Source organism: Paenibacillus gorillae, assembly GCF_000513275.1.
GTDB classification, from domain to species: Bacteria; Bacillota; Bacilli; order Paenibacillales; family Paenibacillaceae; genus Pristimantibacillus; species Pristimantibacillus gorillae.
Genome location: NZ_CBVJ010000075.1, coordinates 57672 through 115342, shown reverse-complemented (window position 1 = coordinate 115342; position 57671 = coordinate 57672). Strand labels below are relative to the sequence as shown.

49 protein-coding genes and 1 pseudogene (2 of these 50 cut by a window edge) are annotated in these 57671 nt (G+C 52.3%); 39 read left to right on the top strand and 11 right to left on the bottom strand.

Translation table 11 applies throughout. The features are described from left to right. The 7 genes and pseudogenes from kdpA to TY10_RS12790 form a co-directional block, all read left to right on the top strand. Window positions 1-804 (top strand): annotated as a pseudogene (gene kdpA / locus TY10_RS12820) (potassium-transporting ATPase subunit KdpA); it begins 877 nt to the left of the window's first position. A 20-nt stretch (window positions 805-824) separates the two neighbouring features. Next, on the top strand, window positions 825-2861 hold the full coding sequence (gene kdpB, locus TY10_RS12815; RefSeq protein WP_042164010.1) for a potassium-transporting ATPase subunit KdpB: 2037 nt from the start codon (window positions 825-827) through the stop codon (window positions 2859-2861). A 26-nt stretch (window positions 2862-2887) separates the two neighbouring features. Beyond that, complete coding sequence (gene kdpC, locus TY10_RS12810; RefSeq protein ID WP_042163970.1) at window positions 2888-3538, top strand: potassium-transporting ATPase subunit KdpC; 651 nt, start codon at window positions 2888-2890, stop codon at window positions 3536-3538. 72 nt (window positions 3539-3610) lie between these two features. Next, complete coding sequence (locus TY10_RS12805) at window positions 3611-5869, top strand: histidine kinase (RefSeq protein ID WP_042164008.1); 2259 nt, start codon at window positions 3611-3613, stop codon at window positions 5867-5869. A 183-nt stretch (window positions 5870-6052) separates the two neighbouring features. Next, window positions 6053-6694 carry a class I SAM-dependent DNA methyltransferase gene (locus TY10_RS12800; protein ID WP_042163968.1) on the top strand — a complete coding sequence of 214 codons (642 nt, stop codon included), beginning with the start codon at window positions 6053-6055 and terminating at the stop codon, window positions 6692-6694. Between the two features lie 15 nt (window positions 6695-6709). After that, the gene (locus TY10_RS12795) at window positions 6710-7636 is read left to right on the top strand and encodes a PLP-dependent cysteine synthase family protein (RefSeq protein ID WP_042163966.1); all 927 of its coding nucleotides are present in this window, start codon (window positions 6710-6712) and stop codon (window positions 7634-7636) included. Then, window positions 7633-8769, top strand: coding sequence for a bifunctional cystathionine gamma-lyase/homocysteine desulfhydrase (locus TY10_RS12790; RefSeq protein WP_042163964.1), 1137 nt, complete (start codon window positions 7633-7635; stop codon window positions 8767-8769). The genes TY10_RS12795 and TY10_RS12790 overlap by 4 nt, the downstream gene beginning before the upstream one ends. Before the next feature lie 29 nt (window positions 8770-8798). On the opposite strand, the gene TY10_RS12785 is transcribed toward TY10_RS12790, so the two are convergent. The 4 genes from TY10_RS12785 to TY10_RS12770 form a co-directional block, all read right to left on the bottom strand. After that, on the bottom strand, window positions 8799-9482 hold the full coding sequence (locus TY10_RS12785) for a hypothetical protein (protein WP_042163962.1): 684 nt from the start codon (window positions 9480-9482) through the stop codon (window positions 8799-8801). Window positions 9483-9510: 28 nt separating this feature from the next. Then, a complete protein-coding gene (locus tag TY10_RS12780) occupies window positions 9511-10857 on the bottom strand; it encodes an arsenic transporter (RefSeq protein WP_420329402.1) in 1347 nt (448 codons plus the stop codon). A 51-nt stretch (window positions 10858-10908) separates the two neighbouring features. Next, window positions 10909-11088, bottom strand: a complete 180-nt coding sequence (locus TY10_RS12775) for a hypothetical protein (protein ID WP_042163958.1) — start codon at window positions 11086-11088, stop codon at window positions 10909-10911. Window positions 11089-11322: 234 nt separating this feature from the next. After that, window positions 11323-11655, bottom strand: a complete 333-nt coding sequence (locus tag TY10_RS12770) for a winged helix-turn-helix transcriptional regulator (RefSeq protein WP_042163956.1) — start codon at window positions 11653-11655, stop codon at window positions 11323-11325. 147 nt (window positions 11656-11802) lie between these two features. Here TY10_RS12770 and TY10_RS12765 point away from each other — a divergent pair, with 147 nt between their 5' ends. The 4 genes from TY10_RS12765 (at window position 11803) to TY10_RS12750 (ending at window position 15555) form a co-directional block, all read left to right on the top strand. Further along, window positions 11803-12567 (top strand): DODA-type extradiol aromatic ring-opening family dioxygenase, encoded by a 765-nt coding sequence (locus TY10_RS12765; protein ID WP_042163954.1) that lies wholly within the window; start codon window positions 11803-11805, stop codon window positions 12565-12567. A 28-nt stretch (window positions 12568-12595) separates the two neighbouring features. Next, window positions 12596-13345 carry a GTP cyclohydrolase II gene (locus tag TY10_RS12760; RefSeq protein ID WP_042163952.1) on the top strand — a complete coding sequence of 250 codons (750 nt, stop codon included), beginning with the start codon at window positions 12596-12598 and terminating at the stop codon, window positions 13343-13345. Window positions 13346-13475: 130 nt separating this feature from the next. Then, window positions 13476-14483: a hypothetical protein gene (locus TY10_RS12755; protein WP_042163950.1), complete on the top strand. Its 1008-nt coding sequence runs from the start codon at window positions 13476-13478 to the stop codon at window positions 14481-14483. Window positions 14484-14592: 109 nt separating this feature from the next. Further along, window positions 14593-15555, top strand: a complete 963-nt coding sequence (locus tag TY10_RS12750; RefSeq protein ID WP_042163948.1) for an aldolase catalytic domain-containing protein — start codon at window positions 14593-14595, stop codon at window positions 15553-15555. Window positions 15556-15638: 83 nt separating this feature from the next. On the opposite strand, the gene TY10_RS12745 is transcribed toward TY10_RS12750, so the two are convergent. Beyond that, on the bottom strand, window positions 15639-16079 hold the full coding sequence (locus TY10_RS12745; RefSeq protein ID WP_042163945.1) for a GNAT family N-acetyltransferase: 441 nt from the start codon (window positions 16077-16079) through the stop codon (window positions 15639-15641). A 49-nt stretch (window positions 16080-16128) separates the two neighbouring features. Then, complete coding sequence (locus tag TY10_RS12740) at window positions 16129-16431, bottom strand: hypothetical protein (RefSeq protein WP_042163943.1); 303 nt, start codon at window positions 16429-16431, stop codon at window positions 16129-16131. Window positions 16432-16541: 110 nt separating this feature from the next. Between TY10_RS12740 and TY10_RS12735 the strand changes: the two genes are divergently transcribed. The 3 genes from TY10_RS12735 to TY10_RS12720 all read left to right on the top strand — a co-directional run bounded on the left by TY10_RS12735 (window position 16542) and on the right by TY10_RS12720 (window position 21090). Then, window positions 16542-17921, top strand: a complete 1380-nt coding sequence (locus tag TY10_RS12735; RefSeq protein ID WP_052350529.1) for a VWA domain-containing protein — start codon at window positions 16542-16544, stop codon at window positions 17919-17921. A gap of 606 nt (window positions 17922-18527) precedes the next feature. After that, window positions 18528-20288 (top strand): 5-oxoprolinase subunit PxpB, encoded by a 1761-nt coding sequence (pxpB, locus tag TY10_RS29820; protein WP_081735254.1) that lies wholly within the window; start codon window positions 18528-18530, stop codon window positions 20286-20288. Between the two features lie 22 nt (window positions 20289-20310). After that, the gene (locus TY10_RS12720; protein WP_042163939.1) at window positions 20311-21090 is read left to right on the top strand and encodes a LamB/YcsF family protein; all 780 of its coding nucleotides are present in this window, start codon (window positions 20311-20313) and stop codon (window positions 21088-21090) included. 48 nt (window positions 21091-21138) lie between these two features. Here TY10_RS12720 and TY10_RS31015 read toward each other — a convergent pair whose 3' ends face one another. From TY10_RS31015 to TY10_RS29815, 3 genes are all read right to left on the bottom strand, one after another. Beyond that, window positions 21139-21285 carry a hypothetical protein gene (locus tag TY10_RS31015; protein WP_202903180.1) on the bottom strand — a complete coding sequence of 49 codons (147 nt, stop codon included), beginning with the start codon at window positions 21283-21285 and terminating at the stop codon, window positions 21139-21141. Window positions 21286-21369: 84 nt separating this feature from the next. Further along, on the bottom strand, window positions 21370-22191 hold the full coding sequence (locus TY10_RS12715; protein ID WP_042163937.1) for a hypothetical protein: 822 nt from the start codon (window positions 22189-22191) through the stop codon (window positions 21370-21372). Further along, window positions 22154-23113: an eCIS core domain-containing protein gene (locus TY10_RS29815; RefSeq protein WP_202903179.1), complete on the bottom strand. Its 960-nt coding sequence runs from the start codon at window positions 23111-23113 to the stop codon at window positions 22154-22156. The genes TY10_RS12715 and TY10_RS29815 overlap by 38 nt, the downstream gene beginning before the upstream one ends. A gap of 192 nt (window positions 23114-23305) precedes the next feature. Between TY10_RS29815 and TY10_RS12705 the strand changes: the two genes are divergently transcribed. From TY10_RS12705 to TY10_RS12600, 23 genes are all read left to right on the top strand, one after another. After that, window positions 23306-24064 carry a sensor histidine kinase gene (locus TY10_RS12705; protein ID WP_238327573.1) on the top strand — a complete coding sequence of 253 codons (759 nt, stop codon included), beginning with the start codon at window positions 23306-23308 and terminating at the stop codon, window positions 24062-24064. Between the two features lie 100 nt (window positions 24065-24164). Continuing rightward, window positions 24165-24872: a response regulator gene (locus tag TY10_RS12700; RefSeq protein WP_042163935.1), complete on the top strand. Its 708-nt coding sequence runs from the start codon at window positions 24165-24167 to the stop codon at window positions 24870-24872. Window positions 24873-25035: 163 nt separating this feature from the next. Then, on the top strand, window positions 25036-25539 hold the full coding sequence (locus tag TY10_RS12695) for an ATP-binding protein (protein WP_052350528.1): 504 nt from the start codon (window positions 25036-25038) through the stop codon (window positions 25537-25539). Next, window positions 25514-25858, top strand: coding sequence for an STAS domain-containing protein (locus TY10_RS12690; protein ID WP_042163933.1), 345 nt, complete (start codon window positions 25514-25516; stop codon window positions 25856-25858). Before TY10_RS12695 ends, TY10_RS12690 begins: the two co-directional genes overlap by 26 nt. Window positions 25859-25885: 27 nt before the next feature. Continuing rightward, window positions 25886-27082 carry a PP2C family protein-serine/threonine phosphatase gene (locus tag TY10_RS12685; protein WP_052350527.1) on the top strand — a complete coding sequence of 399 codons (1197 nt, stop codon included), beginning with the start codon at window positions 25886-25888 and terminating at the stop codon, window positions 27080-27082. A gap of 6 nt (window positions 27083-27088) precedes the next feature. Continuing rightward, complete coding sequence (locus TY10_RS12680; protein WP_081735252.1) at window positions 27089-29323, top strand: ATP-binding protein; 2235 nt, start codon at window positions 27089-27091, stop codon at window positions 29321-29323. Window positions 29324-29469: 146 nt separating this feature from the next. Further along, a complete protein-coding gene (locus TY10_RS12675) occupies window positions 29470-30054 on the top strand; it encodes a Pvc16 family protein (protein WP_042163928.1) in 585 nt (194 codons plus the stop codon). Beyond that, entirely contained in the window at window positions 30051-30845 is a 795-nt protein-coding gene (locus TY10_RS12670) for a hypothetical protein (protein ID WP_042163925.1), read from the top strand. The genes TY10_RS12675 and TY10_RS12670 overlap by 4 nt, the downstream gene beginning before the upstream one ends. A gap of 101 nt (window positions 30846-30946) precedes the next feature. Continuing rightward, a complete protein-coding gene (locus tag TY10_RS12665) occupies window positions 30947-32653 on the top strand; it encodes a phage tail sheath family protein (protein WP_042163922.1) in 1707 nt (568 codons plus the stop codon). 83 nt (window positions 32654-32736) lie between these two features. Then, window positions 32737-33171 carry a phage tail protein gene (locus TY10_RS12660; protein WP_042163920.1) on the top strand — a complete coding sequence of 145 codons (435 nt, stop codon included), beginning with the start codon at window positions 32737-32739 and terminating at the stop codon, window positions 33169-33171. Between the two features lie 105 nt (window positions 33172-33276). Further along, window positions 33277-33657 (top strand): hypothetical protein, encoded by a 381-nt coding sequence (locus tag TY10_RS12655; protein WP_042163917.1) that lies wholly within the window; start codon window positions 33277-33279, stop codon window positions 33655-33657. A gap of 17 nt (window positions 33658-33674) precedes the next feature. Then, window positions 33675-33854: a DUF6760 family protein gene (locus TY10_RS32265; RefSeq protein WP_081735251.1), complete on the top strand. Its 180-nt coding sequence runs from the start codon at window positions 33675-33677 to the stop codon at window positions 33852-33854. Between the two features lie 6 nt (window positions 33855-33860). Continuing rightward, window positions 33861-34322: a phage tail protein gene (locus TY10_RS12650; RefSeq protein WP_042163915.1), complete on the top strand. Its 462-nt coding sequence runs from the start codon at window positions 33861-33863 to the stop codon at window positions 34320-34322. A 280-nt stretch (window positions 34323-34602) separates the two neighbouring features. Further along, window positions 34603-37452, top strand: coding sequence for a hypothetical protein (locus TY10_RS12645; protein ID WP_042163913.1), 2850 nt, complete (start codon window positions 34603-34605; stop codon window positions 37450-37452). A 32-nt stretch (window positions 37453-37484) separates the two neighbouring features. Next, window positions 37485-38111, top strand: coding sequence for a CIS tube protein (locus TY10_RS12640; protein WP_042163912.1), 627 nt, complete (start codon window positions 37485-37487; stop codon window positions 38109-38111). A 6-nt stretch (window positions 38112-38117) separates the two neighbouring features. After that, on the top strand, window positions 38118-39206 hold the full coding sequence (locus tag TY10_RS12635; RefSeq protein WP_042163910.1) for a phage late control D family protein: 1089 nt from the start codon (window positions 38118-38120) through the stop codon (window positions 39204-39206). Beyond that, the gene (locus TY10_RS12630) at window positions 39203-39943 is read left to right on the top strand and encodes a phage baseplate assembly protein V (RefSeq protein ID WP_238327572.1); all 741 of its coding nucleotides are present in this window, start codon (window positions 39203-39205) and stop codon (window positions 39941-39943) included. Before TY10_RS12635 ends, TY10_RS12630 begins: the two co-directional genes overlap by 4 nt. A 23-nt stretch (window positions 39944-39966) precedes the next feature. After that, a complete protein-coding gene (locus TY10_RS12625) occupies window positions 39967-40368 on the top strand; it encodes a GPW/gp25 family protein (RefSeq protein WP_042163908.1) in 402 nt (133 codons plus the stop codon). Window positions 40369-40385: 17 nt separating this feature from the next. Further along, complete coding sequence (locus tag TY10_RS12620) at window positions 40386-43478, top strand: baseplate J/gp47 family protein (RefSeq protein WP_081735250.1); 3093 nt, start codon at window positions 40386-40388, stop codon at window positions 43476-43478. A 21-nt stretch (window positions 43479-43499) separates the two neighbouring features. Beyond that, window positions 43500-45761, top strand: a complete 2262-nt coding sequence (locus tag TY10_RS12615) for a putative baseplate assembly protein (RefSeq protein ID WP_042163902.1) — start codon at window positions 43500-43502, stop codon at window positions 45759-45761. A gap of 196 nt (window positions 45762-45957) precedes the next feature. After that, complete coding sequence (locus TY10_RS12610) at window positions 45958-47913, top strand: phage tail protein (RefSeq protein ID WP_155985845.1); 1956 nt, start codon at window positions 45958-45960, stop codon at window positions 47911-47913. A gap of 45 nt (window positions 47914-47958) precedes the next feature. Then, the gene (locus TY10_RS12605; protein WP_052350526.1) at window positions 47959-49620 is read left to right on the top strand and encodes a hypothetical protein; all 1662 of its coding nucleotides are present in this window, start codon (window positions 47959-47961) and stop codon (window positions 49618-49620) included. Between the two features lie 594 nt (window positions 49621-50214). Then, window positions 50215-50955: a PDDEXK family nuclease gene (locus TY10_RS12600; RefSeq protein ID WP_042163898.1), complete on the top strand. Its 741-nt coding sequence runs from the start codon at window positions 50215-50217 to the stop codon at window positions 50953-50955. A gap of 408 nt (window positions 50956-51363) precedes the next feature. On the opposite strand, the gene TY10_RS28865 is transcribed toward TY10_RS12600, so the two are convergent. Next, complete coding sequence (locus TY10_RS28865) at window positions 51364-53772, bottom strand: MORN repeat-containing protein (protein ID WP_052350525.1); 2409 nt, start codon at window positions 53770-53772, stop codon at window positions 51364-51366. Beyond that, on the bottom strand, window positions 53773-54159 hold the full coding sequence (locus TY10_RS12585; RefSeq protein ID WP_042163894.1) for a DUF4280 domain-containing protein: 387 nt from the start codon (window positions 54157-54159) through the stop codon (window positions 53773-53775). Window positions 54160-54386: 227 nt separating this feature from the next. Between TY10_RS12585 and TY10_RS28860 the strand changes: the two genes are divergently transcribed. Together TY10_RS28860 and TY10_RS12575 are read left to right on the top strand one after the other, a co-directional pair. Next, window positions 54387-57140, top strand: a complete 2754-nt coding sequence (locus TY10_RS28860; RefSeq protein WP_162160608.1) for an adenylate/guanylate cyclase domain-containing protein — start codon at window positions 54387-54389, stop codon at window positions 57138-57140. Between the two features lie 47 nt (window positions 57141-57187). Then, window positions 57188-57671 carry the 5' portion of a GNAT family N-acetyltransferase gene (locus tag TY10_RS12575; RefSeq protein WP_042163893.1) on the top strand. The gene runs 23 nt beyond the window's last position, so the window shows 484 of its 507 coding nt (coding positions 1-484); it begins with the start codon at window positions 57188-57190; its stop codon lies beyond the right edge, outside the window.

Here is a 57671-nt window from a genome sequence, read left to right as displayed (position 1 = left end):
ATTTGTTTAACGACAGTCTACACCGCAGAGAAAGCCGGCAATCCCGTCTTTGACGGACTTGGCATCGATGCGTCTCAAGGAAGTATGGAGGGCAAGGAGGTCCGGTTTGGCATTGCAGGGTCGGCCTTATTCACAGCTGTAACGACAGCCGCAACGACCGGATCGGTCAACAATATGCATGATACGCTGACGCCGATTGGAGGCCTCGTTCCGATGGCCGAAATGATGCTGAATGTCATCTTTGGCGGCAAGGGTGTCGGGTTAATCAATATGCTGATGTACGCCATTCTTGCGGTTTTCCTATGCGGCTTGATGGTGGGACGGACACCGGAGTTTTTGGGGAGAAAAATCGAGCCAAGAGAAGTGAAGCTGATTGCCGTCGCTATACTGGCGCATCCTTTCGTCATCTTGGCTCCGACGGCGCTTGCTCTAATGACCGGTGCAGGCCAGGCAGGCATTACGAATCCGGGCTTCCATGGCATCAGTCAGGTGCTGTATGAATTTGCATCTTCAGCGGCAAACAACGGTTCAGGCTTCGAAGGGCTTAGCGATAATACAACGTTTTGGAATGTAAGCACGGGTCTCGTCATGCTGCTTGGCCGTTATGTTTCGATCATCGCGATGCTGGCTGTGGCGGGATCACTGCTGGGCAAGAAGCCTGTACCGGATACGCTCGGGACATTTCGGACCGACAATGCCTTGTTCACAGGCTTGTTGATCGGCACGGTATTGTTAATTGGCGCTTTGACTTTTATGCCGGCGGTTGCACTTGGACCCATTGCCGAGTATTTAACAATCCGTTAACGGATGAGGTGGATAAAATGATGACGAATAATCGACAGAAACGAATGCTGACGGCAGATGCCGTTCAGCGTGCTTTGAAGGAAAGCTTGCTCAAACTCAATCCGGTAACGATGCTGAAAAATCCGGTTATGTTCGTTGTAGAGGTATGTACCGTTATCGTCTTGCTCATGACGGTATTTCCGGACTTTTTCCATTCCAGAGAGCGTATAGGCTTTAATTTGACCGTGTTTCTTATTTTGCTGGTTACCGTTCTATTTGCGAACTTTGCGGAAGCTTTGGCGGAGGGCCGGGGTAAAGCGCAAGCTGACTCCCTCAAGAAGACGAAGCAGGAAGTGATGGCAAATAAGCTGGTCGAGGGCGGCGGCATCAACGTAATAAGATCCACGGAGCTGCATAGGGGCGACTTGGTCATTGCGTCGCAAGGCGAGATGATCCCTTGTGACGGAGAAGTGGTCGAGGGTGTCGCTTCCGTGGATGAATCCGCGATTACGGGTGAATCGGCACCCGTTATTAAAGAGGCAGGCGGCGATTTCAGTTCGGTAACGGGAGGGACGCGGGTCGTTAGCGACTGGATCAAAATCAGAGTGATCAGCGAGCCTGGGGAATCGTTTATCGATCGGATGATCTCGCTTGTCGAAGGGGCCAAACGGCAAAAAACACCGAATGAAATTGCGCTCGGCACGCTGCTGACCAGCCTGACGCTTATTTTCCTGATCGTGGTCGTGACGCTTGGACCGATTGCGAGGTTCGTCGGCATTGAGCTTGAGGTGCCCGTGTTGATCGCCCTGCTCGTCTGTCTCATTCCGACAACGATTGGCGGCTTGCTTTCCGCAATCGGCATAGCGGGCATGGACCGGGTCGCTCAATACAATGTGCTGGCTATGTCGGGCAAAGCGGTGGAAGCGGCGGGAGACATCAATACGATGATTTTGGATAAAACAGGAACGATCACCTTCGGCAATCGGATGGCCAGCGAGTTTGTGACGGCAGGCAGTGCTAGCAGCTCGGAGCTGGCAGGCTGGGCTGCTATTAGTTCACTGAAGGATGAAACGCCGGAAGGCCGCTCGGTAATCGATTATATGAAACGCAACGGGCTTCCATTCGATACGCTTGGGGCGGAGACGGGCGGGTTCATTCCGTTTCGGGCGGAGACAAGGATGAGCGGCATCGACTTGCCTGACGGACGGCAGGTGCGTAAAGGGGCAGTTGATGCTGTGCGGAAATGGGTGTTGTTGCAAGGCGGGACGATACCTGATGATTTGGCTGCTAAAGCAGACAGCATCGCATCCGCTGGCGGTACGCCGCTAGCTGTTGCCGTAGATCAACATATAGTTGGCCTTATTTATTTGAAGGATACCGTTAAGCCGGGAATGAGCGAGAGATTTGAACAGCTGCGGCGTATGGGCATCAAGACGATTATGTGTACCGGGGATAACCAGCTTACAGCTGCGACGATCGCCCGGGAAGCGGGGGTGGACGGTTTTATCGCTGAAAGTACACCGGAGGATAAAATCGAGGTTATCCGCCGAGAGCAAGCGGAAGGCAAGCTGGTTGCCATGACTGGCGACGGCACGAATGATGCGCCGGCGCTGGCCCAAGCAGACGTTGGCATTGCGATGAACAGCGGCACGACTGCCGCCAAAGAGGCGGCCAATATGGTGGATCTGGATTCTGATCCTTCCAAGATCATTGAGGTGGTCGCCATCGGCAAACAACTGCTGATGACTCGAGGCGCATTGACGACCTTTAGCATTGCCAACGATATTGCCAAATACTTTGCAATCATTCCGGCAATGTTCATGATCGTTATTCCGCAAATGAACGCGTTGAATGTGATGAAGCTGGGCTCGCCGTATTCAGCTATTTTGTCGGCATTAATTTTCAACGCAGTCATTATTCCGATGCTGATTCCGTTGGCGATGAAAGGTGTCGCCTACAGGCCGATGAGCGGCTCCCGCCTATTAGCCCGCAATTTGCTCGTCTACGGACTGGGCGGTATGATCGCGCCATTCATTGGCATTAAACTGATTGACCTTGTTGTGCATATTTGGGTGTAGCCCGAAATAGAAAGGATGATTGTTTTATGCGTACTCATGCATTACCAGCAGCTTCTAATAATGAATCAAAGTCTGGCGGTTCTATCGTGTGGCAGGCTTTGCGGTCAAGTCTCGTATTTATCGTGTTATGCGGCATCATATATCCGCTTGTCAGTACGGGAGCAGCCCAGCTGCTCTTTCCTGATCAGGCTGACGGCAGTCTAGTGAAGGATGGAAACGGGCAAATTGTCGGATCTGCCTTAATCGGCCAGCCGTTTAAGGATCCGGAATATTTTCAAGGCAGAGTCTCAAGCATTGATTATAATGCGGCTGGTTCAGGCTCGAACAATTACGCGCCATCCAATCCGGCTCTGCTGGACCGGACGAAAGCTTCCATTTCACAATGGAAGACGGAAAATCCCGACGTTCCCGTCGAACAACTGCCGATTGCGTTGATCACCAATTCAGGATCGGGGCTCGACCCGCATATTACGCCGCAATCGGCAGCTGTGCAAATTCCGCGAATCAGCAAGCTGACCGGCTTGGATGAAGCCGAACTGAAGCTGCTGGTTGAAGCCAATACAGAAGGACGTTCGCTGGGCTTATTCGGAGAGATTCGAGTCAATGTATTGAAGCTGAATTTACAGTTGGCAGAGAGGCTTGAAAGCAAGTCAGCGGCATCAAATATGAAGGGCTGATCTCACTAGAAGGGGGCGGTCTCTATCTATAGAAGGAAAACGCCGGAGGAAGTGCTGGAGTTTATCTCCAAGATGAAGAGAGGCCGGTTGAAAATTATAATCGGTGCCGTCAGCGGCTCGGGTAAAACGTACCACATGCTGCAGGAAGGCGTACAACTGCAGCAGCAAGGAAGAGACGTCGTAATATGCGCCGTCTCAACGCTGCAGCGGCCGGAAACGGTCAGGCAAGCCGAGCATTTGGAGCGGGTGCCGAGCATCCACTGGATGAAGGCTGGACGGGAGTATAAGGATCTTGATGTAGAGGCGCTGATTAGCCGCAATCCGGAGGTCGTCCTCGTGGACGGTCTTGCTCATCGCAACCGACCTGAGGCACTTCGCCGGACTAGACTGGAAGATATTAAGGTGCTGCTGGATCTAGGCATTAGCGTCATTACAACGGTCAATGTGTATGAGCTTGCTGGCGTACATGAAGTTGTAAAGCAGCGTACCGGCATTGCTGTTGAGGCGACGGTGGCAGCCGGCGTATTGGAGCTGGCGGATGAAGTCCGCCTTATTGACGTGTCGCCCGAGACGATGCTGCAGCGGCTGGAGGAAGGGCTGCTTGGCGACAATCCTCACCCCTTACTTTCACGGAAAGGAAATTTAGGCGTGCTGCGTGAATTGTCGCTTCGGCTCGTCGCTGAAGGCGTCAATGAATCGCTTGAGAAACATCGAGATGAAGAAGGGGCAGTGGGTGCTTCAGGCGCTTCCGAGCGTATCGTTGTTGCCGCTCAATATCATTGGAACGGTTCGCTGCATGTTCGCAGAGGACAGCAAATCGCCCGGCGGCTGAACGCTGGTCTCGCTGTGCTTGCTTTTGTCCGGCGAGGAAAGACGTTAAGCCAAGAGCAGCAGACATTCAAGCGCTCGATCCAAAAGCTGGTGCAGAAAATCGATGGAAGCTTCGAGGAGGTTCCGCTTCCAAGCCTCCGGAAGCTTCCGGATATTCTGGTTCGGCATGCGGTTGAGCTAAGGGCAAGCCGAATCGTAATGGGCCAATCCAGGCAGGGCCGGTGGCAGCAATTGCTGCACGGTTCCCTGGCAGAAGGTGTGCTGCGCCGATTGAATGGCATCGACCTGTTTCTAATGGCTGATCGCGCTGTGAAGGAGGGAGAGCGCATTATACCAGCCCGGCAAAGGCAGGAAGAGCAGCAGGATGTGTTTAGACGGTTTAGCCCGCAGGAGCTGGAACGGAAGACGAAAGCGATTTGCAAAGGGAGCTTTAAAGTGTATATCGGCGCTTCGCCGGGAGCAGGGAAAACCTATACGATGCTTAGAGAAGGCCGTGCGCTGATGGATAAAGGGGCGGATGTCGTCATCGGACTGTTGGAGACGCACGGACGCAAGGAGACGGCTGCGCAGGCAGAAGGCCTGCCGGTCATCCCGCGGCAGGTTATTTCGTATCAGGGAGTTCTGCTGGAGGAAATGGATACAGAGTCGATCATTCATCGCAATCCGGAAATTGTACTTGTTGATGAGCTGGCGCATACGAACAGGCCGGGAAGCAGCAGAACAAAACGCTACGAGGATGTGCTCTTCCTATTAGAGAATGGAATCTCGGTCATTGCTACAGTTAACGTGCAGCATTTGGAAAGCTTGAATGATGCAGTGGAGGCTCTTACTGGCATTAGAGTAAAAGAGACGATTCCTGATTCGCTGCTGCGCTTGGCAGATGAAGTGGAACTGATCGATGTAACGCCGCAAATGCTGCATCAGCGCATGCGTTCAGGCAATATCTATGCGATGGATAAGGTAGAGCAGGCGCTTGGTTCTTTTTTTACAACCGGGAATCTGATCGCGCTTCGTGAGCTCGCCTTGCGCGAAATTGCCGATGACGTCGACGAGCGGCTGGAAGCTTGGGACCAAAGCCAGACGCTGCGCGGACCGCTCCGGAAGCGGGAGGTTATATTTATCGGCATCGACATTCGATCGGCCGCAGCTGAACGGCTTATTCGGCGGGGCTTCCGGCTGGCATACCGGTTAAAGGCGGAGTGGCATGTTCATTATGTAAGCTGCGGAGCACCTATGAACGCAAATCTGGAGAAGAAGCTGGAGACACTGACCGCTTTGACTGCGCGGCTTGGAGGGAATTTCGCATCTTCGTTGGCGGAGGGCCGCAATGCAGTTGCAGACAGGCTGCTTACAGCAGCGGATCAGGCGCAGACTACCCAGCTTATTATTGGGCAGTCGCAGAAGACGGCATGGCGCTCTTTATGGAGAAGCAGCCTAATTCACCGTATATTGCGGCGGGCCCGCCACATGGATGTGCTCATCGCGGCAGAAAGGCGTTAATCGCCTAAGCTTGTAAAATATTATGAATACGGTACAGCTGCCCATAAAGCCCGTTCGGCTTGGTCTCACCAAGGCGTATTGCCCGGCATACGATAATGCAAGCATCCCGATTGCATATCGCGGCGAAGCAGACTGAGCGAGCCGAGCCGGCGAAAACGAACCCGAAAGGAGCTCGGATGGCCGATGGGCAGAGAGTTTATCGAGTTGTTCGATAATTGGTCGGAAGATTACGATCAGACGGTGGCGGGGCATGACGAGCAGTATCGCGAGGTATTCGAGCATTATGATCATATTTTACAGACGGTTGCTTCTCGCAGTTTTGGAACGGTCGTCGAATTTGGTGTAGGGACCGGCAATTTAACGGAAAAGCTGATTGCGCTCGGCAGGGTCGTGTACGGAGTGGAGCCCTCATCCGGCATGCGCAGGCAAATCGCCAAGCGGGGCCTTTCCTTTACGCTGCTGGATGGGGATTTTATTCAATTTCCATCCATCGGCGAGCCTGTTGATTCCATTGTCAGCACGTATGCGTTTCACCATCTGACTGATGAGGAAAAGGAAGCGGCGATTGCGCTTTATGGCAAGCTTCTGAGCAGCGGCGGAAAAATCGTATTCGCAGACACCGTTTACCGCGATGCGGACGAACGTGAGCTTATTCATGCATCAGCCCGGGAGGCGGGTTATCACAACCTGCTCTATGATCTGCAGACGGAATACTATACGACGATTGAAGCGCTGCAAGCGATGCTGGAGCGCAATGGCTTCAGCGTAACCTTCAATAGGCTTAACCGCTATGTGTGGCTGATCGACGCGACGAAAAACGGTTAATGGAGGAGCTGTCCAATGGCATACTACCGCAATGTGCAGCAAATCGTCGGCAACACGCCGCTCCTCGAGCTTACCCGCTATCCGCTGCCTAATGATGTCAGGCTGTTCGCTAAGCTGGAGTTTCTGAATCCGGGCGGCAGCGTGAAGGACCGTCTTGGCCTGCAGCTGCTGGAACAGGCCTTCCATAGCGGCAGCCTTAAGCCGGGCGGGACGGTCATTGAGCCGACAGCGGGCAATACAGGCATCGGCTTGGCGCTGGCGGCAATCGGCCGGGGCGTCTCTGTTATTTTCGTCGTACCCGAGAAGTTCAGCACCGAGAAGCAGCAGCTAATGAGGGCGCTGGGGGCTATCGTCGTCAATACGCCAACGGAACAAGGCATACTTGGCGCGATCCGGAAAGCAGAGCAGTTAGTCGCAGAAATTCCTGGCAGCTACTCGCCAGCTCAGTTCTCCAATCCGGCCAATCCGTCGACGTATTATGAGACGCTGGCTCCGGAAATTTGGCGGGATTTGAATGGAGAATTTGATATCTTTGTGGCGGGAGCCGGTTCCGGGGGCACCTTTATGGGCTCGGCCGTTTATTTCAAGGATCAAAACCCGCAGATTCGAACGGTCATTGTTGAGCCGGAAGGATCAATACTTGGCGGCGGCAAGCCTGGCCCTCATAAAACCGAAGGCATCGGCGTGGAGAAGCTGGCGCCTTTCATGGATACGGCCTATTTCGACGAAGTGCGCACCATTTCAGACGAGGATGCTTTTCTGCGGGTGAAGGAGCTTGCTCTGCTGGAGGGGCTTCTTGTCGGCAGCTCTTCCGGCGCTGCGATGCAAGCCGCTCTGCTGGAGGCGGAGAGGGCGAAGCCTGGCAGCCGGATTGTAACGATATTCCCGGATGGCAGCGACCGTTATTTGAGTAAAAAAATATATGAGGGAGGATCGGAATGAGAAAGCGGACAGAGCTAATTCACGGCGGTATCTTTGGCGATCCCCATACCGGCGCAGTCAGCGTTCCCATCTATCAAACGAGCACGTACGAGCAGGAAGAGATCGGCGTGCATAAAGGCTACGAATATTCCCGCACCGGCAATCCGACCCGCCATGCGCTGGAGGCGCTGATCCGTGATTTGGAGGCGGGCGAGAGAGGATTTGCCTTTGCATCGGGGATGGCGGCGATTACGGCGGTGCTGATGCTGCTGGGCAGCGGCGATCATCTGCTTGTGAACGACGATGTGTATGGCGGCACGTACCGCATTGCGACTAAAGTTACCAATCGGCTTGGCATCGAAGCGAGCTTCGTCGATACCGCTGATCTGAATGCGCTGGAGGAGGCAGTTCGTCCTCATACTAAAGCGCTTCTGCTGGAGACCCCAACCAACCCGCTGCTGAAATTAACGGACATCGCTGCCGTGGCTGCGTGGGCGAAAGCCCGGGGGCTTCTGCTTATCGTCGACAACACGTTTAGCACGCCTTACTGGCAAAATCCGATTCCGCTTGGCGCGGATATCGTCGTCCATTCGGCAACCAAATATTTGGGCGGGCATAGCGATGTGGTCGCAGGTCTGGCGGTAGTTAACGATAACGGACTAGGGGAACGTCTTCATTTTATTCAAAATGCGACGGGCGGCGTGCTTGGCCCTCAAGATTCTTGGCTGCTGCTGCGGGGAATGAAGACGCTAGGCTTGCGGATGGAGGCTCATGAGCAGAATGCGAAGGAGCTTGCAGCTATGCTGTCCGCTCATCCTGCTGTCGGAGCGATTCATTATCCGGGACTGGAAGGCCATCCCCAGCATGAGCTTGCGAGGCGGCAAGCACGCGGCTTCGGCGGAATGATCGCGTTTGACGTCGGCAGCGGAGAGAAGGCGGCTGACGTCATTCGCAAGCTGCGCTACTTTACACTTGCTGAAAGTCTTGGCGCTGTGGAAAGCCTGATCTCGATTCCCGCCCGGATGACGCATGCATCCATTCCGAAGGAACGGCGGGAGGCGTTAGGCATCTCCGATGGTCTGATTCGCATTTCGGCCGGCATTGAAGACAGTGAGGATCTGATCGAGGATTTGGCAAATGGCTTGGCCGATTAGCCGCGAATATGTAGAAGAAGAAGCCTGCGTCACGGATTGGACGCAGGCTTCTTCATGATGGCGAAGCATTTAATGTGTTCAGCGTTATAATGGATCGTTTTGCCGTCTGCAGACTTCAACTCAAGGAACGGAAATTCCGACTGCAGCAAAATTCCGTATTTATGGGGAGCGAGGCCACGATCCAGTATGACGGGGAAGCCTTGCGAGGCAAGCAGCCGCCCGCTGTACGTTGGCGGTGACTGCTCCTGATCAGCAGTCGGCTGAGACTCAGGATTAGCTGCAGGAAACCAATGCTGATCGTCCGCTAATAGACTGATCCATTTCAAATGACAGGTTGGAACAATCAGCTTGCCGTTGCCAACCGCTTCATATTCAAAGTAATCTTCATAGACGGCTGTTACGGTTCCGTAAAGAAATTGATGCCGGTCCAGTTTGATAAGAGAAGGTAATGATCTGGCTTGACGTAGCAGTTCGATTAACGATAACCGGGATGCAGCGTACCCTCCAGAATAATCGGGAAGCTTCTTTTCTGTATCAGAGGAGCCGGCAGATTCCAGTGATTGAATATGCGCAGCAGCGATATATTTGTAGCGATGCTCCTGCTTCAGCACGACGGCGTCTACTCCGGCGTCAACAAGCATGCCGGAATGACTGCCGCAGCCGATTAGCTCGACCATCACCTCGCAGCCAATAAATTTTTTAAATAGGCTCATAGGCACTCTCCTTTCTTATGGCCGATCGTTAATGCGCCGGATAAAGCCAGGCTACCCATAGGGCCAACAGAACTAGCGTAAATACTAGAGTAGGCGGAATTACGAGGGCGGTTACTTTCACGTAATCCTTCCATCCGATTTTCACCTTATACTGCTTTAGGATGTGCATCCAGATGAGGGAAGCGAGCGTACCGATTGGAAGCAGCAGCGAACCGATATCGCTGCCGATGACGCTGGCCAAATAGGCGATTTTCAGTGTAAGGGGATCTAGTCCCATCTGCGTCAGTGTGAGCGTTCCGACCATTAATGCCGGGTGATTGTTGAACAGTGTAGACATTGCGGATAGCAGTCCGCCCATCATCAGGCTTGCGCTCATCAAATCACCTGACACCAGCGGTTGAAAGATCGAAACAAGCTTCTCGGTGAGCCCGATATTATTCAAGCCGTAAATGATGACGTACATGCCGAAAGCAAAAATAAGAATATGCCAAGGGATTTTTGCCAGAATATCTTTAGGCGGCATTTTCAAATAAACCCAGCGCCAGCCAAGCAGCAGCAGCGAGCCTAGAACGGCCACCCACTCGATTGGAATATGCACATAGGATGCTCCGAATAAGCTTAACCGGACTGCAAATACGAATAAGAGTATGGATTGCATAAATCGGGTTGTGTAACGCGGGTCTGGTTCCGATTGGAGCGATCTGCTTAAGGGATGGCTGCCCCGTATCGATACGGTGCGGGGAATTTTTCTTGGCAGTTGACGATAGAAGCAAAGAAAGAGCAGCGTAACGAGAAACAGCAAGCCGATTGTGGCCGGGACGAACATCATCATCGTATGCATATACAAATCCATATGAACGATTTTGAGTGCGATTAGATTAACGATATTGCTGACGCCGATGGGTGCGCTGGATGCAGTGGCGACTAATGCGCCCGATAGTAAATAGGGAATCTTTTGATGATTTTTAAGGCCCAGATGCTGGAGCATAATGAGAAGTATCGGTGTTGTAATAAGGATGCTGCCGTCATTGTTGAAGAAGAGGGTCATGAGAAAGCAAATGAGGTTGACGTACCAGAATAACCGGATGCCTGAACCGCGAGCCCGTATAGCAAGTCCTTCTGCGGCCCATACGAAGAAGCCAAAGCTCTCGAGGACGATAGCCATTACAATGGTTGCCATTATCGTAATGGCTGCACCGCTGATCGTCTCCGTAATTTGCAGAAGGTCGGGCCAGGTTACGGCGCCGCCGGCCAAGACCACGATTGCGCCGAATGTGGCGGGTATCGCTTCATTTAGTCCTCTTGGCCGCCATAAAATCAGGACAATCGTAAAGATAAAAGCAAACAGGGTCAATAGGACAGTAGCGGATAGCAACAAATAAGGATCACCTCAATTTCGATCTGACTGTCTGAATATCCGGTAGCTTTATTCGCCGACGACCGAAGGCTGATGGGCCTCGAGTCTCTCTCTGTCGTAGTAGATAGCGGACTGAACTGCCGATTTGGTGACAGGCTGCTCTGCCGGATTCATCAGTGGGGCGGATGGCTTAAGCAAGAGATACGATGCTAAGCCTGCTAGGCAAATGATTGAGAAGATGATAAGCATGGATTCGGACTCCTTTCATTCAACCTTCATCTGTCTAGCATCTATCACTAGCAGATATTGATAGGATATATGTATGTGCCGGAATGGTAGAGAGTGCTGGGTATTTGCTGCAGAGGGCTGGAATTCCGCAGGGCGGCTGCATATAAAGGCATAACAAAAAGAGCTTTCTGGATGATCACCACGATAAAAGCGGCGACTCAGGAAGCTCTGGCAATATGTCGGCTTGACGCCTTATTAAGGACAATTATGCTCCGGCTGCTCTTCAATCCAATCCTGCGACCATCTTTGAATTTCCCGGACGATAGGCTCTAGAGCAAGTCCCTTGTCAGTTAAGGAATATTCAATCCGGACGGGAATTTCAGGATAGACCATTCTCGCAACGATGCCTTCATTCTCCAAATCCTTGAAACGTTCGGACAGCAGCCTTCCACTGATCGGAAGAGCGGCTTGGACGGTGCAAAACCGTTGAGGTCCGGATAACAGCTGATAAATGATTAAGCCGATCCATCGTTTGCCGATAAGGTCCATTCCCTTCTGCAACCGTGGACATAGATCGGATTGCTCCATTTCAATCACCTCGTTTAAGTCCCACTATTATATCTTTAATATCTATTTTATACAAGCAAACTTAAATATTGTCCATAACTTGACGTTACTTAATTTCGAATATATAATTAGTTACTATTAGTAAGTGATGTGAGGGAGGGAACTTCAATGTCGCCTTTATTTTTAGCGCACGGATCACCGATGCTGGCTGTGCAAGACAATGATTATACCGCTTTTCTGCGCGATACTGGAGCAAAGCTGCAGCCTGATGCGATCGTAATATTTACCGCGCATTGGGAAACAGATGTTACAACCATCAGCTCAAAAGACGATATATATGATACGATCTATGATTTTCACGGATTTCCGGATGAATTGTACCAAGTGAAATACAATGCGCAAGGCTCTACCCAAATTGCAGAGCTTGTGAGACAATTATTGGAGACGGAAGGTATACCTTCCGGATTCGACACAGAGCGTGGTCTGGATCACGGCTCCTGGACGATTTTGTCTAAAATGTTTCCGAAAGCTCATATTCCGGTCGTGCAAGTATCCGTCAATCCATATTTACCTGCAGAAGAACAGTATCGCATAGGCAAAGCACTGCGCGAATTGGCCGGACGCAACATATTATTAATCGGCAGCGGTGTGACTGTACACAACCTGCGGGCGCTCAGATGGGGTCAGAAGGAAGCGGAGCCTTGGGCCGTTCAATTTGATGACTGGCTGATCGGAAAGCTGGAGCAGCATGCGCTCGAAGATCTGTTTCGTTACGAGAGCCTCGCGCCGAATGCGAAAGCTGCGGTTCCGCGTGCCGAACATTTTGTACCGTTTTATATTGCGCTGGGCGCCGGTCAACCGGATACTGCGCCGACCATTATCCATAGAAGCTACGAGATGGGTACGTTAAGCTATCTTTCATTCCAATTCTAAACTTTATACGGCTAAGAAGGTGCAATCAATGAACAAACAAGACATCATTTCAGTGTTGAAGAATAAAATTCGATCGATCGAAGGCCCGGCTTATGATTTGCACGTAGTGGGCCCGATTCAACTGCCAGTAGAGCTTGACGGTCAGACTAAAGTGTTTCAATGGTACAGCTGGCTCCGCAAGGAGAAGCGCGAGAACGGCAGCACTGAAACGGCTGAAGAGCTTATCGGCAGCTTGAAGGATTTTCATTATGCCGATTTGCAGCAATCCAGTGTACTCGTATACGGCGATTTCGAGCATAGTTCGGAAGCGCTGATCCGGATGCATAGCATCTGCCATACCGGCGATATATTCGGCAGCCAGCGCTGCGATTGCGGCTTTCAGTTGAAGCAGTCGATGCGTATGATTACCGAGCATGGCGCTGGAGCGCTCTTCTATCTGGCGAATCATGAGGGCCGGGGCATCGGACTGTTCAGCAAAGCAATGGCTTATTTGCTTCAAGAGGAAGGGCTCGATACGGTAGAAGCCAACGTTGCGCTCGGTTTCGCGGATGATTCCCGAAACTACGATGAGGCGATTGCGGTGCTGAAGCTTTTGCGCGAGGCGCCTGTTTCTCTTATTACGAACAACCCCCGCAAGGTGGATGCCATGCGCAAAGCCGGAATGAATATTAGCTCTCGTCTGCCGCTGTGGGGCGAGGCGACCGTGTATAATGAGAAGTATTTATCCACAAAAATTGCTAAATCCGGCCATTTCGAGCGAATTTTAGCCAATAAGTGAGTAAAAACCGGGGATTCCCCGGTTTTTTTGTTGTTTCGGCCATTTGGCAGCGAAACTTCCTAACAACTAATTCGTCTAATGGTTATGTTCAACTTGGCATACACTAGGAAGACGGAAGGTTGGGTGGACGATGGGCAAACGACAAAGCGCCGGATTTACTTACCGGCTTGCAGCTTTGATCACTATAGCAGTTGTAATCATCGCATTAACCGCGGCATGCGGAAAGAAAGAGGAGAATAACGGACTCCAGCAGGGTGGGGAAACCAAAGAAGCCGCTTCGAAGAAGGAGGGAGAGGGGCAGGATGACCTGCTCAACAAATTTCGTGCTACAGTTAAGCAGGCCAAGGAAGCGGCCGATATCGTCTCCTTTTTGAATGAAAATATGGGCAAAGCCGGCCAATCAAACGCGGATATTATGATCCGTGAATTAAATGCGTTCTATCAGACAGATCTTACCCGTACACAGGACCAGTTTTACCAGCCGAATGTGCAGGAGATTTTACTTGCGGGCGAACAGCCGATTACGGCAGCAAACGCCGCTTCCTTTGAAGATAAAGCTGTAAGACAGCTTGTCGTGACGAAGCTGTCCGGCGGCTATCGGCTGGAGCAGGCGGAAGGAACGATTTTCCCGATTGTCGATTATGCCATGCAGCAGAAGTTCAGTGCTTTTTTATCAGATGCCTTGAAGCAATATGTGGCGCTGAAAGCGGTGGAATCGAGCAAGCCTGCAGCCAAGGACGCCGGATTGGTTATTTCATGGGACGACCTTGCAGAACGGGCCGTAATGGCGGAAAGCTTCGTCTCAGACTACCCGGATTCCCCTGAGCGGGCTGAGGTGCTGCAGCTCTATACGGATAGTTATTTGCCAATGTATATTTACGGGCTGAATAATACGCCTATATTTGATTACGAAACCTACAAACTGAAGCCGGAAACCAAAGCCAGCTATGAGAAGCTGCAGCGTGACCATCCAAATACGGTAACGGCTGAAACGGTCAAGCGTTTTCTTGAGGTGCTTGCCGGAACGGGGGGACGTGTGTATGAGAATAAGGAAGGCATGCAGACCAAAATCGCAGCCGTACAGCGGTTCCACGAGCGCTTTCAAGCGGATGCAAGATCCCAGCTGGAATCGAAGTAGCAGGCGGGATTGAGACCAAAATACGACAAAATTATTTTGCGTTATTGTTTTTTTCAAGTATGATGGGTGTTAAAAGCCATTGAGATCCAGGACGAGAAGGAGTAAGCGAATGAATTCGAAAACTAGCCATTGTAAGATTGTAGATTGCACGGTTCGCGACGGCGGACTTGTTAACAATTGGGATTTCAGCGTTGAGTTCGTTCAACATTTGTACGCTTCGTTGAATGAAGCAGGCGTCGATTATATGGAAATCGGCTACAAAAACTCGCCTAAGCTGCTGAAGGGTGCCGAATCGGCAGGCCCTTGGCGTTTTCTGGATGACAACTTCCTGAAGGAAGTTATTCCGAACAAAGGCAACACGAAGCTGTCCGCACTGGTTGATATCGGCCGCGTTGACGAGAATGACATCCTGCCGCGCAGCGAAAGCCTGCTGGACCTTATTCGCGTTGCTTGCTACATTCAAGATGTAGACAAGGCGCTCGAATTGGTTAAAGTGTTCCATGACAGAGGTTATGAAACGACGCTTAACATTATGGCGCTTTCCAACGTAATGGACAATCAACTGCTTGAAGCTTTCGAGCTGATTGCAGCAAGCGTCGTTGACGTTGTCTACATCGTAGACTCCTACGGCAGCCTGAAGCCTAATGATTTCAGCTACCTGGTGGACAAGTTCCGCACGCATCTGCCGAACAAACGCCTTGGCGTTCATACGCACAACAACATGCAGCTTGCTTTTGCCAACACGCTGATCGCTGCGGAGAATGGCGTTGAGCTGCTTGACGCTTCCGTATACGGCATGGGCCGCGCTGCAGGCAACTGCAACACGGAGCTGCTTGTTGCTGATCTGAAAAACCCGAAATACAATGTGCGTCCTGTTCTCGACATGATCGAGAAATACATGATTCCGCTTCGTGAGAAAGAAGAGTGGGGCTACATCATTCCGTACATGATTACGGGCATTTTGGACGAGCACCCGCGTTCCGCTATGGCGCTGCGTGATTCCGAAGACAAAGACAAATTCGTAGAGTTCTACGATCGTCTGACGACGCCGGAAATTGCGCATAGCAAGTAATTGCCGTATAAAGTGAAATAGACGAATATGAAAAAGCTCCCCCGCCCGCTTGCTGCTGCAAGAGGCGGAGGAGCTTTTTGCTGTTAGATCAACGATTTGATCATCGTAACGTGGGGAATGCCTTCTTCCATGAAAATATCCGAGACGGTCTCATATCCCAGTCTGGCATAGAAGGCTTCCGCATGCGTCTGGCCATTCAGCTTCGCTTGTGTCAGCCCCATTTCCTTTGCTTCCGCTTCCAATGCCTCAGTAATGGATTTGCCAAGGCCATGTCCCCTAGAGGAGGCAAGTACGCAGATCCGCTCGAGTTTGGCGACTCCATTTACGGGTCTTACCCGGCCTGTAGCAGCAGGTTGTCCATCAAGGAGCACTAATACATGATGGGCCGCCGAGCCGATTTCATCAAATTCATCGTATTCTTTGTCCGCATCTACACCTTGCTCATCAACAAAAACCTGCTTCCGGATTTGAAACGCGGCAGACCGGTCCTCGTCGTTACTAATCATTCTTGCTGTAATTGCCATGCAGCTCATCATCCTTCTTTCAGGTTATTAGTTGTACTATTTCATGACGTTATCCTTCCTGCAGCAAGCCGTCTCCGCGTATCGCAGCAGCGTGATGCTGCTCATTCGGATGCAAATAGGCGATGCCCTCAAAGCTTCGTCCGTCCCGGGCTGTTGCCCGTAAATAAACTTGAATATTTTCGCTTTGGCCAAACCAGCCGAGCAGCTCACTGTCAGTAATTCCGTCTACATTCGCATACCAGAGCCGGGATCCGTAATCGGATACGATTACGAGTTCAGCGCTTGTAAAAGAAAGTTCTTCCGTACGCTGTTCAAATTCAATCGTAACTGCTGCTAAATCAATAGTCTCCATCTTCGCTAACCTCCAATGCCTGATTCGATTTTAATGCGAGGGATTGTTTAATGCAACAATTGACAGCCCTTCTTCGTTAATATGGGAAAAGATAGAGGGGGTAGAAAAAAATGTTCATTTCTGCTGTCTATACCGTTTGGAGGCATCGAAAGGCCATCAGCTTTGCGCTGCTTGCTGCGATGCTTATTCTCATGTCGGCCTGCTCCAGCGATAATAATGCCTCAGATTCCGCTGGGCGCAATAAAGGAGCGGATTCGCCGACGGCATATAAGGGCGAGGAATCATCTTCCACGCGCAAGGAGGCTTTTGACGATGCGGCGGCTTCCGAGCCCAAGCCGGAAAGGGACCGTAGTGAAGAGAGACGCCGCGGATCGAATCCGAATGACGTGCAGGTGCAGGCGGGCCAGCTTACGGCGGGGGAATGGGATGATCTTGCCGCATGGGGGCCGTTCGGTAATTTGTTGAACAGCCGAGAAGGCGATGAGAACCGGAACTATTGGCGTTTCCGTGCGTTCGACCGCCTTGAAGTCGAAGTGACCGCGAGCGGCCGGGCGGTAGCTGATGCGACCGTTCGTTTGAAGGGACAACAGCGTACAGAATGGACGGCCAAAACGAATGCGGCAGGCAAAGCCTATGTGTTTGCCGGTCTATTCGATGGCGGACGAAGTGAAAGCCGCAAACGCATGGAGGACAAAAAAGCTGCCGGTAACAACAGGGCTGTCGACAGCTACGCCAATAACGACGGTCTATATGAGGTTGAGGTCAGCCATGGCAACTTAAGCAAAAAAATGAAAAATATCCGATTGTCCGAGCAGGGCTCGCTGAAGGTTAGTCTGGACGGGGAGCCGGAAAAGTCCAATAACTTGGACATTATGTTCGTAATCGATTCGACTGGCTCGATGCAGGATGAGCTTGATTATTTGGCGGCCGAGCTGAAGGATGTGGTTGGCCGGGTAGGACAGGAGCATGCCAATCAGCTGGCGATTCGCATTAGCACCAACTTTTACCGTGACATTCATGACGATTACGTTGTAAAGCCATACCCGTTCACGAACAATATCGACAAGGCGATCGGGCAAATTGCTTCGCAAAAAGCGAAGGGCGGCGGCGATTATCCAGAGGCAGTGGAACAAGCGCTGCGTGACGCGGTGCGCGAGCATGACTGGAGAGACGAGGCTAGAGCACGTTTAATGTTCCTCGTATTGGACGCCCCTCCGCATCATGAACAGCAAATTATGGATGAGCTGCATGAGCTTATTGGCGAAGCGGCTTTGCAAGGCATCCGAATCATACCGGTCGTGTCGAGCGGCACAGATGTGCAGACGGAGTATTTGATGCGGTTTATGGCGGTATCTACAGGCGGCACTTATTTGTTTTTGACGGATGACAGCGGCATCGGCGGGGAACATCTTGAGCCGGCTGCGGGCGAATACGAAGTGAAGCTGCTGAATGATTTGCTGGTGGAGACGATTAATCGTTATGTACAGTAATGAGGTGAGTTCAGGGGGAGGATTAACGCCTCTGTGAGGCGTTGTCGCCAAACTGTAGACAAAATCTTAGCAAGACTGTATCAAGGACGAACCAAACGGCAAAATCGGTTAAACTTTATCGAGAACAAACCAATCGGCAAAATTTACCGAGAACGAAACAATTCGGAAAGACTGTACGTAAAACGAGCCAAATGGCAAGACTGTAAGGAGAATGAACTAAACAGCAAGATTGTATCGAGAATGAACCAAACGCAACTCTATGCCAAAAACGAATCAAAATGTAAATCTGCAGTTTGTAAGCCGGATTTTCGGTGGTTTATCGTGTCAAAATGCAAATATGCAGTTTGATTAGCCCAAATAGGCTCTATGGAGTAAAATGAGGCGATTTCAAATGTACTTTTACATTTTGAACGCTCATATGGAGCTTTTGACACCAATCAGCATGCACTTTTGCATTTTGTTTCACGTTTAACATAGGAAGAGAGCCTATTGGAGTGCTGGAGCGATAACGCCGTTATCGCTTTTTTTGTTGTTCGGGAAGCAGTAGCGGCGGCCGCTCGTTTCTTTTAGAATGATAATAGATATGAAGCAGCGGAGGTGTGAGCCATGCAGTTTGAATTGTTGCCGTTAGGCGACCGTGCGATCGTACTGCGATTGGCGCAAAATAAAGGCACGGAGGGATGGCGCGCAATGGCTGCTGCTGCCGCGATAGTGGAGCGAGAAGCGTCTTCGTGGATCGTCGATGCCGTTCCGGCTTATGACACGTTAACGGTCATTTATGATCCATTAAGGCTTCTGGCAATGGCAAACCAGCTTGATGAGGAATCAGCTTATCAAATGGCTGAGCGGCTGCTGAGTGAACTTATTGGCAGCCGGACAGGCAAGGATGATTGGGATCGTGAGCAGCCGTTGCAAGCAATTCAAATCCCGGTATGCTATGGTGGCGAGTATGGGCCGGATTTGGAAGAAGCAGCGGAAAGATCGGGTTTGTCGGCGCGACAATTTATTGAACACCATGCAGCAGCCCCATATACAGTGGCGATGATCGGTTTTATGCCGGGTTTTCCTTATTTGAGCGGACTGCCGGAGGAGCTGACACAGCCAAGAAAAGCAGTGCCGAGGGCAGCTGTCCCTGCCGGTTCTGTAGGCATTGCCGGCGGGCAGACGGGCATTTATCCGCAATCAACGCCTGGCGGATGGCAGTTAATCGGACGCACATCGGTCAAGCTGTACGATATCGACCGGGAGCCTCCGGTCTTACTGAAGGCCGGTGACCATGTTCATTTTGTGCCGGTAGACCGGCTGGAAGAGGAAGATGAGGCGGCTGCTGCCGGTAGTTTGATCGCCGAGAAGCAACTCGGACCCGATGGAGGCATACAAGCGCCTTTTGTGTCGATAAAGCGCCCAGGCATGTGGACGGCTATACAGCATACGGGAGAAGCGGGTCTTCGTGCTTACGGAATTCCAGCGGGAGGCGCGATGGACCGGTATGCGCTGCGAGTGGCCAATCTGCTGGCAGGCAATGAGCCTTCTGCAGCGGGCTTGGAGCTGACATTAGCCGGGCCGGAGCTTGTATTTGGCGCTGATCAACTAATCGCCATCTGCGGAGCGCCAATGTCGCCAACGATAGATGGCGAGGAGCTGCCGATGTGGCGGCCGCTATGGGTGCGGAGCGGGGCAGTGCTCCGCTTCGGTCATGCAAGCAGCGGCTGCCGCGCATATGTAGCGGCGGCCGGGGGCTTGGAAGCAAGGCGGGCGAGTATTGGCCGCCGCCTTGCCGCAGGCGATCGCGTGCCGATGCAAGGCGGCGCGGAGCTTTCACGCTGGGCCGCGGCTTGGGCAGCGGCACTGGCGGAGAAGGCAGGCAGCCGGAATTGGGCGGCTGCCTCCTGGTTTGCGCAGCCGAGTGTATACGGCGGCGGAGCAAGTGAAGACGGCATCGTGCTGCGCGCGATGCCGGGCAGTGAATACGGGCAGTTTAGCGAAGCTGCCCGAGAGCTGTTCTTCCGGGAGCGGTATCGCGTCGCTCCCGCATCGAACCGGATGGGGTGCCGACTGGAGGGCACCCCGCTGGAGAGAACAGTCCGTGCGGAGCTGCTGTCGCACGGGGTAACGCCCGGCACCGTTCAGGTGCCGCAGGGAGGTGCGCCGATCGTACTGGCTGCCGACTGCCAGACGACCGGCGGCTATCCGAAAATCGCGCATGTCGCTACTGCTGACATGCCGCTGTTGGCGCAAGCACGCCCCGGCGATTGGCTGACCTTCAAGCGCATTACGCTTGAAGAAGCGCAACTGCTGGACCTGGAGGTCGAGCGGGAGCTGAAGCTGCTTACGGCTAGCATTCGCAGCCGGCTGCCCCGCAACTGAGTAGAGAAGGAGGGAAACGGTAATGAAAGAGAGCGGAAAGACCGTCGATTTGAATTGTGATTTTGGTGAAGGGTACGGAGCGTATACTTTCGGCCAGGATGCCGAATTACTGCAATACGTTACCAGCGTGAACATTGCTTGCGGCTTCCATGCAGGCGATCCGCATACGATGCGCCGGGCAGTTGAGCAGTCGCTTGCAGCCGGAGCAGCAATTGGCGCCCATCCCGGATTGCCTGACCGCCTTGGCTTCGGAAGAAGGGAAATGGCGATAACGCCAGAGGAAGCCTATGATTTTACTGTTTATCAGATCGGTGCTCTCTCTGCCTTTGTGCGTGCAGCAGGAGGAAGGCTGCAGCATGTCAAGCCGCATGGCGCGTTGTACCATATGGCGAACAGCAATTCTGCCATTGCCGAGGCGATTGTCAGGGCAGCTGCGGCGACAGGGGATGCGCTTACGGTATATGGACAGTCAGGCAGTCTGCTGCTGGAAGCAGCGCGGCGGGAAGGACTGGCTGTCGCTTCGGAGGTGTTCGCGGATCGCGCTTATGAACGGGACGGCAGCCTGATGGCCCGGAACAAACCCGGTGCGCTCATAGCGGATGAGGAGCAGGCCGCTGCCCATGCGGTTGCCATGGTGAAGAACGGTTACGCCATAACCGTTGATGGAGAAAGGGCCCCGGTTCAGGCAGATACGATATGCCTGCACGGCGACGGTCCCCATGCTGTACAATTTGCCTCACGGATTCGCAAAGCTTTGATTAAGGCGGGCATTCGAATAGAAGTACTGGATCACTCCAAATAAAACAGCCTTCAAATTCGCAACGTGCTGCGGATTTGAAGGCTGTTTTCGTTAAGGCTCATCGGTCTCCGATTCGTACGCAATTAAAGAGATCGGGGAACCAAACTGCTCGGTTAACTTCTGCTCCAGCTTGCGAATCGCTTCAAGCGCATCCGCCCGGTCGCCTAGTTCGGCGATTTTGAAGCTGCTGTCCAGCATGCCGCCACTCCTCCTTCATCCGCATGTTCTTCTCATCATTTACGCAACGGGACAATCTTATACAGCTGATGAAGGCAGGGCTAATCAGGCTTGCAGCAGAGAAGGCGTGATTCCGTATCCCAGTCCCGAATCCTGGGGAGCGATGGATTTCAGCTCGATCGCCAAGGAAAGCTCGTCGTCGTCATCAACAAAGGGATCAATTGTTCCTTGGAAAAACAGCATATTGACATACTCGTTGATCATTATCGATTTTTCACTGTTGATACTGTTGTCTACGAACGGCAAATCCAATTTTCTATCGATCAGCATATCAATTTCCGGTTGAATGAGCTGTTGGGTAATGGCCGTGAAAGGATTGGTTTTCCAAAAGGTATTGATCGCTTCAATTTTTCCTGCGAAGGTTGGGATAAAATGCCGGTCATAAATGTGCTTCCAGCATTTAACTGGAATTGACACGGATACGGATACGGTTCTTACCCGGTGATCGATGTCGACTGCCTGTTTATTTTTTTTCTGTTTTTCTATTTTTCTTTTGGTAAAGATGGGAACCGTAATATCCCAGTCAAAGGTTACCGGCGCCAGGTTTGGTGGATAATTGCCTTTGTCCCGGCCGAGCTCGGCGGGCTTGGCGTCCAGCCATTCAGCAGACACCCGTTTGACTTTCTTTTCAGCCGTATCCTCATCCGGCTTGTAACTGTACCAGATGGCGGGATCAAATACAGGTGCGGCTCCCTTTTGGATTTCGGTCAAGCAGTCAGCGATCGCTTCCAGTACGGTTGCAATGGTGGTATCCAGCCCTTCGTCATAGCTGTCGATGGCTTCTTGATGATTCAACACCGGCAGCAATGCGAGCTTGCGGATCTGAGTGTCAAGTTCCAGGATGGATGCGCTTCGCTGGGTTTGCACGGATTTGTTGCCGCTCATCACCATTTGCGGATCGAAGCCGGAGCCCGGGTTGCCAGTTGTAAGCTGGTAACCGGGGGTTATATTGTTTTTTCAAATTCAGCAGCGTGTTTTTCAACCCGCTTTCCCCTTCCTCGGGCTTGGCTGCATCGCTGAACTTTGTGTATGCGGCTTTTGTCAGTACATATTGAGTAGCACTGGGTTGTACCATCTCACCAATACTGGCTGCAGTTGCCGCCAGCTTTTTCATCATGTCCTGCGAGACGGAATGATCCAGCTGCATATTGTCGTTGCCCGATGCTGTGCGTGATTTTTTTAACCGGTCAAGGTTGTCCTCGTTCGCTCCGGTGAACAGCTGAGCGGAGCCGGACGGGGCAGGGACATCGGCGAGCTCTTTTGAAGAGACGCCAGTTCCGCTTCTTGCGGCTGATGCGCCCATGCGGTCTGCTTCGCCTTCGAGAGACGGATTATCGTTCACATCAACATCGCCCATTTGGGTAGTGGGCTTTACCCGCCCTTGCTTCTGCTGGACAACATGCCAAGCCTCATGAGGCAAGTGCTTCTCTTGGCCCGGACCGACATGGATCTGGCTGCCCTGGGCGTAAGCCAGTGCGTTGAGCTGCGAAGGCTTGGAAGAGTTATAGTGAACCTTGACATCGTCCATAGACATGCCGGAGAGCTGCTCCACGCCTGATTTCAACTGATCCGGCAAGCCTGTCCGGTTAGGACTCGCTTGCGGAGTCGCCGATTCGGAGTCCTGAGTTTGCAGCAGCTGTGCAACGGCGCGGTTGCCAGCCGTCTGTTGAAGCTGGGCGATCCGGGAGGAGGGCATAGGGACAGCTGCCCCGCTTGAAGAAGTTTTTTTCTGAATGACCGGCCCCGCCTGCTGCGATGCCTTCTGTTTCTTCGATATTCGCTGATGCAAGGCAAATACTCCCTTTCTATTTGCTAGTGCTCCTCATGCTATACGTTTAAAAATGCTCGTCTCATTGTAGCATAGAATGGATAAAAATGGCTGAATTTCGTTGAAGCAACTGTCACAATACCGTAATTGTTCTTTCCGAATCGGTCTAGTACACTGGAGGGTAATAATGGGGAAGCGGCAGGTGGAGCATGCATGTCTTATAAGTGGCTGAAATTTCTTATTCTGTGGATTCCTACAGTTACAATCGGGCTGTGGGAATATACCCGTCATGCTTTTTTATTGCAATATATATCGATGGATCTCGGCAATCTGCTGGCTCCGCTTCTAGTCTTGATTGTGACGCTGACGCTGCTGCGGGGACTCTTCGCGAAGCTGGAGCAGACACAGGAGGCGCTGCAGCGTGAGCAATTGGCGAAAGCGTCGCTGGAGCAGCGTGAGCAGCTTGGGCGCGAGCTGCATGACGGCATCTCGCAGTCGCTGTTTCTGCTGTCGGTACAGATGGATCGTCTGGAGCATGCGGAATCGGAGGAAGCGGCGCTGCAGAAAAGGGAGCAAATCCGCGGCACCATCAAGCATGTCTACGAGGATGTCCGGCAGTCGATCGCCAGCTTGCAGTCGATTCCCGCAGCGGACGATGTCTCCTGGAATCTGGCGATTCATACGCTGGCAGAGGAAATGCGGCAGACGAGCGGGATGAAGGTCGTTATCGATTGGCGGCTCAGTGAAGGGCTGCTGTCGAATAAGCACAAAATTGAGCTGCTGGCCATTATCAGAGAAGCGTTAATGAATATCCGCAAGCATGCGAATGCGAGCGTCGCCAGCGTTATTTGCACCGAAGCGGCAGGACAGCCGTCCGGGAGCGGCACCACATTCCGCTGCCTCATCCGGGATAACGGTATTGGGACCAGCCAGAGCAGTCTGGAGGAAAAGGGGAATACGGAGTCCGGATGATGCGCGACCGTGCAGAACGGATGGGCTGGACGCTGCGAATAGCGGGCAGGACTGGAGAAGGCACGGAAGTTGAAATAACGAATGAAAGCGAGGCTGGACAATGACAGACGGCGGTACGATGAAAATAAGGGTGTTTTTAATCGATGACCACCCCCATGGACGCGAAGGCATGCGAGAGATCGTCGGCAGCGATCCTTCTTTTGAAATCGCCGGTGAGGCGGCCAGCGGTGAGGAGGCCATTGCGAGAATTGACGATGTGCTCCCGGATCTTGTTCTGATGGACATTAATATGCCGGGCATGGGCGGGCTGGAAGCGACACAGCGGCTCAAATTTTTGCACCCGGCATTGAAAATCGTCATGGTGACAGTATCCGACGATATCACAAATTTGTTCGAGGCTATCAAAAGAGGAGCACAGGGCTATTTGCTCAAAAACTTAGCTCCATCGGCTTGGCTCGAATATTTGCGGGCGGTGGCGGTAGATGAGGCGCCAATGTCGAAGGAGCTGGCCTTCCGGCTGCTGCAGGAATTTTCTGCCCGGGGAGGAGCAGGCGGCATTCCACAAAGCGGCCAGCCGGTCCGGTCCGGCGGAGAGGCCTCCATGACGACGCCGTTGACGGAAAGGGAGAAGGAGATTTTGGAGCGGGTAGTTACCGGTGAATCGAACCGTGAGATTGCAGCTGCTTTCGGGTTATCGGAGCATACGGTCAAAAACCATTTGAAAAATATTTTACAAAAGCTGCACTTGGACAACCGCGTGCAGTTAACCCGTTATGCTTTCGAAAAAGGGCTTTTTCAACGGCCTTAATCGGCGCTGCAGCCTTAATCCCGGCTTTTTCGACAAAAGCGGCAGGATTCATCTCTTTTTCGTAGAATAGTTACATCATTCGGACGGGATTGCTGTCATTAATGGCCTGGCAGCAGGCGGATGCGGGGCTCGGCTCCGAACTTTTTATGCAGGAGGGTTGCGGATGTCGAACGCTTGGCAATTTCCGATTGCCCGGGAAATTCAGCTGCACAACCGGGTGGACGAGCTGGAGCGGCTTAATGAATGGCTGGAAGCGGTTGGCGAGGAGGCAGGCTGGCCACCGCGGGCTAAGCTTGATTTGTCGCTGGCCTGCGAGGAACTGATCGTCAATATCGTCAACTACGGTTTTCCCGCGGGCGGAGAGCATTATATTTCCGTAAGTGTATCTGCTTCTCCGCTGGCTGCTGAGCTAAAAATCGAGGATGCGGGCGTGCCGTTCAATCCGCTGGAGGAGGCAGACCCGGACAGGTCGCTAGAGCTGGAGGACCGGGATATCGGGGGCCTTGGCATTTTTTTTGTGAAACAATTGATGGACGACATCCACTACGAGCGGACGGATGAGCGCAATCGTTTTCGGATGAGCAAGACGTTCAGCTACATAAACAAGAAGACGAACAATGGCAAGCAGGAGGACAATACAGATGAATATCGAGACGCAGGACATTAATGGAATTACCGTTTTACCGCTTGAGGGAAGACTGGACGGGAATAACGCTTCGATCGCGGAGCAAGCTTTTTTGCAGCAGGTAGCCGAGGGGAAGCAGCAATTTATTTTTGATTTTAGCGGCTTGCAATATATAAGCAGTGCAGGGCTTCGTGTCATTTTGGTAGCAGCCAAGAAGCTTCGGGCTTCTAAGGGCAGAATGATCTGTGCGAGCCTTGGCGAGCAAGTGCTGGATGTTTTTGAGATGTCCGGGTTTACGAACATTCTGGAGATGGCTGCGACACGTGAGGAAGCGCTCGATAAATTCGGAGCCGGCGTATAGATTGGTGAGAAGAAAGGGGGAGCGGCTTTGGCAATTGCAGGGTGGATCGCAGGCGCTTTAGGGCTTGGAGCTGCTGCGGTGCTGTGGGCAAGAAACAGACGGCTCGCTGCGCAAGTCAAACAGTCGGACATGCTATTCGAGCTCAGCTCTCAGATGTATTCGGCTACGTTGAAGCAGGTACTGCTGCAGCAAGGAGCAGAGGCGGTCAAGCGGCTTGTTCATGCGGAGAAGGCGGCCATTACTCTAGCTGGTGAAACGGGCGGGGGCGGCTTGGATGAGACAGGGGCCATATCCGTACCGCTTACAGCAAGGGGACGCCAGATCGGCGTGCTTCAAGCTGCGGGTAAAAGAGGCGGTTCAGCATTGACAGCTGCGGATCGTGAATTGCTGGACAAGCTTTCGGGCCCTCTGGCTCTCGCTCTAGACAATGCGCTGCTGCATGAAGTGTCGGAGGAGTCCGTTAATGAGCTTCAATTGGCTACCGCGTTAAAGGAAAGGCTGGAGAGCGAACTTCAAATTGCGGGCAGCATTCAGCTAAGCTTCCTACCGACAACGATGCCGTCAGCGAATGAGCCGTTCGACGTTTGTGCGTTGTTGAAATCGGCAAAAGAAGTCGGCGGCGATTTTTATAATTTTTTCAAAATCGACGATGACCATTTGTTTTTCACACTTGGCGACGTTTCGGATAAAGGCATACCGGCCGCGCTGTTCATGGCGATGACGCTGTCGCTGCTGAAAGGGAAAATGCATCCCGAGCTGTCGCCCGGCGAGCTGTTGAAAAAAGTAAATGACGAGCTTTGCCTTGATAACGCTCAGCTGTTTGCAACGATCGTATGCGGCGTGCTGCAAATCTCTACTGGCGAAGCGGTTCTGAGCGACGGGGGACATTGTACGCCATATGTCGTGAAGGCTGGTGGTGAGGTGCTTCCAATCCGGCTTGCCAAGGGTATTCCGCTGGGCTCTTTCCCGGATTTTACTTACAAGGATGTTAAATTGCAGCTTGAACGCGGCGATAAGCTTGTTATTTATACAGACGGCATTACAGAAGCTGAAAATGCGCGCCAGGAGCAATATTCGACTGGCCGGCTGCAGCAGTTTTTAACACAGACGAAGGACTATTCCAGTGCAGAAATTATCGATGCTTTATTAATGGACGTCTTTATGTTTGCTGATGGAGCGCCTCAGTCCGACGATATTGCAGTTCTCTGTCTTACGCGCCGCTAAGCGCATATGCTACAAGGCAAAGGTGAAGCGAAGATGTCCAAATACTATAACAGCTTGCAATACATACAAGATCAGTTATCGATTACAGAGCGGGGAATCCGGCTGCTGCTGCATCATTTCGAGAGCAGGGAAACGGCAGGCGATTCCTCGCTTGCTTTGCGTGGACTGGTTATTACTCCAGCAGATATTGAAAGAACACTGGAAATGGAGCATGGTCCTGGCTCGTACGACCCGCTGGAGGAATTCCGCCTCGAGCGCATACATGCCGAGCGAATGATCGCTGAAGCGGCAGCAGAAAGCCTTGAAGCGGGATTAAAGCTTCCGCTGGCGCAGCTGGCTGGCCGATTTAAGCTAAGCGTATGGGAACTGCGCTGTGTTGTGCTGGTTCTCGCCGCCGAAGTCGACTCCCGCTGGGAAAGCTGGTTCGGATATTTGAATGATGATGTGACGCTGCGCATGCCGACGGCAGAGCTTGCTTTGAGCATGCTGAGCGACAGAATGGAAGATGAAGCGTCCGACCGGTTGTATCTTGGAGAAGGGTCGGTCCTGCGGCGTTATCTGCTCCAGCAAACCGATAGTCCGCCGGGAAGAAGCTCCCTGCGCCAGATCTTGAAGCTGGATGCCCGAATTGTCGGCTATTTGCTGAAGACAGAGCGTTTGGACAAACGGCTGTCCGATTGTGCTGTATTGACGGAAGACGGCGATACGCTGCCGCCGATGCTTGTCGGGGGCGAGCGGCTGGAAGGATTGTCGGCCGCTGTCCGCCGTGAAAGAGGGCAAGGCGAGGAAGACGGAGATATGCCGGTCGTCTATGACGAGCCGGCACTTCCCTTCATACAGATTGCAGGGCCTCAAGGCGCAGGTAAAAAGCTGCTCGCCCGTCATTTGACGCGCGCACTGAAGCAGCCGCTGCTGCTTGTCCGTCTGGATGGACTTCTTGCTTCTGGAGAGAAGCTTCGGGAGAAGCTGGGGCTGCTTATTCGCGAGGCTGTTCTTAGCGGGGCTGTAATTGCCTTCGAGGAGGCCAAGACGGCAAGAACAGAAGAAGAGCAGAGCGGCAGTATGTTTAGGGAAATAAGACGGATGCTGGATGAGTATATGGAAACGGCTGACGAGCCGGCGGTGTTATGGCTGACCCGCGAGGAGAGGCGCAGCGAGCAGCTCCCGCTGCCGGAAGGAGCAGGGCTGCTGAATATTGCATTGACGGTTCCGTCTGCCGATCAAAGGCTGCTGCTGTGGACCCAAGCGGCGCACGGAGGTGTCGACATGCCTGTCCTTGCAGAGCTGGCGGATAAATACAAATTTACTCCCGGTCAAATTGAGGGTACGATGCGCCAGGCAAGGCGGGGAACTGCTCTGGGCGGCGGCGGTTCACTTACTCTTCCGGATATCGATGAAGCGTCCCGCAGCCATGTTAGCCACAGGCTCTCTGAGCTGTCCGATAGGCTAAAGCCCTCAAGAGGGTGGGATGATCTTGTGCTGCCGGAAGAGCCGTTTGCACTGCTTAAGGAAGCTTGCAGCCGGTACCGGAATGGCGAGACTGTCTACAGCCGCTGGGGATTTGGGCAAAAGCTGCCTTATGGGCGCGGGCTTAGCATGCTGTTTGCCGGCCCTCCCGGCACAGGAAAGACCATGGCGGCGGAGGTTGTCGCCAAGGAGCTGGGGCTGGAGCTGTATCGTATTGATCTGTCCCGTGTAGTCAGCAAATATATCGGCGAGACGGAGAAAAACCTGCGAGAGCTGTTCGCAGAGGCGGAGAATAGCGGATCGATTCTGTTTTTCGATGAGGGCGATGCGCTGTTTGGCAAACGGACGGAAGTCAAGGATTCGCATGACCGTTACGCTAATATGGAAGCCGCCTATCTGCTTCAGCGGATCGAAGCATTTGACGGCGTATCGATTCTAGCAACAAATTTGCAGCAGAACATGGACGAGGCGTTTATGCGCAGAATGCAGACGATCATTCAGTTTCCGTTTCCTGACAAAGAAGGCCGCGAGCATATTTTCCGAGGGCTGCTTCCGAAAGAGGCTCCGCTGGACCCCGGACTCGACCTGTCCTTCTTGGCTGATAGAATTGAGGTAACCGGCGGTCATATTAAAAATATTGTGCTGTCCGCGGCCTTTCTGGCGGCGGGTGAAAGCATGCCGATCGGCATGCGCCATATGATACGAGCGTCCAGGCAGGAACTGCAAAAAATGGGGAAAATTATCGTAAAAGAGAGCTTTGAGCCTTACCTTTAGCGCGTTAATCGGGCTAAATTCTCACGGTCTATCAAATTTGGAGAAAACTTGACATTTTCTGATAAATTTTCGTAGTCATTTTTTAGCAAAAACAGTATAATAGTCTCGTTGTTTGATCGGATTAAGCAGGATGAAGGAGGATGAAGATGGCAGGGTATACGGTGATTGCAGATACAGGTGCCAGTTTATTGCGGCTGCTTCGCGAAAGCATGACGCCAGACCCGGTCCCAAGGCCGGAATTAATCGGTCTGGCTTCGCCTCGGGATGCGGGGGATCTCTCACTGTCTCTCTTCCTGCTTAATGTGACGGAGAACGGTGAGGCTCGCCGTACGAAGATGCAGGATCGGGGAGGAGTGCTGCAATTTCCCCCTCTGACCGTTGATCTTTACTTTATGATCACGGCGCATTCCAATGCGGACCGTCTAACCCGGTCGCTGGACGAGCATCGGATTTTGGGTAAAGCGATGCAGGTTCTGTATGACAACTCAGTTTTGCGGGCTCCCTTTCTGGAGGGGGCGCTGGCGGAGAGCGGCGAGACGGCTCGAATCTCTCAAGTCAGTATGGAAAACGATGAGCTTATGAAGCTGTGGCAGTTCGGAGATTTGTCGTACAAGCTTTCGGTGGTATACCGTGTCGGCCCCGTGCTGCTGGATTCCAACCGGACGAAGGCCGTATCGCGAGTGGTGGAGCGGCATATTACGATTGAGGACAAGGACGGTGGGCCGGCTTGAGCGGATTGCGCAACCGAATGATTACCCGCTGTTCGATCGTTGTCCGGCTGGTCGATGTATGGACGAGAAAAACGCCCGGAGCCCAAGAAGTATCTGTATCGCTTGAAGGGTATGTCAAAAGGCCTATCCGGAAAGACGATGGCAGCTACATGTTTCTGGATGTGGAGACGGAGTCCGCACTGCTCGAGGTGCACTCGCCGCTTTACCTGCCGGTTCGGCAGGAACTGGTGCTGAGCAGTTTGAATCCAGCCTCGCCTGTAGTTACCGTACCGTTGCTTCCATCGGGATTCTACCCGCAATCAAGCGGCTCTACAGGCTTGCGGGGCCGGGTGCTGGATTCGACAGGCCGTCCTGCTGCCGATGCGCTCATTACGGCTTATGCGACGGATGAAGCCGCAGCAAGAGGGCGATTATCGCAAGAGCTTGCAGAGCCGGGCGATACATGGCTGAAAGCAGGCTCTTGGCAAGGAGCCAGTACAGCGGGGGAGACGTTTCTCCTTCGCAGCCGTGAGGCGGAAGAACTGGTGCAATTGGCTGAATTAGCCCCAGGCGGTATGATCCGGCTGGACAAGCCGTTAAGGAATGCTTACCGAAGGGGGGCGCTTCTGCTGCCTGCCGTCTCGACACGCAGCGGTTCGGACGGCGGGGTTATCCTGCCGTTCCGCGGCACGCTTCCTTCGAAATTCGGGGTTGCCGTTCGGGCAGCCCTAGGCCAAGCCTCCGGTGCTGCAGATTGGACCGCTCTAGCGGGAGAAGTAGCGGCAATGCCGGACATTACGATTTCCAACTAGCTTTATTAATTATTGGTCTTGGGGTCGATGAAGGCCGGGAGCCATAAGGCTTACGTCAATAGTCGCCTAATACATATATTGTTTCAGAGAGGAGATCACAAATGGCTGAGTATTTGTCGCCAGGCGTCTATGTGGAGGAATTTGAAAGCGGCTCGAAGCCGTTGGAAGGTGTCAGCACAAGCACCGCCGGTTTTATCGGACTTGCGGCGAGAGGTCCCGTTGAAGGGCTTCCGCAGCTCATTACGAGCCCTGCTGATTTCACGCGTGTCTACGGCGGTTATTTGTCGGAGAACGCTTTCGGTTCCTATCGCTATCTGGCTTATGCGGTCAACCAGTTTTTCCTGAACGGCGGCTCGCGCTTGTTCGTTACCCGGGTTGCTCCTTCCGACGCGAAATCGGCGTCGAACGAGGGTGAGGCTGTATTATCTGCTTCCGCTAAAAATCCGGGAGCTTGGGGCAATCAGATCCGCATCATCGTTACCCCTTCCAGCAAGGCAAAAACGCCAATTCTTGAAGTGCTGGAGGGCAACCGCTACCGTGTGAAAAACGGTTCCGGCTTCCATGCTGGCGATGTTGTCGTATTTACAAGCGGCGAGGGTAAGCAGGTTAACCGCGTCGTATCCGTACAGGATCAGACAATCGAGCTGTCGCAAGAATTAACTGGAGAAGTTGCTGATACTGCGCTTGTACCAAGCAAATGGCTGAGCACGAGCGAGTTCACGCTGACTGTTGTCTATGGCAGTGAAGCCGAGACATTCGAGAAAGCTTCCTTGAATCCGGAAGCTCCGAATTTCGTGGACAAGCTGGTTGAGCGTTCTTCCTTGATCAATCTCCATGCCAGTGCGGTTTCTGAAGGCAGCGTAACACCGTTTGAGCAAATTGCCGGCGCAGATGCTGCAACCTTCGAAATTATTCTCTCTGGCGGCAGCGACGGTTCCGCAGCTGCATTATCGCCAGCTGACTTTATTGGCGAAGACAATGGCCCGGGCAAAAGAACCGGCATCCAGTCGTTTATCGACAACGATGTCGTCAGCATTATCGCCATTCCTGGCGTAACCGATCCCAATGTTCAGCTGTCTCTTGTTGCTCATTGCGAAAGTCTGGGCAGCCGGTTCGCGATTCTGGATCTTCCGCGCGAAGCGACGAAGGTACAGGACGTACTGGCCCATCGCGACCTGTTCGACTCCAGCTACTGCGCGCTGTACAATCCATGGCTGCAAGTATTTGATCCGCTGGACAAACGCAATATTTTCATCCCTCCATCCGGTACAATCGCAGGGATCTACTCTCGCTCCGACACAACTCGCGGCGTGCAGAAAGCGCCTGCTAATGAGACGCTTCGCGGCGTAGTTGGGCTGGATGTGCAATATAACAACGGCGAGCAGGACATTCTTAATCCTGCGGGCGTCAACCTGATCCGTGCATTTTCGGGACAGGGCATTCGGGTATGGGGCGCACGCACTTGCTCCTCCAACACGCTCTGGAAATATATCAACGTACGCCGTCTGTTTATTTTCCTGGAAGAGTCGATTAAGAATGGCTCCAACTGGGTCGTATTTGAGCCTAATACCGAGCAGCTGTGGGCACGCGTCCAACGGACGATTGACGCATTCCTGACTCGCGTGTGGCGTGACGGAGCGCTTGCAGGCTCAAGCCCGGCGGAAGCGTTCTATATTAATATCGGTCCTTCAACGATGACGCAGGACGATATCGACAGCGGCAGACTGATTGTCGTTATCGGTGTTGCGCCAGTGAAGCCGGCAGAGTTTGTCGTATTCCGCATTACGCAGAAGACCGGCTCGGAATAGCAATCGGGTAAGCGTCTGACGAAATCATGAATTTATAATGATGGATGAAGAGCTTCCACTTTGAATAACGGAAGGGGATAACTATGCCTGGAGATCGTGTAGATCCATACCGCAATTTTAGGTTTCGCGTTGAACTGGAAGGATTGGAGCAGGCCGGATTTAGCGAAGTGTCCGGTTTTGAGGCGACGCTTGACGTTATCGAGTATCGCGAAGGCAATGAAGTGACGACTCCGCGCAAGCTGCCGGGTCTGGTGAAATACGGCAACATTACACTCAAGTGGGGCACTTCTGAATCGATGGAGCTTTACGAGTGGCTGCAAGAGTGTGTGGAAGGTACGATTGAGCGCAAGACGATTACGATCATCGCGCTTGACGAGGAAGGCGAGGATGTTGCAACTTGGCAGGTTATCGAAGCATGGCCTGTGAAGTATTCTGCGCCTACCTTTAACGGTATGGGCAATGAAGTGGCATTCGAGCTGATCGAATTTGCTCACGAAGGCATGACGCGTACGGCATAGCAGGCTGGAGAACAAGGGCGGTCAGCGGAATAATCATTCCGCGCTGCTCTTGTTTTCCGCTTTATAAATGATAGACATACGAGAGAAGGAACGGAGGCATTGACCATGGCGTTTCAGACGGAATATGAATTCGAGCTGCCGAGAGGCTTTGTCGATGATAACGGCAATTTGCACCGGCGCGGCGTGATGCGGCTGGCAACTGCTGCAGATGAAATACTGCCAATGAAGGACCCGCGTGTCCAGTCCAATCCCAGCTATTTGACCGTCATATTGATGGCTCGCGTCATTACCCGGCTTGGCGATCTGAGACATATCGATACGAAGCTGATTGAGAAGCTGTTCACAGCTGATCTTGCTTATCTGCAAAATCTGTATCGTCAGATCAATGATTTGGAGGCGCCGAAGGTGCTGACCGCATGTCCGAAATGTGAGCATGAATATGAGGTGTCCATCGATTTTTTGTCCTTAACGGAGGCGCTCTCTTAGGATATCCGGCAGATCGGATTTACGAGGAGGTCGGCTTCATCGCCTATTATTTCCACTGGTCCCATGACGACATTATGAACATGGAGCATGCCGAGCGACGGCGCTGGTGCGAAGAGATTTCGCGGATCAACCGGAAAATGAATGACGAGTCGACGGAAAAGCCTAACGTCTTTGATGTGTTCAACAAAAGGAGGTAGCGGCGGATGGCAGCGACAGGTTCTCGCCAGACGGGGCGAATCTACAAAATGGCTTCGGCGTACAAGTTCTGGATCGAGCTGGACGGCATGTTTGTCGCCGGGTTTACCGAGGCATCGGGGCTGGAGGCGGAGACGGAAATTGAGGAGTACCGCGAAGGCGGACTAAACGGTTTTGTGCATCGGCTTCCGAAAGGAACCCGCTATCCGAATATTGTGCTGAAGCGGGGCATGACACAGTCTGCTATATTATGGTCCTGGTACGAGAGCACCGTTAACGGTGCGATAAAGCGCAAGCATGGAGCGATTGTATTGCAGTCGGCGGACGGAAGCGAATTTGGCCGATGGAATTTTACCGACGCTTATCCGGTGAAATGGTCTGGACCGCAGTTGAACGCGAGCACAAGCGATGTTGCATTCGAGACGATCGAGATAGCGCATAACGGCTTAAAGGGTGTTTTTACCCGCTAGCTGGGGGCAGGTATGGTGGCTAACACTAACTAGAAACACGAGCTGCATTAATCAAAATGCAAAAGTACATGTTGTTTTGATGAAAACGGCTGAAAAAGCCGATCAAAATGTAAAAGTACATTTAAAAACACCGAAATTGGCCTAAATGGCGCAAATTCGGGCAAACAAAATGTATTTTTGCAGGTTGAGGGTTGAAATGAGCTAATTAGGGCTGAACAAACTGTATTTTTACATTTTGTTAGGTTGTAGAACAGCAGTTTGGCACAAGGAGGATGCGCTGGTGAAACGACAGGCGGATATAGGCAAGCAGCATGGTAAGCAAGCAGGCACAGCCACGTCTGTACAGCCGTTTGCCGGTGGCATCATGAGCAAGTATAAGAGTTCGAGAAAAGATATTTTTAGCCGCATTTCAATGTCTCATAGGCTCAAGCAGCAGGAGGACACTCCAACGGAGCATAGGATTTTTGTGAAAGTGACAGCGCCTGCTGAAAAAAAGGAACCTAAACAACCGGGACGAGCAGCTTTGCCCGTTATTAAACAAAAGCCGCTAGCGGAGAAAGTTATACGTGAAAAAGTAATTGTGGAGCGTGAGCGGATCATCTTCCGGGATCTGTCGCGCATTATTCAGGAATCTCGAATGATACGGGAAACAGCTGTTACCCAACAGGTGGAAGTTAGCAGGACAACCAGTCAGCAGATGAAAGACACTGCAGCAGGAGTTGTTTCTAAGGGGAAAATGGAAAGAGATGAGGGGCAGCAATTGTTAGCTCTGTCACAAGGTTTTCGTGTGAAAAGATTAACGATGAGCAGTCCTCAGGAAGCAGTTAAGTTATCAAGACCAATGATTATGAAAATAAAGCATCCTATTCAGAAGACAGAGGAGCAGTCTGCCTCTTCTTCTAGCAATAGGAATTTCAATAGATGGAAGTCGAATGAGGAGCTTCAAACTTTAATAGCTAAAGCGAAAAGGATGAGCCGTCCCAGCCAGGAAAGAAGCAGTGCTAAGCTGGAGCATCTCGTTAAGAAAGAACAGCTGATGCGTTTGCAGGAAGCTGCAAGTGGACAGAAAACCGATGCTTCAAGTTTTCGAGCTGAGCATGGTGGACGAAAGGCAGCCGAGACCGGAGAGGGTCAAAGGAAGAGATCGGAGCCTTCTATTGCGGGAGAAACGGAGTCGGATAAACGATTAGAAGTAAAACATTCGAAGTCGGTTGAACGCTCGAACAGGTCAGAGCGTGGAGAAGCAGTTGAGCCATTTAGCGCTAAGAAAAATATGCGTGCTAGAGCTGTAATAACCCAAGCTATGCAGCCTCAAAAGGCGGCGGAGCAAGTGCATACCAAGCCGAGTAGAGCAGAGCAAGAGCAAAAAGAAAAAGATACTAACGGTTCGAGCAAACAGGTACCAGTGGTACAAGCGAGAGCTGAACAAACAATTGCGGCTGAGCGAGGCAGAGGAAGCTCTAAGGTGAACTCAATGCAATCGGCAGAAATAGCTGATTGGACAAATAGCAAGGAACCGAAAACGGCCAGGGCAGTGATGAGGGCTAATGTTACAGGGCTTAATGCAGTGGAGCAAGTACATATCAAGCCAAGCACAGCAGGGCAAACGGAATCCCCAGGAAACGGGCAGGAATCTGCAGAGTCAAAGAGCTCGGATGTGCGTGAGCAAGGAAAAGTAAGGCAAGCTGATGTGATTAAGCAAGTTAGCCCGAACCCTCTGCCTGGAACAGTTCAAATATCTCAAACTGCTGTTCAGTCTGGTGCGGAAGAAAAGGCGAACGGTGCAGCAGCACGTATACATGTAGTGCAGCCGCAAAAGACGGTGGAGCAGGTTCATATGAAGCCGAGTGAAGGGTTGCAAGCACAGGCACTTGAAAACAAGCAGGCGAAAGCCGGGCAAGCATTGAGTGAGCAGTTCAAAGTGGAATCAGCGAGCAGGGAGGACCGAGTTCGTTCAGAGTCTACGGTGAATACAGCGGATTTGTCAGACGTAATGGAACAGCCGGTAAATGAAGCAACGCGGAGTATGCAGGCTAGATCGATAGCGAGGGCGAATGTAACAGAGCTTCAACAGACGGTGGATCAGGTGCATGCAAAACCGGGCGGAGCTGAGCAAGTCGACAAGGTTGGGAATGGACAGACGAATGTTGTACAAACGAATACGGAGCAAATGAAGTCGGTTGAAAGATTGAAAGAAAGTATTCGAGGAAATGCAGTCCAATCGCCTAGTGTGGCAGATGAGCAGACGAATACAAAGCAAAGCATGCAAGCTAGAGCAATAGTGCAGTCGAATGAAGCCGTGGTTCAACGGGCAGCAGAGCAGGTGCATACGAAGCCGAGTGGAACTAAGCAGGCGGAAGCAGTTGAAAGCGAGCGGGTGAAAGCCGAGCAAGTGAAGGCAGTAGAAGGCGTGCGGGCGCAAGCCGAGCAAGCGAAGGCGCTTGAGAGAGAGCGGGCGCAAGCTGAGCAAGCGGGTACGGGTGAGCGAGCCAGTGCGATAGCGCGAGCGAATGCAGCAGCGGAGCCGCAGAAGGCGGCGGAGCAGGTACATGCGAAGCCGAGCGGAGTGAGGCAAGCGAAGGCAGTAGAAGGCGTGCGGACGAAAGCCGCGCAAGCAATCACGGGTGAGCGAGCCGTCGCGATAGCGCGAGCGAATGCAGCAGCGGAGCCGCAGAAGGCGGCGGAGCAGGTACATGCGAAGCCGAGCGGAGTGAGGCAAGCGGAGGCAGTTGAGAGCGAGCGGACGAAGGCCGCGCAGCCGCTGCATGCCTTCGTACTTAGACGTCACAAAGTGAGCGGTACCTCAACTGCGACTGCCACTGCGACGAGTGGACTAGCTTGGCATGACAACAGTCAGCCAGCCAACCCGATGCTGAGTTACGCTAGTGCTGCTTCTTCTGCTCCGCAAGCAGGGGCACCGCTGCCGGCGTTGTCCCATCCGAAAGCGAAGGTGACCGCGAAGGAGCCGGAGCGAATTGTACAAGTAGATGCGCCTAAGGAGCTCGATCCGGAAAAGCTGCAAAAGATTATCATGCAGATGCCGCAGCTTAATCCGGAGGCAATTGCAGACAAAGTGTATCTGGCACTGGAACGAAAAATGAAGCTGGAGCAACGAAGACGCGGCATCTGATCGCCACGGCTAGATGCAGGGGGGCTTAGAAAATGGCATTAAGCAAAGCGAAAATCATTATTTATCGCAGCAAGGGGCAAGAGACGATAGAAGTGATGTTCAACCCGTCGGAGTACGCGCTTGAGACGAGCAACCAGTTCGCCGATTCGGAAATTCCGGGCTTGCAGACGCCTCTCGCCCATTATACGGGGGGCAGTGAATCCAAGCTTACTATGGATTTGTTCTTCGATACATACGAAAGCGGCGAAGACGTTCGAAAGCATACGCTGAAAATTTTGACCGCCATGGAAATCGATTCGGACCTTCACGCTCCGCCGGAAGTCCGCTTTATATGGGGATCGCTTGATTTCAAAGGCAATCTGGAGTCGGCCTCTCAAAGGTATACAATGTTTCTGGAATCGGGTGTACCTGTAAGGGCGACGCTTGGCGTATCGTTTACAAGCACACAGACGATGATGGAGCAATTCCAGGAAATACCACGGCAATCAGCAGACCGGACGAAGCAAAAAACGGTAAAGCAAGGCGATCAATTATGGATGCTTGCAGCTGACGAGTACGAGGATCCCGCAGCTTGGAGGCATATTGCCGAAGCGAACGGCATCGATAATCCGAGGGATTTAACAGCTGGTAGAAAATTGACGATACCGAGATTGGAGTAAGCGCTAATGGCACCGTCCCAAACGAGCGGCTTTGCATCATTGGAAACGAAATACAAGCATTTTGTCGCGCCGGAAATGGAGCTGCTTATTGACGGGGAGTCGGATAAGCTTGCCCAGATGGCGGTGGAATGGGTGGAAGTCGATCTATCGACAGAGACTCACGCGGATATGGCGAAGTTCTCCATCGTTAATGGGTTTAGCATCAGCGAAACTAAATTTGATTGGGTTGAAGATACGATCCAAGTCGGTAAAACTCTCCAGGTTAAGCTGGGCTACGCCGATAAAAAAGGGCTGCTGTTTGACGGGCTTATTACAGGGTATACGCTGGATTACTCATCCAATAGCGCGCCGAAAATTATCGTAACGGGGATGGACCGGTCATTTCTGCTCATGCGCTCCTCTCATTCTAAGGGCTGGTCCAAAATGAAGGACAGCGATGTTGTCAGGCAAATTGCTGGCGAATATGGGCTGACAGCCGAAATCGATGATACGACGATTACCCGCGAACGAATCGAACAGGCAGGCATTAGCGACTATCATTTTATCCGCTCGCTTGCAGTCGACAATGACCGGCAGTTTTATGTGGAGGGCTCTAAGCTCTACTTTGTTAAGCCAAAGCTTGGGCAGCCTGTTGTACAGCTGAAATACGGACAAAGCCTGCTCGGCTTTGCGCTTCAGATCGACGCATCGGGCCAGATGGCGGAAGTAAAGGTCCGGGGCTATGACGTGGACAAAAAAACGCATGTGGAAGCGACGGCCAAATCGGTGACGGCTATGCCATCCAAATCAACAACGGGTCCAAGTCTCGCTAACAAGCTCTCCTCCAAAAAGGTGGAGATCGTCTATTCGCAAGCTGCCTCTCAGGCGGAGGCACAGCTTCTGGCCACCTCGATGCTAGAGAGGAAAGCAAGGGAGCTTGTAACGGGATACGGGTCAAGCATCGGACTGCCGGAGATTAAGCCGGGTAAAATGATTCAGATCGACGGTCTTGGCACCGGACTGAATCAAACGCTCCGCATTACGAGAGCGACGCATCGTCTGGATGCGGACAACGGTTATACGACATCATTTGAAGCAGAGGGGAATGCGATATGAGCATGATGTTCTCGGGCTTGTTCGATCAGCATGGGCAGCATGCCCGCTCGATGGTTCCCGACCAGTTGTCCGGCGTCTGGAACGCGATTGTAACGGCAAACAACGATCCCGACAAGCTGGGCAGAGTTAAAGTGAAATTTCCTCTGCGTGAAGGGGAGCTGCAGACCGACTGGATACGGGTCGCTACGATGATGGGCGGATCGTCACGCGGCACGCTTTTTATCCCCGAGGTCAATGATGAGGTGCTCGTCGCTTTTCTGATGGGCAGAATCGATTCTCCGATCGTTATCGGATCGTTATGGAATAAGGTAGACAAGCCTCCAGCCCCGCATGAGAAGAACGATATTCGGCAGATCAAGACCCGGAGCGGGCATGAAATTACGTTTCAGGATACGGACAATGACGGGAAAATTACGATTAAAACCAACAAAGGGCATCAAATCGAGCTGGAGGAGAAGTCGAATTCCATCACCGTAGAGACGAAGGATAAGGCACAGTCAATTGTGATGACAGGCGGCTCCTCGGGAACAGTCACAGTGAAGGCGGGCGGCACAGCCAAAATCGTCATGAGCAATCAAGGCGATGTGACGATCGAAGGGACGAAATCCACAACGATCAAAGGACCAAAAATCGAGGTAGACGCGCAAGCCTCGCTGACGCTTCAATCCGGCGGCATGCTGGAAATGAAAGCGAGCGGGATGGTATCGATCAAAGGCTCGATCGTGAAGATTAACTAATTTTAGGAAGAGGGCGGTCGGGCATGTCGGCTTCGTTTTTAGGAAAGGGATGGAAGTTTCCCGTGCAGGTCGATGCGACGACTGGCCGGATTCGAATGGCGGAGGGCGAAGAGGATATCGCAGAGTCGATTCGCATTATTTTGCGCACCTCCAAGGGGGAGCGGCTTATGCGGCCTAATTTTGGCAGCGGGCTAAAGGAGTTCGTTTTCGGCACGACAGACGATACGTCGATGAGATTGCTGGCTACGGATGTGGAAGCCTCAATCCGCGGCTGGGAGCCTCGCGTGAAGGATGTTGAGGTGGAGGCAAGCCTGGACCCTGTGCATTCCGGCAGAGTATTGCTGAAAGTCTCGTATGTGGTGCGGTCAACGAACAATTTATTTAATCAGGTGTATCCTTTTTATTTAGAGGAAGGCAGTAACTGACGGGAGCGAATGTGGCGATGAAGCATGGGGGAAAATCGGGTGATTTCAATCGTCCGCCCAAAATAAACTCAAATAGCAGTTCTACCTTCATTTCTAGGTTGAAGGAGATGGTACCGCATTATACGCCGGAATGGCGGTTTTCCGAAGACGATCCGGATCCCGGAACGGGTCTGGCCTTTCTGGCCGGTGAAATGCTGCAGGACACGGTACAGCGGCTTAATCAGGCGCCGATTAATCATTTTTTATCCTTTCTGGACTTCATTCAGGTCAAGCTGCAGCCGCCTCGTCCTGCTCGTGCGAACGTGGTGTTTGCACTAAGCGAAGGAGCGGTTGATCCGGTTCACCTGCCGGCTGGCATTTCGCTGACAGCTGTCCATCCAGACGGCGGCGAGCCGCTCATCTTTGAGACGGAACGTGCTTTGGCGGCAACCCCGGCTAAAATTATGGAATGGATCAACGTTCATCCTGAACGGGATCGGATTGCTGTGGCTGCTTCGAATTATGCAGAGCTTTTATCTTCTGGCATTGCCGCTCCGGTCAGGCTGTTTGATACCGACCATTATCAGAATGAGCAGGAGCATGTCCTCTATATTCGTCATGACGAGCTGCTGCTAGCCGACCGGCCAAGCCGCATTTATGTGCATGTCGAGCATAGCGCCAAACGCTATACGGAACCGGAGCTGGCTGCCTCGCTAGCATCACAAGCCGTAGAGTGGACCTACCCGGTAAGTGGAGAATGGAAAGCGTTCGATTCGGTCACAGCAGCCGGAAATATGATTATTTTACATAAAGCACAGCCGGGCATGATCGAACTGACGGAGCATCAGCAAATCAGCGGCCGATGGATTCGCTGTACGCTTAAGCCGCTGCCGAACACCGCTTCGCCGCTGTTAAACGCGAATCTGGAGCTGGATCGCGTGCGTATGCGTGCAGCTCATGATGCGCAAGGCGATTCGCAAGGCATTTTGCCCACTTCGCTGTACTACAACGATATGGAATTGCTTCCGGAAGGCTTCTTTCCGTTTGGCGAGCATTTTATTCCTTATTCTGTTTTTTATATGGCCAGCGAGGAGACATTTACGAAAAAAGCAGGACGAATGCGGCTGAGCTTCCACGCCAAAGCGATTCCTAGCGTGCTCAGAACAGCCCCCGATCCGGAAGTGAAATGGAAAATGGTGATGCGGACCTCCGAATTTGAAGAAAAGGACCCGCCCCGCGTTCGTATTCGCAAGGTGCAATGGGAGTACTGGGATGGCGGCAATTGGGCGATGCTGCCGGGAAGTGAGCGTTATACCCAGATGTTCGAGGAGCTGCCGGAGGAGCAAGCGCGTGTTTTTACACTGGAATTTACTTGTCCGGAGAATATGACGCAAACGTTCGTCAACGGCAAATACGACTATTGGGTACGCGCCCGCGTCCTGCAGGTCGATCCGATAATTGCCGCTGTTATGGAGTATATGCCGCCATGGCTGTCCGGACCATCGCTTTCCTATGCGCAGGGCTCGCAAACACTTCTGCTGCCTGATCTCGCGTATACGAGAAGCAATGCCGACGATCGGGACCGTACGGCGTCCGTGCGGCAAGGCGGCGCGCCGTTTCGGTTGTTTGAGCCGATTCCATGCCCGCAGCCGGCTGTCTATGTATCCTTTGACCTTGCTCCGGTGAAAGGCCCGCTAGGTATGTATGTTGGATTGGAGCGGCGTTTTGCTGCAGGCGGCGAGCCGCCTTGGATCGAGTGGGAAGCGCTATGCTATGAGCATGGCAGGGAGATATGGCTGCCGATTAAGCTGAATGACGGAACGAATGCTTTTACGATCAGCGGCCATCTGAATTGGGCTGGTCCGACGAATATGGCGAGGGCTCGTTTATTCGGCAAAGAGCGCTATTGGCTGAGGGCCGTGAACCGGGATTATCAAATTGGCAATTCCACTGGCGGACATCCGATAGCCGGAAGCATCCATCTCAATGCAGTAACGGTTCGCCAGCAAGTAAGCCAGGAGCGGGAGCTAACTATAGCGGCAAACGGTTTTGCGCAGCTGACACCGGGTGCTTTTATTGAAGAGGAAGTATGGGTGGACGAACAGGAACGGTTTACCGAATACGAACGGGAAGCATTATTGCAGCAACCAGAGCTGTATACCGCAAAGCGGGACGGTGAAGGCAAGCTGCAGCGGTTCTGGGCAAAGTGGTCGCAGGTGGCCTCGTTGGCGGAATCGGGACCGGATGACCGGCACTATACGGTTGATTATGCTGGAGGCTCAATTCAATTCGGAGACGGCGTTCACGGGATGCTGCCTTCGCTTGACAATACCGACCTGGTTCGCATCCGGTTTAAAACGACGGAAGGCGTCCGGGGCAATGTTCCGGCGGAACACATAACGGGAATGCAGCTTCCGTTTGCTTTCATTAGTGCGGTATCGAATCCTGAGCCGTCCATGGGAGGCGGAGATACGGAGCGGGTCGAGCAGGCAATGGCTAGAGGACCTCAACGTCTCAAGCATCGCGGCAGAGCGGTTACCTCTAAGGATGTGGAATGGCTGGCAAGGGAAGCTTTCCCGCAAATTGCGAAAGTAAAATGCTTGTCAAACCGCAATGGCTTGCTGGAGAGGTCTCCAGGTTCTTTAGCGGTTGTCGCATTTCCGGCCGGGGGCTTGAATGATGCAGCCCAGTTCCCGGAGCTTAGACAGACGGTCGAACGGGAATTAAGGCGTCAAGCGTCCAGCCTTGTATCACTAGGGGGCGCCATTCGTGTCGTCGAGCCGGCGTATATGGAGATTTCTGTCCATGCAACAATTGCTGTGCAGACCATTGATGAGATTTTGCCTGCAGAGGCGGAGTGCGTGTCCAAGCTAAATGCATTTTTAGATCCGATTAACGGCAATGCCGGCGGACAGGGCTGGAATATCGGGGAACTGCTTCATGCATCAGTGCTTCATTCCCTGCTTCATTCTGTTCGTTCGTTATTGTACATCGAGCGGCTGTACATTCATGTGGCGAGAATTGAAAACGGCAGCCGGATTGAATGGGACCCGGGTAAAATGAGCGAGGTTGCACACGGTATTGTAGTGAACGGAGTTCATGCCATAACAGCTGTTCCAGCACCGAATTAATGAACGGAAGGAGGAAATCGCATGCTGCCTAAGCTGCCCTTGGACGATCGTACCTATGCGGATATCGTAGATCAGTCGCGTCGTATGATCCCGAAGCGCGTACCGGAATGGACGGATGAGAACGCACATGATCCGGGCATTACGTTTCTGGAGCTGTTCGCATGGCTTACCGAAATGCAGCGCTACTATATTAGCAGAGTGCCGGACAAAAGCCGTGTTAAGTTTTTAGACTTGCTTGGCGTTAAGCCCCGTGATGCTTCCGCTGCGGTTGCTGAGATTTGTTTTGACGGCATTTCGCGAAAAACAGTCATTCCGCGTGGTACAAAGCTGATCGCCGAGGACCAGATATTTGAGACCGTCCGGGCATTAAGCCTCGTACCGCTCAAGCTGGACCGGATCATTAGCCGCACGGAGCGTGAGGCTAATGATGTAACAGCTTCTAATGAACAACGGAATGTAGCGTTTTATCCGTTCGGCAAGGAGGCTGTGGAAGGCTCGAGGATGTACGTTTCGTTTGACCGGGATCTGGAGCCGTCTGAGCTCGTTACATTTAGCGTCAAGCTAAGCGGCAGCAAGTCCGCCGGCATGGAGGATGAAGAATCTTCCGCGTCGCTGATGGAACAGCTGGATCTTACGGCAATAACGCCATCGGCGAGGCTTTCGTGGAAAGCTTATGTACTGGATGAACAGACCGGTACGGCAAGCTGGCTGCCGCTGGAGGTTGTCGAAGACGGAACGATTCATTTGACGGTAAGCGGTCAAATCACATTTCGCAATAAAGCGAGAATGCTGCCGATTACCGTCCATCCGGCCAATGACCGGTTCCGGTATTGGATCTGCTGCACGATCGAAGAAGGCGGTTATGAGCTGCCGCCGCGAATCTCAGGCTTAAGGCTGCATACCGTAAATGCGGTGCAAAAGGATACGCTCTGCGAAAGCATACCTTATCAGATTCCGATATCCGAAGCGGAAATCAGGGTGTCCAGCTATTTAGCGTTGTATGGTCATATTCATCTGCAAATACAGCGGGCGAATGGCGATTGGATTTATGTCAATTCTGTCCAAGCCGCTCCTAACGATACGATCACTTATAGTGTCTTAAAAGATTTGGAGGCCGGAGAAGCGGTCATTCAACTTATAGCGGCTGAGGGCACACAGCAATTGGAATCGGAAACTTCCATTCGTGTAATTGCAAGCACACCGGGCTTCGAAGCGCATCGCTACATTGGAAGGAGCAATGGGTTGCCTGGACAACAATTTGAGCTGTACGAGCTGCCATGCGTGCGGAAGGATGCCATCGCTCTCCAAGTTGCTGGAGTAGATGAGGACGGAATGACGGTCTGGCAGGATTGGACCAGGGTTGACGCGTTCGACCGCTCCAAGCCGGAAGACCGCCATTATTTGTACGATCCGGTAAAGAGGCTCATTACCTTCGGCAACAATGAGCAAGGTGCGATTCCTTCGCTTAGTTTGGAGGACAATATTGCGCTGATCGGCTGTGAGCTTGGCGGAGGAGAGCGCGGCAATGTGAAGCCGGGGCTGCTATCGGAATGGGTTCATGAGGAGCATAGGCCAGCCGGTGTATTCGTCTCGAATCCCGATTATGCGGCCGGCGGCCGTGAGGCAGAGCTGCTGCCGGAGACGCTCCAGCGGGCGCAGTCTGAGCTTAAGAAGACGTTTCGCGCCGTTACCGATGAAGACTACGAGACGATTGTTAAGGCTACCCCAGGAGTCGACGTGGCCAGGGTGCATGCCATTCCGCTCTTCAAGCCGGGTCTGGCTGATTATCCGCGCGAGAAGGCGCCAGGGCAGGTATCGGTCGTAGTGGTTCCCAATAGCTTCAGCCGGACGCCGCAGCCTAGCAGCGGTTTTTTACAGACCGTGAAACGGCATTTGGACAGCAGGAGGCTTGTTACGGCGGAGGTGCATGTGATTCCGCCAGTATATATCAAAGTAACAGTGCATGCTGTCGTTGTTGTTGAGCCGCAATTTATAGACGAGGGCGGGGCAATCACTGCAGCGCTTCAAGAGCTGTTGCGGCCGCTTGACGGAACCGGCGAGGAGGCCGGGAGGGGCTGGGCGTTTGGCAGACCGGTCTACAAAGGGGATATATACAATGCCCTTAGCGGCCGCAATGGCGTCGTCTTCATTCAGGATTTATGGCTGGATGCTGATGGAGCGCATGTGAAGAAGAGTAAAGGCGGGGACATCATTTTGCCGCCGCATGGCTTGATTTATTCCGGTGAGCATGAGATTGAGCTCGTAAGCCGGTTGCATTTATAGACAAGGGCTGGAAAACAAAGCATAAGCCGGCCAGGTAAGGGAGGGGAATAGCCTGAACGGAGAACGTTTTTTCTCGCTCAATCGCGAAGAGGACTGGCAGCGCGCCGCCACCTTCAATTTAGAGTGGAACCGGGCCGGATTCGGAATATGCCGGGACAATAAATATGGCATTCATGCTGTGCTGCAGCTGGAGGAATTGAACGGTACAGCACGCGTGAAGGAGCTGGCTCTCGGACAGCATGACCGTCTGTACATGCTGGATGAGCGGGCTGATCTATGGATATACGACCGCCGCAATCTGGAACATAAGCGATTGTTCTCGCAAGGCCACGGCCTGTTCACGGCGAATGCCCGAATTGCCGCGGCTGGCGAGCTGCTTTTCATAGCCGATTCGGACAGTGATAGAACGCTGTCATGCTACAATGCCGGAAATGGTCAGACTTTGTGGTCCCGGACGGGCATGGTCGACGGCTTGCCGTTAATACCGCTCGCCGTTATTGCAGATGACAGCAGTCTGTATGTGCTGACTCCGCTTGAAGTGGATGAGGGAAGTGACGAGCCTTCTGTTCCGGAGGGCGGCAAGCTGGGCATTATGAAATTTTCACTATCCGGCGCTCTGATGGCTGTATGGAGCGACCCTGCATTTAATCAGCGAATTCGCGCAAAGCTGCGGCATCTGCATCGTACTTACTTTTTATCCATTTCACCGAATCGGGGCTTATACATATTCGATACGCTTTTTGCCAAGCTGTTTTCATTCGGACATGACGGGAAGCTTGATGTTCGGCTCGAGTTTCCGCGAATGCCCTATGCAGGGCTTTGCTTGGATACGAGAGATGTGCTGTACATCGGCGATTCTCGCGAGATCGATCGCGAGAGCGAGGACGACCGCTTCATTATACAAGCCAGATCTGATGGCGATCTCATCGGGCGGATTACGGGCTTTCGCGGCAAAGCGGATCAGCTGCTGACCGACAATAAAGACCGGATGTATATTTTGAACAGCGAGGATTCCACCGTCACGATTCTGAATTTACAGCCGCAGACACTCGTCATGGAACAGACAGGGGTGCCGGAAGGCGTATGGTTCTCTCGTGCTTTCGATAGTACGGAGACTGATACGATTTGGCATAAAATGACGCTCGATGCGTTCATTCCCGAAGGCACGCAGCTTCGCGTCTCCTACTTCAGCTTGAACGAGGATAGCTGTATTCTGAACGGAGCCTATGTCAAGGTCGATGATTGGCTCTCCGATTCGAGCCGTTCCTACCGCGAAAGGCTGAATGCGCTGGCACATTTATGGTCGCGGCCCGTCATTAACCCAAAGGATGCGTTGTTCTTTGGCGCAAAGGGCCGATATCTCTGGCTCAAAATCGAGTGGCTGGGTACGGAACGGTATACGCCTTCGCTTCAGCGGCTGCGGGTTCATTTTCCCCGCGAGACGTACTTGTCTTATTTGCCGGCTGTCTACCAAGAGGATGAGGCGAGCAAAGATTTTCTGGAACGTTTTTTATCACTGTTTGGCACGTTGTTCACGGAGATCGAGGATAATATCGCAGAACTTCCGCAATATTTCGATGCGGAGCTGTCGAGCGGCGAACATTTGCGCTGGCTTGCCTCTTGGATCGGACTGGAGACGGACGATTATTGGACTGACCGGCATGTGCTTGGATTTTTGAAGGAAGCTCCTGAGTTGTATAAGTATAGAGGCACGAGACTTGGCATCGAGAAATCAATTGAAACCTATACCGGACAGAAGCCGCTGCTGATCGAGCATTTTCAGACGAGACCCATGCGGGACAACGCAGAGCTGAGGGAGCTGACAGACCGGTTGTACAGCAATGATCCCTATACGTTTACGGTGCTGCTGCGTCCTGAGCAAGCGCCTACGGAGAAGCAGCGGGTCGTAATTGAGCAATTGCTTGAAGAACAAAAGCCGGCGTATACGGAAGCGAAGCTTGTGCTGCTGCAGCCATGGATGTATCTGGACTTGCATACGTATCTCGGCATTAATACCGTACTGACGGAGCCGTCCTTGCTCACGCTTGGACCGGATCGGGCCATGCCGAACGATACACTTATTGTCGATATGGGCATGGAACGGAGAATGGACGTATATACCCGTCTGGAAATGGATTCGGAGCTGGAATAAACGGGGTTGGCCGATCAATAGGCAAAAATGAGGAGAGTGGCGGTAGTGAAGAAATCGAGGTTATATCCGTTTGAGCGAAACCGGTACTTCTATGGCAAGCTGCTGACAGTGCGCGATTTTGAGTCGGAGCAGAAATATGTTAATGACAAAAGAAGGCTGCTTAATCGCCTGCTGTATGGGAGCGGCGTCGTATCAGGAATGCAGGTCGTACCGGTAGACGACAAAACCATTTCCGTTGAGATGGGCGTGGCGATCGATTATATCGGCCGTGAGGTTGTCATTCCAGCTCCAGTTACGCTGAAGCTTTCGATGATTGAAGGGTTTACGAATAATGAATACAAGAAGAATGTCTACCTTTGCGTCAATTACGATGAGAAGGGGAAAGAGCCGGTTCATTCTGTCGGCAACTCGGCAGTCCGTTCGGACGAAGTGAGCGAATACAACCGGGTTCTGGAATCATATCGGCTGTCGATCGTAGAGGAAGCTCCGGCACCATCCTCCTTTGAATTTGTCCGTTTGATGGAAAATGTAGCGACCGTCTATCAGGACGAGAACGTCCGTATTACGCAGCGGATGCCGAAGTATGTCAATGCGGGTGAAGTGGCGGAAGTGCGGCTGGTTGTGGAGAAAACGCTGCAAACGCCGAGAATTGCCTTTGACTTTGAATATGAAGCTAAGGGGTTCATTCCGCTTGGACCGGAAGGCAATAAGGTTTCTTTTACAGAAGCCGGAGACGCCAACGAGACGGAATTTGTGCTCATCTATAATGTGAAAGCGCCGGAGGAAACCGGCGTTGCCGCGCTGCTGCGTATACCGAGCCAAAAGGCAAAGCTGACGATCGGCGATGAGATCATACCCATTGACGCGAATGCGTCGCATTCCATTGACGTTGTCAAGGAGCCGGTGGCGGAACGGATTTTGAAGGACTGGCATGAACGGAGTCTGGAGCAGGCGGTAGAGGGCTCAGCGGATCAAAGCATTTGCTTGGCGAAAATCAGTCTCCTCCAGATGGGACCGACGTATATGATCGAGAAAGTCGACCGGGTACCATTCGGAGAGTATATCGAGAACGGCTCGCTGCTGCAGCGATTGGGCCAGTCGTCGCGGGGTGCTGCCTTGCATAAGTTTTTTGCTAGCGCGGAGGCTCATGATTTGGAGTATGATGCGAAGCCGGCGCTGGATGTTACTTATCATCCGGACCGTAATGCGTTTGACTTTAAGCTTGGCATTCCTCGTCCGCAGCCGCTTTATGACGAGATCGCAACCGGCACGATGGAAGTGGCGCTGGAGTCAATCGGCAAAACCGGAGGCTTCTTTTTCTCCCGCGGGAAGAAAAACTTTATCTCCGATGAGATTAGTCACGGGTTGGGCGATGGCCAGGTAACGGTTGTTGTCGGGCTGGAGGAAAATGAATCATCCCTTGCCGCTGAACGCAGCGGATCGGGCAAACGCGTCTATTACGGACAAAGCGATGTATTTAAAGGGACCGAATACGAGCCGGATATTCCGAACGTTTCGCTTGGCACAATCGTTTACCCGGAAAAGGGAACCTTCCGTATTGGCATGAAGCTGCAGGGCGAAACAGAGTCGACCGCTTCTGTGATTGCGGTTCGCTGGTGGGCATTCAAAAGCCTTTCCGGTGCTGCGCCGGCTATTGACAGCAGGCTGGCCGAGGCAATCGCGCAAGCGGCTGCCGGCCGGGAGTAGCTTTTTGGGGAAAGGCTCTTGGTCGTAAGAGGTTGTATCTAGGTTTGAGCTTCTACTGAAGCTAAGCGTAGCGGGATATCATTAGCTTCCGTCTCTTGAGCTTTTATAGAAGTGAGGCAACAGGATAGCATTAGTATTAGCCTCTTAGGCTTATTACAGAAGCAAGGTAACTGGATAGCACAAGCACTCGCCTCTTAGGCTTATTACAGAAACTAAAGGTACAAGAATATCAATCGTTCTCAGCTCTTTCGTTGGGAGTGAGTGCCGCTTGAGAATTCCAATGTGTTTGATATGCAGTTCATCTGTATTGTTTATATAGTGAAATTGATGTGTAGACGAAGAACGTCTTCTTGCCAGATGGCAGGGAGGCGTTTTTTTATTTTTGAATGTTGAAAGGTTACAAGCTGTTCGGGTCTTTTTAAGCAAGTTTCGTTTGAAGACCCTGCTTTTAAGCTCTCCGTTTTATGAGACGTTGCACCGTCAACGTTTGAAAGAGTACCGCGTACCGCGATGGCACCGTGTGCTGGGAGGCGCGCGCATGATAGAAATCGACGATTGGTTAGTAGAATATTAATGAAAGTGAGGTTTTCATAGATGAAGGGTGGAAATCGGAGTTTGAAACGGGAAACGGCAAAGGTATCCGTATCAGCATCGTTTGAACAGGCACATGAGACTTTTCTGTTGGAGCACACGAATCGCAGGCAAGGAGAGCGGAAGGGGAGGCTTGTGAGAGGTCATCAATATGCCGAGAAGCTGCTGTTGCAAAACGTGTGGTGGCCGGTATTCGGAAGCTTTGAGAACCTTCATCCCGAGTATGAGGTGCTGGACTGGAACCGGAAATCGCAGTTTCTTGATTTTGCGTACATAACACCTTTTGGCCAATTTGGGCTGGAATGCGATGGTTATCAAAGCCACATCAAAGATATGGATCGAGAGCGATTCAGCTATTCGTTGAACAGGGATGCTTTCCTTACCGGATTGGGGTGGAGGATGCTGCATTTCTCATTCGATGATGTGCAGAAACGTCCAGAAGTATGCCGGATGCTGCTGCAGCATGCAATTGGTCCTGCTTTCTTTCATAAAGAAAGTGTTGCGGCGGGAGCATCGGTTTCATCGATTCGTATTGAAAGAGAGTTGCTGCAGGCAGCTTGGAGGCTCGGAGGGGCGATCAGTCCGAAGGAAGCGCGGGAGTGTATTGGCGTTGATTTTCGTACGGCCCGTAAACATCTACAGGCGATGGTGGTAAAGGGATTGCTTAAGCCGGTATCCAAAGGTAAGCAGATTCGGAGCTACGAGGTAGTGCCGGGAGCGCTGGAGCTGTTGTTGCTGCGATAGTGTTGCGGTAGCGATAGTCGATTTTACAAACGGTACACTCACGTTGGAAATTTCCAACGTAGGCGAGAGTAATGGTACGGAAAAGCACCCTACGTTGGAAAAATCCAACGTAGAAGAGAGAAACGGTACGAAAAGGCACCCTACGTTGGAAAAATCCAACGTAGAAGAGAGAAACGGTGCAAAAAGGCACTCTACATTGGAAAAATCCAACGTAGGCGAGAGAAATGGTGCGAAAAGGCACCCTACGTTGGAAAAATCCAACGTAGGTAAGCGAAACGGTGTGGAAATAGACTCTACATTGGAAAAATCCAATGTGGTGAACGGTGTGGCCTTTGTTTAAGGGAACTGCATATTACTTTTACGGCAAAAAGATGGAGGGTGATCGATGGTAACTATATTAAAAGTAAATTAATGTTGGCTACGGTGGAGCTTATAATGGCTGGTAACAGTAAATGTGACGATGGGGCAGGTCTGAAGATATATTGTGATAAGTGAAGGCGATGCTAATCGTAGTAAGTGGTTAGAAGTAATGATGACGGTGATGCTAATGGTAATGGTAATGGTAATGGTAGCGGTAGATAGATTAGTAGAAATGGTAACTGGGAGGTAAGGGGAATGATAATAGTTGAGGGTATGATGGAATCGCTGGGGAAGAGTTAAGTAACTAAATAAAAGCAAACCAACTCCCGTATGAAACGATAGCGGGAGTTGGTTTGCTATATTGCTATTTCGGTGTGATATAGCTGATATTGAGCCGAACTGGTTTTTGTTGCTGTAGGTGAAAGTCAGGAGAGCGTTGCCCGATTTGTATATGATATTGGACTTGCCGTTATCCAGCTTCTCGGTAATGGAGGCTGCCTTGGCTGTTTGCAGCCGTTGAAGCGTCTGCTGGATGATGGTACTGTTCCATGTATTTAATTCGCTCACATAGTACGCCTCCGGATTATCCGGATCTGCTTCAAGCGTGAATGATAGCTGGCTGCTGGCGTAAGTTAAATTTAATGGCTTGGGTGGAAGACCTTCAAGTCCAAGCTCCTCACCGGATACTTCGCTTCCCGAAGCTACGGTAGAACCGCTACCGGAGCTGTTAGAACCTGCAGCCGCACCGTTATTGCCACCAGCATTCGAGCTGTTGCTCCCGCTAGCGCCGTTGCCGCTAGTATTCGAGCTGTTGCTCCCGCTAGCGCCGTTGCCGCTAGCATTCGAGCTGTTGCTGCCGCTAGCATTCGAGTTGTTACTGCCGCTAGCGCCATTGCCACTAGTATTCGAGCTGTTGCTGCCGCTAGCATTCGAGCTGTTGCTCCCGCTAGCGCCATTGCCGCTAGCATTCGAGCTATTGCTGTCACCAGTACCGTTGCCGCTAGCATTCGAGCTGTTACTGCCGCTAGCGCCATTGCCGTTAGCAATCGAGCTGCTGCCGCCAGCGCCGTTGCCGCTCGCACCGTCGCTCGCGGCCGTGTTACCATCGGCCGCTGCTGCGCCACCGCCGTCAGCGCCACTGCCGTCAGCAGCAGCACTATCCCCGCTGCCCGAGGCACCGTCCTCGACGCCCGCTCCCGAGCCGGTTTTCATCAGCGCCGCCGCCAGCTTCCTCGCTGGCCCCCGTCTAGGGGCTGGCGACTCTGGAACAACAGGCGCATCCGGTGCGCCTAGCATTTCTTGCAGCTTGGCGAGCGGCAAGTTGATGAAGCCTTCTACAAAGGAAGAACCGCCCTTGAAAAAGCCCTTATAAAGAGTGACGCCATCCGCGTCGAACAGAACTCCGACGCCTTCGTATTTGCCGTTAACAAATTTACCGGCATAGACGGGTGCGCCATTAACTCCAAAGGCTTGTCCATCGCCATTCATTTGTCCGGCACTGAATGCGCCCGTGTAGACAAGGCTGCCGATTTCGTTAAATAAGCTGCCGGCCCCATGATACTGACCTTGCAAAAACGCGCCTTCGTACTGGACAATACCGGAAGCGAAATATTGCTTACCCGCTCCGTTTAGCTTGCCGTCCTGGAACACGCCCTCGTACAGCAGCTTCCCGCTTTCTCCGTAAAGCTTGCCAGTCCCCGCATAGCGGCCTTCGCTGAACGTGCCTTCATAGATAAGGCCGCTGCTGTCGTTGTAGAGCTTGCCTTCGCCAGTCCGCTGACCTTTCACGAATGCTCCGGCATAAACGATGGTTCCATCCTGCCGGTATTCCGTTCCTGCGCCTTCGTACAGGCCGTAGGCGAACTGGCCTACATATTTCGGCTTCCCATCCGGATCAAACAGCGTCCCTGCACCTGCATATTGATCAGCAGCAAATTCACCGCGGTACAGCAGCTTGCCGTTCTCATCGTAATGCTCACCTGAGCCGGCTCTCAATCCTTTCGAGAAATCCCCTTGATACAGCAGCTTTCCGTCCGGATAAAAGAGCTTGCCAGCGCCTTCGTACAGGCCATTAACCAATTGCCCGTCAAAAATAACGTTCCCGTCGGCATCCTTGACGGCGGCTGTGCCGGTAAAGCCTTTGGCTGCCGCGGCAGACGCCGACAATTCAGGCGTTCGGCCAAACCATTTGTTAATGAATGCAGGAGGATTAATGAATCCGAAGTACGTTACAATGAGCGCGATAACGATGATAAGCGCCACCATTTTTTTTGCAATGTAATAGCTGCCGAGCTTTAAATAATTGTCCAGAGAGCGAAGCGGTCCGAACAAGGCGGTAACCAGAAATCTCCGCAGCCACCCCAGCAGTCTCTTGGGCAGTGTTTTGGCACGCTTTAGAGGGGTGATGATCATCCGTTTGATCGGCTTGAATATCGGCTTTAGCAGTTGTTCTACCATTTAGGGCACCTGTATCGTAACTTGGCCAGGATTAACGATTTGTATGACGCCGCCCCAGTTGCACATGCATTTGGAGGTATTGTTAAGAGCGGGCATATTGGCGACAAGAACCGTCGGCGTGCCCGGCACCCAAGGCGCTGATGTCACGGGTACGCATGGCTGAGGAGTCAGCGCGCCCAAAGCCGCAGCTGTCGCGGCAGCCACCATAGGATTGGCCATGGAGGTGCACATTCCGAATGGGAGAATGTTGACCATCGGTTTGTTGTCCATAATGTTGGCAATCGGCATAGAAGTCATGACGCGATTGGCAGGAAGAACGTTCAAAGTGCCGGGAGCAGCGCCAAACGAACATTGCAGAGAGGCTCCGCCGCATACTAGTTGACCCATAGTTAACCCTTTCCGTGCGAAGCGGCAACAAGCCTGCTTCTACCATTTTCTTCTACTATTCATACTACTATATGGGAGGAAGCGCTTCAACAAAAACCTGATTAATTCGACCCTATTCTATCGCGAAAAAACAAGGAAATTGATGCCAAATCACGATACATGTAGTACTATGGAATTAATTGATAGTTCGGTAAAAGCAAATAGGGAAAATGAAAGTGATGGTGTCCATGAGAAAGTCAACGTGGGTTATAGCATTGCTGCTTGTCGTTGCCATAGGTCTGGGAGTATGGCTTTATCCGAATGCGAATCGGCTGCTGTCGCTGCCCACGGATAATGAGAAGGCGCTTACGTATTTATCCCGGCTGGCTCCTGGCCCGGAAGGCGGACTGGTGACCATTGGCGACTCCCGCCAGGAAATCATTCGCATGGATGAAAACGGCATGCTGGAGGAACGGATCCGGCAGCACCCCAATGACGGCGGCAGGCATGATTTCACAGATGTTGCCGCTGCACCGGACGGGACGATCTATGCGCTGGACACTGTCTTGGACAAGTATGGACTGTACGTCCAAGAGGAAAGAATTGTCCGCTACGCTCCGGAGAGCAAGGAGGGCCAGATTCTTTACACCTTGAAGGGCGACGGCACGAATAAAAGGGTCGGACAGATTCAAGGATTTCAGCTTCAGGATCAATCGCTCTATTTCTATTTTGACAAAGAGCAAGAAATTGTGCTGAATCGCTTAAGCCTGATGGAGAGCGGCGGCCAACCTGTAGAAGCGTTCCGGTTTAAAGTGCCGAATGACCGGTACCTTTCAGAGATAGTAGGGTACGAACCCGGAAGAATCTTCTATGCGACGAAACGCGGTGCGATTTTCCGGGTGGGAGCAGATGGCGCCAGCACGATAGCCTACCCGCTGGAAGGGATGAACCGGACACGAACCAACTTCCCGGAAGCGCTGCAATTGCACCCCGACGGCAGACTGTATTTTATCGACAGGCTTGTCAACTCTGTCACGAGTATGAAGGCTGACGATTCCAGCGGATTGCGTGTCGATCTCAACGAAAAGATGCTGCAAAGCAAGGCGGCGGGTGCAGAGAGTATCGAAATAATGGATTTTTCGGTTGGCTCGGGCGGAAAGCTCCATATTGCGCTGGATGACCGCGTATTGAATTTGAGCATGAAGGAAGCGGGCAGCTCTGCTATTATTGACGTCTCCTATGACCGGGAAACGGTGCTGCTGGGCTGGCTGGCCTGGCTCGCTGCAGCGGCTCTGCTGGCTGTTGTCATTGCGATGCTGAGGCTCGTTTATGTTCATTTGTTAAACCGCAGAATTTCGCTGTTCGTCAAACAAGTCGTTATGCTGGTTCCGATTGTTACGATCTCGATGGTTCTGTTATGCAACTTCGTCTATAGCAGCTTTTCCGGACGGATGGAGGAGGAAATGCAGCGTCAGCTGTCCCTTCTTGCACGCAACGGACAAAACATCATTAATGGCGATCAACTGAACAAGCTTACTTCTCCGAGAGATTACAGAAGCCCGAATTACACCGCCATTTACGATAAAATGAACTTTCTGTTCGAGAGCGAGGATGATGCTAACCGGAAAGGGCTGTACAGCACGCTCTATAAGTACGAGAACGGCGGGCTCTTCATCATGATGGACGACGACGACGGCGTCAATATGTATAAGCCTTTTCCGGTAAGCGAGGACAATAAGCGGGTGATTGATAAAGGCGAGGTGCTGACCGGGAAATGGGAGGACGCCACTGGCAAGTGGCTGTATGCAATTGGTCCCATCTATGATTCATCGGGAAAAGTTGTGGGCATTTACGAGACAGGCCGTGATCTGAATGTGCTCTATCAATCCAATCAGACCATTTATTCAAGCATCGTCATCAATATCGGAATTATCAGCTTGGTGCTTATTGCGTTTGTGACCGGCACTACCTACTTTATGCTCTCGTCGCTGCGCAAGCTGCGCAGAAGCGTTATGGATATGGCTAACGGCAATTGGAACGTCGAGGTGCATATCCGGTCCAAAGACGAGGTAGGCGATCTGGGTGAACAATTCAACCTGATGGCCAAGCATATCCGAAATTATATAAAAGACGTAACTTCGTTCAGCGAAGCATCGCACCGGTTTGTCCCGCAGCAGTTTTTCAAATATTTGGGCAAAAAAGGGATACTCGACATTCACCTTGGCGATCAGGTTCAACAGAACATGACCGTCATGGTTGCGAATATCCGCTCATTCCACGAGTTGTCCAAACAGCTGTCGCCGAAGCAAAATTTTGACTTCATGAACGCCTTCCTGAAACGGTTCAGCCCGTTCGTCCGCAAGGAGGAAGGGCTGATCAGCAAATATTTGGGAGCGGGCTTTATGGCGCTGTTCCCAGCCCATTCGGACGATGCCTTGCGTGCAGCCGTTGCCATCCGCCGGGATCTCGCCGCCTATAACGAACAGCTGCGCCAATCCGGCTACAAGGCCGTTGATCTGGGCATGGCGCTGCATAAGGGGCCGCTGATGCTGGGCATCGTCGGAGAAGAGCAGCGGATGGAAGGCAATATCATTTCCGATGACGTCAATATGACCGCAACGCTTGAAAAGATATCCGATACGATGGGTACGCCGATTCTAGCGACTAGAACGTTCTTCGAGCAGCTGCGGTCGCCAGAGCGCTTCCGGCATCGTTCACTTGGCCGCATCCGGATTGACGGCAAGGACGAGCCAATTGAGCTGATAGACGTTTATGAAGGTGACCCGGATGCGATCCGGCTATTGAAAGACCGTACAAAGCCGCTATTCGAGAAAGGCATATTGCTCTGTCAGGAAGGGCGGTTTTTGGACGCACGCGAGACCTTTATTGAAGTGATTAAACAGAATCGGTCCGATAAGGCGGCCAAGCTGTATTTCTATCTTTGCGACGAATATTACCAGAAAGGCTCGACGGAGGGCTGGAATGGCACGCTTGCCGTATAAGACGAATGTAATCGTATCTTCTGGAATGCTGTGAAGGAGCGGGGATTATGCTGGTAGAGCAATTTCGGATTGATAAGCTGGAAAAGGCAGAGGATGCGGAGCGGATTATTCATTTTCTGCTGTCAGATCAATCGTTTGACGACACTCGCTATACGCCAGGAGAATTATCCCATTTCCAACAGCTTCCTTATCGTGCTATCGCCGAAGAAATTGTGCTTTGGTACGCCGTTGATGAAGCGGGACAAATTATTGCGATCAATAGTATAGCGGAGAACGAGCAGCAAACGGGAGGCTTTAGCTGGGACTACATAGTTGTACACCGAGAATATCGCAAAACAGGTGTAGCTTCAGCACTGATAGCCGAAATGTTCGCTTATCTGCTGCTCGTTCACTCACGCTATATCATCACCTATACTTGCGACCTGCCGGAATACTTGCCAATAAGAAGACTGTTTGAACGAAACGGCTTCAGCCTGGTAGGCCGCTGTCCGGATTATTATTTTGACGGTGAGGACCGGCTAATCTATTATC

What these genes read in the sequence shown, in the direction of transcription:
- TY10_RS31015 (WP_202903180.1), bottom strand. Translation starts at nt 21,285, where the DNA reads ATGCTGGACAGCAGCTTCAAAATCGCCGAACTAGGCGACCGGGCGGAT.
- TY10_RS12695 (WP_052350528.1), top strand. Translation starts at nt 25,036, where the DNA reads ATGTCGAACGCTTGGCAATTTCCGATTGCCCGGGAAATTCAGCTGCAC.
- TY10_RS12630 (WP_238327572.1), top strand. Translation starts at nt 39,203, where the DNA reads ATGAGCATGATGTTCTCGGGCTTGTTCGATCAGCATGGGCAGCATGCC.
- TY10_RS12650 (WP_042163915.1), top strand. Translation starts at nt 33,861, where the DNA reads ATGGCAGCGACAGGTTCTCGCCAGACGGGGCGAATCTACAAAATGGCT.
- TY10_RS12800 (WP_042163968.1), top strand. Translation starts at nt 6,053, where the DNA reads ATGGGCAGAGAGTTTATCGAGTTGTTCGATAATTGGTCGGAAGATTAC.
- TY10_RS12790 (WP_042163964.1), top strand. Translation starts at nt 7,633, where the DNA reads ATGAGAAAGCGGACAGAGCTAATTCACGGCGGTATCTTTGGCGATCCC.
- TY10_RS12625 (WP_042163908.1), top strand. Translation starts at nt 39,967, where the DNA reads ATGTCGGCTTCGTTTTTAGGAAAGGGATGGAAGTTTCCCGTGCAGGTC.
- pxpB (WP_081735254.1), top strand. Translation starts at nt 18,528, where the DNA reads ATGCAGTTTGAATTGTTGCCGTTAGGCGACCGTGCGATCGTACTGCGA.
- TY10_RS12755 (WP_042163950.1), top strand. Translation starts at nt 13,476, where the DNA reads ATGGGCAAACGACAAAGCGCCGGATTTACTTACCGGCTTGCAGCTTTG.
- TY10_RS12775 (WP_042163958.1), bottom strand. Translation starts at nt 11,088, where the DNA reads ATGCTTATCATCTTCTCAATCATTTGCCTAGCAGGCTTAGCATCGTAT.
- TY10_RS12795 (WP_042163966.1), top strand. Translation starts at nt 6,710, where the DNA reads ATGGCATACTACCGCAATGTGCAGCAAATCGTCGGCAACACGCCGCTC.
- TY10_RS12640 (WP_042163912.1), top strand. Translation starts at nt 37,485, where the DNA reads ATGGCATTAAGCAAAGCGAAAATCATTATTTATCGCAGCAAGGGGCAA.
- TY10_RS12785 (WP_042163962.1), bottom strand. Translation starts at nt 9,482, where the DNA reads ATGAGCCTATTTAAAAAATTTATTGGCTGCGAGGTGATGGTCGAGCTA.
- TY10_RS12700 (WP_042163935.1), top strand. Translation starts at nt 24,165, where the DNA reads ATGACAGACGGCGGTACGATGAAAATAAGGGTGTTTTTAATCGATGAC.
- TY10_RS12750 (WP_042163948.1), top strand. Translation starts at nt 14,593, where the DNA reads ATGAATTCGAAAACTAGCCATTGTAAGATTGTAGATTGCACGGTTCGC.
- TY10_RS12765 (WP_042163954.1), top strand. Translation starts at nt 11,803, where the DNA reads ATGTCGCCTTTATTTTTAGCGCACGGATCACCGATGCTGGCTGTGCAA.
- kdpB (WP_042164010.1), top strand. Translation starts at nt 825, where the DNA reads ATGACGAATAATCGACAGAAACGAATGCTGACGGCAGATGCCGTTCAG.
- TY10_RS28865 (WP_052350525.1), bottom strand. Translation starts at nt 53,772, where the DNA reads ATGGTAGAACAACTGCTAAAGCCGATATTCAAGCCGATCAAACGGATG.
- TY10_RS28860 (WP_162160608.1), top strand. Translation starts at nt 54,387, where the DNA reads ATGAGAAAGTCAACGTGGGTTATAGCATTGCTGCTTGTCGTTGCCATA.
- TY10_RS12720 (WP_042163939.1), top strand. Translation starts at nt 20,311, where the DNA reads ATGAAAGAGAGCGGAAAGACCGTCGATTTGAATTGTGATTTTGGTGAA.
- TY10_RS12690 (WP_042163933.1), top strand. Translation starts at nt 25,514, where the DNA reads ATGAATATCGAGACGCAGGACATTAATGGAATTACCGTTTTACCGCTT.
- kdpC (WP_042163970.1), top strand. Translation starts at nt 2,888, where the DNA reads ATGCGTACTCATGCATTACCAGCAGCTTCTAATAATGAATCAAAGTCT.
- TY10_RS12635 (WP_042163910.1), top strand. Translation starts at nt 38,118, where the DNA reads ATGGCACCGTCCCAAACGAGCGGCTTTGCATCATTGGAAACGAAATAC.
- TY10_RS12585 (WP_042163894.1), bottom strand. Translation starts at nt 54,159, where the DNA reads ATGGGTCAACTAGTATGCGGCGGAGCCTCTCTGCAATGTTCGTTTGGC.
- TY10_RS12805 (WP_042164008.1), top strand. Translation starts at nt 3,611, where the DNA reads ATGAAGAGAGGCCGGTTGAAAATTATAATCGGTGCCGTCAGCGGCTCG.
- TY10_RS12705 (WP_238327573.1), top strand. Translation starts at nt 23,306, where the DNA reads ATGTCTTATAAGTGGCTGAAATTTCTTATTCTGTGGATTCCTACAGTT.
- TY10_RS12740 (WP_042163943.1), bottom strand. Translation starts at nt 16,431, where the DNA reads ATGGAGACTATTGATTTAGCAGCAGTTACGATTGAATTTGAACAGCGT.
- TY10_RS12760 (WP_042163952.1), top strand. Translation starts at nt 12,596, where the DNA reads ATGAACAAACAAGACATCATTTCAGTGTTGAAGAATAAAATTCGATCG.
- TY10_RS12680 (WP_081735252.1), top strand. Translation starts at nt 27,089, where the DNA reads ATGCTACAAGGCAAAGGTGAAGCGAAGATGTCCAAATACTATAACAGC.
- TY10_RS12735 (WP_052350529.1), top strand. Translation starts at nt 16,542, where the DNA reads ATGTTCATTTCTGCTGTCTATACCGTTTGGAGGCATCGAAAGGCCATC.
- TY10_RS12660 (WP_042163920.1), top strand. Translation starts at nt 32,737, where the DNA reads ATGCCTGGAGATCGTGTAGATCCATACCGCAATTTTAGGTTTCGCGTT.
- TY10_RS12655 (WP_042163917.1), top strand. Translation starts at nt 33,277, where the DNA reads ATGGCGTTTCAGACGGAATATGAATTCGAGCTGCCGAGAGGCTTTGTC.
- TY10_RS12600 (WP_042163898.1), top strand. Translation starts at nt 50,215, where the DNA reads ATGAAGGGTGGAAATCGGAGTTTGAAACGGGAAACGGCAAAGGTATCC.
- TY10_RS12665 (WP_042163922.1), top strand. Translation starts at nt 30,947, where the DNA reads ATGGCTGAGTATTTGTCGCCAGGCGTCTATGTGGAGGAATTTGAAAGC.
- TY10_RS12675 (WP_042163928.1), top strand. Translation starts at nt 29,470, where the DNA reads ATGGCAGGGTATACGGTGATTGCAGATACAGGTGCCAGTTTATTGCGG.
- TY10_RS12615 (WP_042163902.1), top strand. Translation starts at nt 43,500, where the DNA reads ATGCTGCCTAAGCTGCCCTTGGACGATCGTACCTATGCGGATATCGTA.
- TY10_RS12770 (WP_042163956.1), bottom strand. Translation starts at nt 11,655, where the DNA reads ATGGAGCAATCCGATCTATGTCCACGGTTGCAGAAGGGAATGGACCTT.
- TY10_RS12745 (WP_042163945.1), bottom strand. Translation starts at nt 16,079, where the DNA reads ATGGCAATTACAGCAAGAATGATTAGTAACGACGAGGACCGGTCTGCC.
- TY10_RS12620 (WP_081735250.1), top strand. Translation starts at nt 40,386, where the DNA reads ATGAAGCATGGGGGAAAATCGGGTGATTTCAATCGTCCGCCCAAAATA.